Source organism: Paenibacillus ferrarius (assembly GCF_002027705.1).
Lineage (GTDB): Bacteria > Bacillota > Bacilli > Paenibacillales > NBRC-103111 > Paenibacillus_E > Paenibacillus_E ferrarius.
Genome location: NZ_MBTG01000023.1, coordinates 346,027 through 403,697 on the forward strand (window position 1 = coordinate 346,027; position 57,671 = coordinate 403,697).

The window sequence follows — 57,671 nt, forward strand, 5'->3', positions numbered from 1 at the left end:
TCCCGAGCACATTGCCCCATTTTCATTTCCCCGAAATAACTTGGGTTCGAATAAAAACATTGATTCAACCAGCACTTATTATTGCCATGTTAGGGGGTATAGAATCCTTGTTATCGGCTGTGGTAGCCGATGGCATGACCGGTACTCGCCATAACAGCAATCGCGAACTAATTGGCCAAGGCATCGCGAACATCGTGACGCCTCTCTTTGGAGGAATCCCGGCGACTGGAGCCATTGCACGAACAGCAACCAACATTAAAAACGGGGCTACATCGCCACTTTCCGGCATCGTACATGGTATTGTCGTTTTCCTTGTACTCATTTTGTTTGCTCCATATGCTTCTAATATCCCACTTGCAAGTATGGCTCCCATTCTGATGTTGGTCGCGTGGAATATGAGTGAGCGCAAAGAATTTGCTCATGTCCTGAAAACGAAAACAAGCGATTCATTTGTTCTGCTGATCACCTTTTTACTAACCGTACTTACGAATTTAACAACGGCTGTTGAAGTCGGCTTAATCTTGTCTGTACTTCTGTTCGTAAAGCGAATGAGTGAATTATTGAAGGTGGCTAAAGTTTTGCCCGACTCAACTGACAAACACGAAAAAGTGAAAGCATACATGGTTTGCGAAGGACATGATTGTCCTCAAATCAGCATTTTTACCCTTGAAGGACCGCTGTTCTTTGGTACCGCCAATATATTAGAAAAATCAATTTTGGACACACTCCATCTTAACCCTAAAATTTTTATATTACGTATGTCGAAAGTACCCTACGTGGATACGACAGGCGAGTCCAAGCTAGCCCGATTGGTCAAAGATTTTGAGAAATTGGGTGGGATCGTCCTTATTTCGGGAGTTCAGCTACAGTCTATGGAAGTATTTAAAAAAACAGGGTTGTATTCGCTTATCGGAGAGGATCACTTTTTTGAGCATACGGGCGAGGCAATTAATTACGCATTAGCTCGACTGGACCTCAACAAATGTATGGGTTGTAAACATTTTGCATTCCGTGAATGCGAGACAATGTCGAGTTCAACCAGAACGTTAAAGCACCAATTATAACTTGTTAGAATCAAAATATTGACACCTATTCTATCAGCCAATAGAGCGAGGTTCATGGTTTTAATGACCATGACATCGCTTTTATATTTATCCGTCACGAATCAATATTCAGACATATATCATTACCTTGTTTTCCGCGCCAATTAAGGGTTTCACCAAAAATTCGTCGTTATTTATGGTACGGTTCCCCCCGATTTATCCGCATCGCGCGATAAATCTGCTCCACCAGCACCAGCCTCATCAGCTGGTGCGGCAGCGTCATGCGGCCAAAAGACAGCCGCATATCCGCACGGCGCAGCAGCTCGCCAGATAGCCCCAGCGAGCCGCCGATCACGAAGGCCACCTGGCTCCGCCCGTAGGTGGCCAACTTGTCGAGCGAGCCTGCCAGCTGCTCGCTCGACCACATCTCGCCGTCGATGGCTAGCGCCACGACGTACACATCCGGGGCGAGCTTGGCCAACAGCCGCTCGCCCTCCTTAGCCCGTACCTGCTGCTCCTCCGCAGGGCTCATGTTCTCCGGTGCCTTCTCATCCGGCACCTCTATCATCTGCACCTTGGCATACGGCCCAAGGCGCTTCACATACTCCGCTATCCCATCCACAAGATAGCGTTCCTTCAATTTCCCAACCGTTAAGATCTGTATATGCATAACCGATGTTCTCCCCTCAATGACTCCATTGGATATCGTACATTCAAATCGATCATAATCCTCTTTTTTGCTCGGAGCAGTGGAATTTATCCAATCAATTGCTCCAAATCTGCAACTTTCAAACCGTTTCATCAAATTTCACTGCATATTTTCCAATGAACCTGTCCCAAATCATTCGTCTAACAAGATTCCATTGGACTAGCTCCAATGAAATCACTGCCCCCAACAGCTTAGGCCTAATCCCGCCCCAATCACCCAAAACAAAACAAAAAAGGAAGGCTTCCGCCCTCCTCAAACAACTAGAAATCGCGCTAACTCCTTGCAATGCTCGCAATGCGTTGGTGGCTCCCAATTCGCGAAGTGGGTCTTCGCCAAATCCACGATATCTGGGGCTTCCTCATACTCATCAACAAATTCATCTATTGCGATTTCTACGTGATCTTTACAAACAACATACATGCAAGTACCTCTCATCCGCCATGAATCTTTATCTTTTACTCTTTACTATTTGCTTTTTACTCTTTACGCTTCACTTTGCACTCGTTACGCTCTTCCCTCATCCTTCACACGCCACTCAAATCACTTATCCGCAGCTTCCACCAAGGTAACCACCGCATTAAGCTTCTTCCCGCCGCGGTAATACACCACGTTCACTTTATCGCCAATCTTCTTCTCGTTATATAAATATTTCCGAAGCGCGATCGTACTGTCGATCTTGCGATCATCCAGCTGTACGATAACGTCCTGCGCTTTGAGACCCGCTTCCTTGGCAGGGCCGGATACCTCGAAGACGATAACTCCAGTTTTCACATCAGCAGGCAGCTTTAATACATCCGTTCCTTTAAAAGCCTGCAATTCTTGTGTCGACACACCCATGAGTGGTCTTTTGACTTTATGATCCGTAATCAAGCTCTCCAGGATCGGCTTCACGCTATTAATCGGAATCGCAAAACCTAGCCCTTCCACACCCATATCGGAGATTTTCATCGAATTGATGCCAACCACTTTGCCCTCGATGTTGACCAGTGGTCCGCCGCTGTTTCCTTGGTTAATGGCCGCATCCGTTTGGATGACATCCATTTCCCAGTCGTAGTCCGTGCCTTCCCGCGAGAGTGAAACCGGTATTGTCCGCTTCGGTGATGAGATAATGCCCTGTGTCACAGTCGGGGAGAAACCAAGTCCCAGCGGGTTGCCCACGGCAATCGCCATTTCGCCTGCACGCAGCGATTCGGAGTCGCCAAACTCAGCGAGAACTTTGATATCTTTGCCGTCTGCTTCAAGAACAGCCAGGTCGGTAATCTTATCCCGCCCAATCAAAGTCGCTTTCCGATGCTCCCCTTGGAAGTTGACGATTTCGAATTGGTTCCCGTTCTCCACTACATGGCTGTTGGTGACGATGCGGACTTTATCGCCAGATTTCGCGAACATGACGCCAGACCCGATGCCAATCCCGGTCTCTTGCCCTTTATCATCCCTTTTGGCTGAGATGACACTAACGACCGCAGGCTTAATTTTCTCCGTTGCTGCTACAACAGAGTCGTTAACGTTCATTGGACGCGTTTCTGCTTTGGTCGCAGCGGCTGATACGGCTGCCGTTTCGGCATGTGTTCCGCTTTTGCTTAAGCCGCCTACTAAGCCAACTAGCAGCAGCATCGCCAGTGCCCCGCCTACCCCTGCGATCAAGGCGACATTTCGCCTACGAACGGTGAAGCCCGTGAATGCTCCCGACCCTTTAGGACGCCATGGTGTCTCTCGCTGTCTGGACCTTTTCGTGGAATAAAAATCATCATCAAACAAACTCATCTCGGGTCCCTCCTCGCTAACGGGTTCAGCCGTTCCACACTCGCATTGGTTGTATATCAACTTTGTTTTTTTCAAAAAATTAGGAATGTTTCATTCATTTCTTGCCTACAATAATAGTAAACCAAATCTCTTAACGAATTACTAGAGTTTACTAGAACTTTAAATCAGAAATATAAAGGAGACTGACCCTTATGAATCGTATTCCTTCCCATTTTGACGAAATCAATATGATCGGTAAACTTGCTGACCTCAAGGAAAGCCACTATCACCAGTCCCTTGTTCTTTCATCGCTCATTCAAACCTTGATAGATAAAGGCATCATCACCACGCAGGAGCTTCAGCTGAAGTCTCAAGAAATCGACGCAGCGCTTACTCCGAATCCAGCACATCCCATTTCGTAGATCGGTCAAAATACGTATCCATCAGCCGCAATTGTTTGGACTCCGGGGCACGCTCTTGTACTATGTTATTCACCGTTAGCCTGGCCAAATCCATTAAATTATGGTCACGGCTTAAATGCGCCATATAGACCGACTTTGTTTTGTTGGTCATCACATCGCAGAGCGCTTCCCCAGCGGCTTCATTGGATAAATGACCTTTGTCTCCGAGAATACGACGCTTAATGCTCCATGGATAATGTCCTACACGCAGCATGTCCACATCATGATTCGTTTCCAGCACCATCGCGTCTGAATCCGTGATCTTCTCTTTCACCTTTTCACTCATGTAGCCCAAATCCGTCACAACGCTTAGCTTCTGCTCCCCTTCGTACAAGCAGTACCCCACCGGCTCCGCCGCATCATGGGATATTCCGAAGGACTCTACCCGCAATGTGCCGAATTCCTCCACACCACCGGTTTCCATAACTCTTTTATTGCCTTCTGCAATGACACCGATCTGCCGGTCTAACTCTTCCCATGTCTTCTCATTCGCATAAATAGGCAAGTCATATTTTCGGGCAAAAGCGCCTAACCCTTTAATATGATCGGAGTGTTCGTGCGTAACAAGGATCGCATCTATGCTGCTTGCCGCGAGCTCGCGTTCCTTCATTAACAGCTCCATCTTCTTGGCGCTAAAGCCCACATCGATCAGTACCTTGGTCTCCCCATTGTCGACCACCGTTGCATTGCCCGTCGATCCGCTCGACAGCACTGTAAATCTCATTCCCATCTTCCCTGCTCCTCTATGCCTGCCATTCATCTTGCTTGTCATCCTGGCCTTCATGCTGTGTTATTTCTTATCTTTGCTCTTATCATCAGGCTTGGCCGTACTTGGGGCCTTCTCACCCTCAGGCTGCGTACCAAAAGGCGCCAGTTCAGAGCCTTTCTGCGGAGACTCCACAGCTCCATTGAATGCTTGCACATAATAAACATCTCTAATATCTCCGTTATCGATCGTAATCCGCCAATGCGGAAACATCGGTTGCGTTTGTGAGTTATAGGGCTGTCCGTGATACCCTAGTCGAACCTCCGTAATAATGGAGCCTTCGCTCAAATAATTGTCCACTAAGCTGCGCACCGCTAACTGCGCGGGAATCAGCTTCGTCTCGGTTTGCTCTACACCTGATTCTACTTCAACGTACGCTTGACGGTAACTGGTAATTTCTCCATTTTTCTCATTAAGCTCCACTTTCACATCGAAGAGCGGGAGCTTGTCATACAACTGCGTGAACACATATTTCCTTTGCCCATCTTTGCTCAGCGTAGAATCTAGTTGATAGAGACTGAAATTAGGAATCTCCGATTGGGCTTGTACTTCTTTACTCGCGCCTTTACCTAGCAGATTGCTCATGTTAATCGGTGTTTTCAATGGTTTCTCTTCACCTGGTTTAATACTATCGTCATATTTCACCGTAATGACCTTCATCTTCACGATATCCGTTGGCAGCTCATCCATTAACCGAATGTTCTTATTGCGGAGTGCCCGATTCAGCTCCTCTACCGTACCCGACGTGTCCAATGAAACTTCCGTCTGATTGGAACGATTGGTGGACCACAATTGGAAACCAAGAATCATATTCAACAGCAGAAAAGAACATATCAAAATCGTTTTGGCCCGGCTCCAATTCATGATCTCACCCATCTTCCATCCATCTCTATTTATTCAATAAAATCGTAAGTACCATCACGCAGCTCCAACGCCCATGAGGGAGAGAGCGTAAGCGTCTTATCCGAAACAACAGGACGGTACGCTGGGAAAATCGCTACAATACTCGCACGGCGCTGATAATATTGCAGTCTTTCTTCCAAGGCATCTCCGGATATCAACTCGGCATCGCGCCGCTGAGCAGATTTGAGATCAGGTACGACCATCGACCGTTCGAAGCCGGATATAATCCCTTTTTGCACCTGCATCTTCATCGTTCCGAAGCCTTCCAGCTGTGCAGTCAGAATCGGCAAGGATTCATAATATTGTCGGAATACAAAAGTCTGATTGTTGAACAACTGTTTTTCTGGCGTATGCGCGACCAAATATTTGCCATCCCAGCCAATATGCTGATTAATAAATTTAATGCCTGCCAGCAAATTCTCCAAGACTTCACTCTTGCTTTCCACTGGTGCCACGGGATCGGAATACGTAATCCACTTGAGATCTCGATTGAGCTGGAAACCTCGCTTGCTGTCTGTATATATCTCAGAACCATCGCGCTCTTTGAGATAACGGGTTATCCCCGGATCAACGAAAAAGCTTTGTTTCAACTGGTCCGCCGTCAGCAAGCTGTACGTAAATACATAGCTCGGCAGGCGCAAGGGTTTAAGCGGAAGGTAGTAATCTCCACCATTTGTTGTTTTGTATAAATTCGTTACATCTCCGAAAGCAGCGAAATTCTCCACGTCTTTACTCGTAAAATCGGCCCCAATCACTTCATAGCCAACCCCCGGAGAATCCGTGAAAAAGAACGCCCGCACATCTTCATTCGTTCCTTTGGAGTAAATCCAAATACGTGTCACTTTATCATTATCAGGCGGAAGCTCGCCTTCAATTCGCAGCAGCTGCTGAAGAACAGTGAAAGGAATGCCATCATGGAACCGAATTTCCACTCCCTGCTGCTTCGAGCGAATATCTTCCCAATTGACATTGACCAGGTACATGGAAGTTTTGCGAAAGCCTTTGAAGCTCCGCTGTTTGATATTGTCTAACAATCTCGTGTAGTAATAGTTGCTCGGGTATAAAACAGAGTGCTGCTGATTCCCCATATGTACAATGATCTGATCAGGAAAAAGCATATCCTGCAGCTCCGCCTGCTTGCCCAGCGTCTCGGTTTGAATATAATTGCTTTGCTGAATCGGCTCAATCTTCGGTGGATTGTAAGAAGCGAGCAAAAAGCTTTGATACAAGCTGGACCCAATTAGGACAACAAGAAAGATCGATTTTAAACTTTCAATCATAGCTCATCCTCCTCTTCTTGCTGAATCGGCAGCGTGAATACAACACGGGTTCCATGACCCAATTCGGATTCCAAATGGATGGAGCCGCCGTGCGCTTTTACTATTTCCCGGGCAATAGACAATCCTAGCCCTGTACCGCCCATGTTGCGGGAACGTGCTTTATCTACGCGATAAAACCGCTCGAAAATCCGGGACAAGTCCTTCTTCGGAATACCGATGCCATTATCCTGAACCGTAATCTCCAGCATATCTTTCTCGAGCTTCTTCGCTTCTAGGCGAATAGCTCCTTCATCACCGGTATATTTGATTGCATTGGATACCAAGTTATCGAGTACTTGATCAATTTTATCCCGATCCAGCCTTAAACTGGTTACGCCGGGCTCCACTTGGATAACGATATTAATCTTGCGCTGCTGCAGCTGAAAAGAGAACCGGTCCGCAACCTCTTCCAACATCTCACTCACAAATGTCGTCGATTTGCTCATCATCGATTGCTTCGAATCAAGCCGTGACAGATGCAGCAGATCCGTCACCAAGCGGATCATCCGCTCTGTCTCGCTGCGTGTCACGCTGATGAAGCGCGAGGCGAGCTGCGGCTCTTCGATCGCGCCGTCATCCAGCGCCTCCAGGTAGCTCTTGATCGTCGTCAGCGGCGTTCGCAGCTCATGCGACACGTTCGCCACGAACTCGCGTCTGGCCTGCTCCAGCTTCTCCTGATCCGTGACATCCTGAAGCACCGCAATAATCCCATTCTGTCCTTCGCCACGGCGATGAATCGGTGTGAAGATAATACGCACGGACAGCTGGTCGTCCTCATCCGGCAGCTCAATATCCAGGAGCGTCGTGTTGACCTGTCCCTGAATGAAACCTCGAATGGCCTCCATCGGAATGCCCAGCACCTCCGAAATGTCCAAGCCGAGCGTCATCTCTTCTTCCGTTTGCAGAATTTGCTTCGCCCTGCGATTAAGCACGATGATTTGACCGCGATCATCCGTCGCAATAATGCCGTCATTCATATTCGTCAAGATCGATGCCAGCTTCTCCTTCTCCTCTTCATTCAAGGTGAGCGCTTCTTTGAGCCGATTCATCATGAAATTGAAGGTATGGCCCAGCTGCCCGATCTCATCGGTCCCTTGAATAATGAGCTGCTGATCAAATTTCCCCTCGGCAACTGCCGTTGCTTGCTTGGTAATTTCTTTGATGGGGTTCGTAATGGTGCTGGTGAGCAGCACCCCCAGAATCGCCGTAAGCCCCAGAGCAATCAACGTACCAGAGATGAGAATCCGATTAATCGAGCGGATCGTCTTATAGACATCTTCCATCGAAGCGATGATGTAAACGGCTCCCAAAACACGCACACCACTGCCTACGGGCTTCGCAATGATAACCTTCCGATAACCGTCTTCGTCCGTGAAGATCCGCTGGTTATCCTTAATGCCCTGCAAGGCCCGGATGACTTCCGGCTGTGTGTTTTTCTGCTTCAAATGATTCGGAACCGACGTGCTGATGACATTCCCGTTCGCATCGATAATTTGAATTTCTGCATTATTGATCGAAAATAAATTGCTGACGAATTCGTTCAAATCCGCGTACGTCTTCTTACCTTCGGCCGCATTTTTGCTGTCTTGGTCGCCGGTAAGGTAGGAACCCACGAAACCGGCGAGCAGCGTCACCTGACTGTTGCGCGAAGCCAGAAAGTCATTCTTGAAATACGTCTCCACCGTCTTATAGAAATACACGCCGATTAGCTGCATCGCAATTAGGATGAGCAGGACATAGATAATAATCAGCTTCGCTTGAATCGATTGAAAAAAGCGGATGCCCTTCATCCTTAGAAGCCTCCGGCCTTAGGACTGCGCATCAAATAGCCAAGCCCTCGGCGCGTCATAATGTATTCCGGACGGCTTGGGTCCGTCTCCAGTTTCTCGCGCAGCCGCCGGATCGTCACATCGACGGTTCGTACGTCGCCGAAATATTCGAAGCCCCACACCGCTTGCAGCAGGTGCTCACGCGTCATGACTTTGCCCGAATTTTTGGCCAAATATTGAATCAACTCGAACTCCCGATGTGTCAAATCGAGCGGCGTGCCATCCTTATACACCATGTACATGTCGTTATCGATGAAAAGCGCATGAATCCGCATGCCGTTGCGCTGCGTATCCGACTCGCTCGGAGCCGACTGTGCTTTGGTCTGCCTGCGCAAATGCGCCTTCACGCGAGCGAGCAGCTCTCGTGTCCCGAATGGCTTGGTCACATAGTCGTCTGCGCCCATCTCCAGTCCAAGCACCTTATCCAGTTCTGTATCTTTAGCTGTCAGCATAATGATAGGTGTATTCAGCTTGGAGCGGACCTCTCGGCACACATCCATGCCATCCTTCACAGGCAGCATAAGATCCAGCAGAATCAGATCCGGCTGCTCCGAGAATGCCAGCTCCACCGCACTTCCACCATCATAGGCACAGATCACCTGATAGCCCTCTTTTTCCAAATTAAACTTCAAAATATCTGCAATCGGTTGTTCGTCATCCACCACAAGAATTTTGCCAAACAAACCTACCACCGCCTACTCAAGGATCATTCCTCTTTGCTTTCGCTGTCCCAAGGGACGAGCGTGCATACTTCCCTATATTTTATCATATATTCAACTAAAAAGAGACAAGGCCCACCGAGTTGTTCGGTTTGACCTTGCCTCTATGTAAACTTAGCGATTTAGATACTTAAGTGGGTTCTCCAAACTGCCGTTCTTATGAATTTCCAAATGTAAATGGACGCCTGTGGAATCGCCCGTGCTTCCCATGATACCGATTTTGTCACCCTTCTCAACGATGGTGCCTTCGGTCGTTGTAACCTTGCTCATATGACCATATAACGTCTCGTAGCCATTCAAATGATTAATAATAACATAATTGCCGTAATCGGATTTGTAGCCGGTTTCGATCACTTTGCCATTATCGGCAGCCATGATGTTCTTATTGCCAGTAATATCAATTCCTTTGTGAAGCTTGCCCCAACGTACGCCAAACGTACTCGAAATACTAGGAGAAACGACAGGCCATGCGAACTTGCCAGTGCCTTCGCCTTTGACGACTTTGGTTCCCTTTTTCACTTTGGCTGTGACGGGTTTGTCGATAATCTCTTCATCCACAAGCTTTTCTTCGGTCAATAAACCATCGACCTTCGTCACTTGAATCGTAACCTTCTTCAGCCCGTTCTTGCCTGGCGAAATCGGTTCTACGACCCCGACGCGCTGCGAATCATCTTTCACATACTCCGTATCGTATTGAATCTCTTGATTCTTCACAATACGTTCTGTCGTTTTAACGGAAAGCGGCGGCTTCAACACCGTAACATCGAGCTGATTGCCGATTTTGAGCTTATCATCCTGAATCCCAGGATTTTTATCATAAATAAATTGCTTCGTGATCCCTAATTTCTTAGCAATACAAGAAACGCAGTCGCCTTCAACTACCGTGTATTTGGCTGGCTGAACATCACCCGTTTGGAGTTTCTTGACGACATCCTCGGGTTTAGCCAGTTCCTTCGGATCAATCTCTACGTCGACCTGATCCACCTGCTGAACAAACTCAACCTTCTCAAGTTCCGAAGGTGCAGTTGCAATATCATCGCCCATACTCGCCGATAGCGCAGCAACCTTAGCGCTTTCCTTGCCTTTGGGCGCGAAAGGAGCGCTTACCTGATCCAGAACCTGATTAACGGTCTGTTGATCTTTCAAAATAGCAATCGTCTTCCCGTCTATCTTCAACGCCACCCCGACCGGTTGAGGTATCAGCAGTTGATTAAGAGACGCCAAAAGGGCTGCATCGTCCGACTTGGCATTGTAAGCCCTTTCAGGGCTGTAGGTGATCCCATCTGTTTTGAGAACAACGTGTACTTCTGGAAAATCGTTCTGAACTTCTTGTGGTCTTTGCTGCTTATAGTCATCGATAATTTTATTATCACTTACAATACCTATTTCTTTGCCATCCAGCATGACATGATAAACATTATTCATGCCAGCTTCCACGTATTGATGTCCGGTAAATGTAATTACCCCTGTGAGAGCGATTGCGCTGACTCCCAGTACTAGAGACCATTTATGTCGTTTCATTACCGTTAGCGTCGTTGTTGTCGTTGTTTCTTCCAGCTGCTTGTCTGATACTGATTCATTTCCGGTCAAGCTTTCTCGCTTAGGTGTGAATCTCTTGATGAGATCCTTCACAAAGCGCATACCCCTGAAACCTGTCATGATCTTCTCCCTTTGAACGGTTTTGCATCCACAGATACATAAATAAACCTTGATTAGACATAATATCCATAAAGGATGTCTTCCTTTTGTTAAATTTAACACACTTTCTCTGCCTATTTCAACAAAATACTCGATATCCATGTGATAGATTCGTGTCCACCACCAAAAGAAGACGCTAAAGAGTCACTTTTTTGTCCGCATTGCCAATTGATTTTTGCTTCTGCTGCTAAATTTGACGAATATGCTTGAAAATTAGAAAGGGGCTATGGATGATGGAAATCAATCTAGAAGCGAGATTTTTCGACAGATTTAATATGGAAAAAACGGCCGAAATTCTTCGATCACAAGGTGTGCTCGATATTCGATTTACAACCGAGAACGAATCCACACCCCCTTATTCTACGGACAGTTACGTTCAATCCATGGATCATGATGCGGCTGAACCCATCTACTCCCTTAGGGTGAGTGTTGAGAAATCCCGCTACCGCCAAGCAGAGGATACGATTATCAAATACGGTGGACAGCTCCATTAGCTTTCACCGATTCTTCGGATGCCTCCCGAGCTTTAACTGGTTTAATACTTGCCCAGAATATCGTTTAACTGCTTCAGCTCGTTCTCAGTTAAATACTTTTTGAGCGTTTCGTTGATCTGATCCAGCTCACTCGCAGTAATCCCATCCTCCAGCATAACGGATAGATGCTGAACTTCACTTTGCGGCAGCTTGGCAACGACAAGCGAGAATAATTTCATCTTATCTTCGCTGGATAATGCCTCCTTCTTTTTGGCAAAATCCTCGGTCGACATGACGATATCTTTCTTCTGTTCATGGCTCTCGCTTTGTACCCGTCCCATTACGGGCAGGGCATCATCCTTCGCTGGGGAAGGCAAGGCGCCAACTTCCTTGTTCGGCTGACTTCCAGACGGGCTGGGACTAGGAGCAGGCTTCGCGTTCGCGGATGTTTCGACTGGAGCAGCTTGCTTCCCTCCGTCTCTACGCATAACTATATTCAGCTCGCCTCCCAATCTTGCAGCAAATTCACTAAATTGAATCTTTTTACCCAAAGCTGGGATCTGATATTGTCGAAATATATCCTCCACGTACATATTCACAACATACCATGTCGTAAACATCGTAATTGATGTAATAAGGACGGTGCTAATGACGATTTTGCTCAACCACGCTAATAATTTCATGTCTTCATATCACTCCTGGCGCATAATCATGTTCCTCCTTCCCAGTATTGACGAAATCATCTCCATTAAATCCCTTTGGACAAAAAAGAAATCCTCTAAGCTGCGCAAACAGCCTAGAGGATTTTGTTTATAAAGCGAAATGACTCGCTTCCATGTTTATTTTATGCGTAGATAGGACGAACCAAGTTTGTTTGCTCACGATTACGGCCTACCGAGAAGATCGCAATCGGAATGCCTGTAAGCTGGGATACGCGCTCTACGTAATGTCTAGCGTTCTCTGGCAGATCGCTTAGCGTACGTGCTTCAGATACGTCTTCTGTCCAACCTGGAAGCTCTTCGTACACCGCTTCGCACTCGGAGATAGCTTTCAAGCTAGCTGGGTAGTGCTCAATCAATTCACCGCGGTACATGTAGCCTGTGCAAATTTTGACGGTTTCAAGGCCTGTAAGCACGTCGATGGAGTTCAAGGAAAGACCCGTGATCCCGCTAACACGTCTTGCGTGACGGACAACAACACTGTCGAACCAGCCTACGCGGCGCGGACGTCCTGTTACTGTGCCGTACTCAAAACCTTTTTCACGAATCCAAGCACCGATTTCATTGTCCAGCTCCGTAGGGAACGGTCCGTCGCCAACACGTGTTGTGTAAGCTTTGGCTACGCCAATGATGTTGTGAATCTTCGTTGGGCCTACGCCGGAACCAATACAAACGCCGCCAGCCGTTGGGTTCGAGGAAGTTACATACGGGTATGTACCTTGGTCGATGTCCAACATAACGCCTTGTGCGCCTTCGAAAAGCACTCTGCGGCCTTGATCGATATATTCATTAAGAATAACGGACGTATCCTTCACATAAGGACGAAGGACCTCAGCGAATGCCAAATATTCTTTGAGGATAGGCTCTACATCAAGACCTGTGGAACCGTACACTTGCTCGATCAGTACATTTTTCTCAGCCACAATACGTCTAAGCTTCAATTCAAACTCTTCCGCATCCATCAAATCCGCGATACGAATGCCGTTGCGAGCTGCTTTATCCATATAACAAGGTCCGATCCCTTTGCGGGTCGTGCCAATTTTGCTATCACCTTTGCGATCCTCTTCCAAACCATCCAGCAGCAAATGATACGGCATAATGACATGCGCGCGGTCACTGATGTTCAGATTCGTCGTTGTAAAGCCATTATCATGAATGTAATTAATTTCTTCAATAAGTGCAGCTGGGTTGATAACCATTCCATTCCCAATTACACACGCTTTATCTTTGTAAAAAATACCGGAAGGAATCATTGTTAGCTTATATTTCTTTCCGCTAATAATAATCGTATGGCCTGCATTGTTACCACCTTGGTAACGAGCAACAACCTCAGCAGATTCCGCTAAGAAATCCGTGATTTTCCCTTTTCCTTCATCTCCCCATTGCGTACCGACAACAACAACCGTTGACATATGCACTTACCTCCGTACGGTGACGAGTCACCCATAATGAGCCTTGATGGCTGTAATTCCACAGAGAAAAGTTGGACCTCATTAAAGCGCTAAAGCATTCAGCGTCCATCATACTTCCCTCTGGCGATGCAAATCCCTTTACACACCGCTCGCGCGGGTCACAGGCTTACTCACCGAAGGAACACCAGGTCTCTTCGGCAGTGATCTGCAGGAAGTGGACCTACCTTTCGGCATGAAAAACGACCTTACTTCGAATTTGCCCTGCAACATATACAGGCATTCGACAAGGTTTTTTTCACCGTCTCTAGTGTAGCAGTCCCCCATAGCAAAGTCAATGAAAAACGAACAATTCCACATGTGCTTGTATAATCGTTCGGAAATTGCACACACTATTACATTCCACCTTCAGATCTGCAAGCAAAACGTGAAAACTTGAGGGGCAATCGTGTTAACTCCGCGCTTTTGCTGTATTAACCCGTATGTTCTTTTTCAGCGACCACTTTGGAGGATCTACACTTCCTCCCCTGTAAGGTTGTTTTTCGGCCTTACGGAGGTCACCTCCAGCTTTCCGCCCACCTGAAAGGCTGTTTTTCAGCCTTTCAGCATCCACTCGTACAGAATCTGCACTTTTCTGCCAAAAAAAACAGCCGTCAATACTGACCGGCTGCTGCTTCTTGATGACTTCGATCCATATTCACGAATTTATTGAATTGCTTCAAGAAAGCCAACTCCACGGTGCCTACCGGACCGTTCCGCTGCTTGGCAATAATAATTTCGATAATGTTCTTCTTCTCGGATTCTTTATCATAGTAATCGTCACGGTAAAGGAACGCGACGATATCGGCATCTTGCTCGATGGAGCCCGATTCCCGAAGGTCAGACATCATCGGACGCTTGTCCTGCCGCTGCTCAACACCCCGGCTCAGCTGCGAGAGCGCGATGACCGGAACGTTGAGCTCACGCGCAATTTGCTTCAGCGTACGGGAGATCTCAGAGACCTCCTGCTGACGGTTGTCGCCTTTGCCGCGGCCGGCAATCAGCTGCAGGTAGTCGATGAGGATCATGCCGAGCCCCTTCTCCTGCTGCAGACGACGGCACTTGGCGCGGATGTCCGCGACCGTGATCGACGGTGAATCGTCAATGTAGATGTTGGCCTCAGACAAAGCGCCGATCGCCATCGTCAGCTTCTCCCAGTCGTCGCCCTCGAGGTAACCCGTCCGCATGCGGTTGGCATCGACATTCGCCTCGGCGCAAATCATACGCTGTACAAGCTGCGCCGCGCCCATCTCGAGGGAGAAGATGGCGACGGTTTCCTTCGCTCGGACGCCAACGTTCTGCGCCACATTCAGCGCGAACGCGGTTTTCCCTACCGAAGGACGCGCCGCCAAGATAACAAGGTCAGAACGCTGGAAGCCGGACGTCATCTTATCGAGGTCAATGAACCCCGAAGGGATCCCCGTTGAGCCGCCCTTATTCGAGTAGAGCTGTTCAACCTTCTCGAATACTTCCATGAGCACGTCGCGAATGACCACGAAGCCGCTCGAGCTGCGGCGCTGTGAAATCTCGAGGATCTTCGATTCAGCCTCGCTCAGCATGGAACCTACATCGTCTTCATTGGCATAGCCGTTGGAGACGATCTGTGTCGCTGTGCGAATCAAGCGGCGAAGCATCGATTTCTCCTCGACGATCGCCGCATAGTAATCGATGTTGGCTGCTGTCGGCACTGCATTGGCCAGCTCCGACAAATACGTTACGCCGCCGATCTCTTCAAGCTGCTGCTTGTTCTGAAGCAGCGATGTCAGTGTAATCAGGTCGACAGGCTCCTGATCTTCCGCAAGCTCGACAATCGCTTCGAAGATCCGCTGATGCGTCCCCCGATAGAAATCATCGCTGGATATCCGCTCCATAGCCGTAATCAGCGCATCGCCATTAATCAAAATAGCACCAAGCACCGCCTGCTCGGCTTCTATATTTTGAGGGGGTACACGATCCATAAACATATTATCTCCGCTCATGCTGTTATACCCGCCTTTCTTTTCGTAGTTAGTTATCTCGTATTTTGGGATCATTTTAATAAAATAGAAGCCCCCAGAGACTCTTATCCGGACAGAAACCTGCCAAATAAGTGATAGACTCACAAATAAGAGCTGCTAGGGACTTCTATTCAGTTCATTCTTTATTGACGATTGCTTGAATCTGATTGTGTTACTTCTCTTCCGTCACTTGTACATTCAAGCTGGCTGTAACATCACTATGCAGCTTCACAGGAACTTTGGTCACACCAAGAGTACGAATAGGATCTTCCAAAACAATTTTACGTTTATCGATCACAATTTTATATTGTTTTTCCAGAACCTCAGCAATTTGCTTACTTGGAATCGCCCCGAACAATCGTCCGCCTTCACCCGCTTTGGCCTTGATTTGAACGGTCATTTCTCCCAGCTTCTCGCCTAGTGCCTGTGCGTCCGCTTTCTCTTGATCCTTGCGGCGTTGTTCAGCTTTCTTCTGGTTATCGAGCACCTTCACAGTTCCTGTTGTCGCTGGAGCAGCAAGCCCCTGGGCAATCAGGAAATTCTGAGCGTAGCCCTCAGATACTTCTTTCACTTCACCTTTTTTACCTTGGCCTTTCACGTCTTTCAATAAGATTACTTTCATTCGAAAAGTCCCTCCTCTTCCTGAATATCCTCTAATACTTTCTTCAATCGGCTCGTTGCTTCCTCCAAAGTGCCATCCAGCTGAGTAGCCGCATTCGTCAAATGCCCGCCGCCACCCAGCCGCTCCATAACAACTTGGACATTCATCTGCCCTAAAGATCGAGCGCTAATGCCAATCAAGCCGTCATGCCGCTCCGCGATGACAAAGGAAGCCATAATATTCGTCATATTCAACAATGTATCAGCAACTTGCGCAATCATCAACTGAGAATATTTATGGTTTGACGATGCAACGGCCAGTGCGATATGTTCGTGAATCGTTTCCGTGTGCTTAATCACTTCCGCTCGCTCGATATACGAATCGAGATCTTCCTTGAGCAGACGCTGAATAAGCGCGGAATCAGCCCCATTTCGGCGTAAATAAGAGGCCGCTTCGAAGGTTCTGGCTCCAGTACGGAGGCTGAAGCTCTTCGTGTCTACCACAATGCCGGCAAGCAGCGTCGTGGCCTCCAACACTTCCAATGCAAGCTTCTCATTGATGTATTGGAGCAGCTCCGTCACGAGTTCGCATGTAGACGACGCGTAAGGCTCCATATAGACGAGTGTAGCATCATGGATGAACTCCTCACTGCGACGATGGTGATCGACCACCACGACCCTGTGGGTCTGTTGCAGCAGCTTAGGCTCGGCTACCATAGATGCCTTATGGGTATCTACGACAACTGCCAAAGAGCGCTGGGTCGTAATCTGCATCGCTTGTTCCGGTGTGATGAACCAACGATGCAGCCTCTCGTCCGCGGCGATCGTTTCCATCACCTTTTGAATCGACGGATTGACGCCTTCCAGTACGATATAACCTTCTTTGCCTATTACCTGTACTGCCTTCAAAACACCGACAGAAGCTCCGATACAGTCCATATCCGGAAACCGGTGACCCATAATGATCACCTTGTCACTATCTTTCATCAAATCACGTAACGCATGGGAGATCACTCTTGCCCTTACCCGCGTTCGCTTCTCGACCGCATTCGTTCTGCCGCCATAAAAGGACAATCGCTGTCCAGCCTTGACGGTAACCTGATCACCACCGCGGCCCAAGGACATATCCAGACCCATTTGAGCCATTTGGCCAAGCTCCATAAGCTGTTCAGTCCCTGAGGCGATTCCGATACTTAACGTCATCGGCAGCTTGTTCTCAATGGTCAGGTCCCGAACATCATCCAGGATTTCGAATCGTGTTTGCTCTAGTAGGCGCAAAGCTTTCTGGTCCAGCAGGATGAGGAACCGATCTGATGAGGTTCGGCGCAAATAAATTTGGTGCTTTTGAGCCCATTCCGTAATCTCACCGGTCACCTTCGCCAGCATGATGCTGCGCGTCTGATCATCCAGCCCTTGCGTCGATTCCTCTAAGTTATCCATCATCACGATACCGATGACCGTTTTTTCATCTTCATACTTCTTGGCCAAATTCGCTTGCTCCGTAATTTCACGGAAATAAAGCAGCCGCTCCTCGGGCTTAATCCATACTTGATAAATGAATTTTCCGATCGATATCTCGAGCTTATCGGTTTTATCCTTTTTGCTTTTCAGATCAGGCAAATAATCGTACAAGGGCTCACCGATGACCGAATCCTTCTCCAGCATTTTCGCGACAAAAGGGTTATGCCATTCAATGCGTTTCTCTTCATTATATAAAATAATTCCGATGGGAAGGCCGCTCATCACTTCATTGCCGGCTTTTTTCACCCGATGTGTAATTGTCCCGACATAAGTGTTCAGCTCTCTACGAAAAGCCGTCTCTGCTTGCAGCGTAAAATAGGCCATGACCCCGCAGACCATGAAGGCTGTAAGACCCAACCACCATTTGAACATATAGATTGTCGCTGTCATCACAATGAGCAAAACGAAAATCCACACGATATGTTGACCGTGCCATCGCTTTAAAAGGAACTTCGGCATTCGAAACTAGCTCCTAATCCTATAAATTTTTCTTAAACCGTTCACGGATTGGAAACGCAACATCAAATACCCCTAATAAGCTGTATACGATAAAAAGAGGAGGCATAAAACAGACCAAAATTATCGCTGCAATCGGTAAAATAGGCTTCCATTTGTTCGCATGAGCAACGAAAAATAGAAAACAAATCGCTTGAATGGTAAAAGCCAGCATAAGCAGCGGCATCGCATTCATCAGCAGCGTGGGAATGAATGAGTTTGAATTGGGGTTCGTGAATAAATCCAAAACAAACACAATCAAATAGAGCCAAACGAGCGATTTCTGCAGCATCCACTCCCGCATAGGGCGCAGTCCGGGAATACCTTCCCCTGTTTTGTTAAGCAGCCAACGGCTGATGCCGTGAGTTACAAAAGTGTAGAACAGGGCAACGAAAATCAAGTACAGCGGAATCACTTGGACAATGAAATTCACATACCAGTTTTGATCCTTCGGCAGCACGTCTTGAATACCTGCAGGCATGCTCGCAATGCTGTCTATCATGAAGCTTTTGAACTTCGCAACCGGATCGAACCCAAGTGAATACCCAATCATGAGAGTGATCAATGATTCTGCCAGAAACGTAATGATTCCTGCCGTCAACACGGACCTCGCGGCTGCTTTGCGTTTATATAAGTTACCCATAACCAGAACCGGCGGCAAGAAGAACAAGGAAACCGATATCAACGAAATCCCATGCCATTGGGTTAATAAATAAACCACAAGCAAGCTCACCACATAACTGACCACGAAACGCTTGGTGCTTGATTTAACGTACAGCATTAATACAGGAATGATAAGAAAACTAAATGTGAAAATAATAAAAGGCGTCATTAAAGATAGCAATGAAACAATAGTCACTGCGCTCCAGATAATGCTTTGCCAATTTCGATTCCCCAACCGGGCTCACCTCTTACGTAAATGTTCTTCGAGCGATGAAATGTCGCCGTACCAATCCTCAAGTTGATGGCCCTCTTGGCGGTGCTTCTTCATTTTCTCTACAATGGCTTCGTCCAAATTGCGATACGATATGCCCAGTCTCTTCCCTAGGATGTACCCGCTTGAAATTAAACTGGCTAATCCATCGACAATTTTCACCTGGCTGCCTTCCCATATGCCTTTGAGTAGATGTGCTGCATGATCTACGAGTTCTGTCTTGAGCCATTCAATGACTTTGGCCCGTCTGGCTAGGTCAACATCCTTTTCCCTATTCAGCAACCGTCATCTCTCCTCACCCAACAAAGACTATGGTGTCAATTATACCACAAATAAGCATAAGAAAAGAAAGCCTCTACAGAGCGGTTCTGTCGCCTAACGTAGATGGGGTTGAGATCACCAGAAATTCGACATCCTGCGAGGAATCATTCCGAATTTGATGTGGAATACCTGGGAGAATTGTACATCCTTCCTGCGGCTTCAAGGTGATTACCGAACCATCAACCCACATCACGGCTTCTCCACTCAAAATAAAGAAAAACTGCTTCGCATGCTGATGCACATGCTTAATTTCACTCGTACCCGCGGGCATTCGCTCTTGGATAATCGTTCTATCCGCATCCCGCTCCAAGTACCAACCGTCGCAGCTATCGCCCCAGATGTAATGCTCCGCTTGTTCTTTATGAATTTTTCCCATATAGCTGGATTTCCTTCCCACTTTTGGCATACTTGTCATAAACATATCCTCTTTTGGAGATCTATGATTAACAAAAATGGTATCAATCATGCCAAGTTGTTGTCTATAGTTACAGATGTAGTCGTCAATTGCAAGACTTATTCTATACTTACAGGTATTTCAGGCGTCTCAATTTAGGATGATCGGATTATAAAGAGACGGTACTTTTTTTGTTATACTAATGAAATGAAAAATCATAGCAAGCGAAGAGAGGATTGTTCATTATAAATCATTCGATATTCATTATGGAAGATGATCAAGCTATTGTAGAAATGGTTGAGACTTATTTAACGAAAGAAGGATATGCGGTGACCGTTGCTGGGGATGGCGACGAGGGACTTCGGAAGTTCGAGCAGGCGCAGGGGCGATTTGATCTGTTACTCGTCGATCTTATGATGCCCAAGATAGATGGAATGGAAGTCATCCGCCGTATTCGGGCTTACAGTCATGTGCCGATCTTGATTATGTCCGCGAAGGACAGCGACATCGACAAGGCGTTAGGCCTCGGATTCGGTGCGGACGACTACATTGAGAAACCTTTCTCGATGATCGAATTGTCTGCGAGACTGAAGGCGATCATCCGGCGGGCGACGCAATACGCGAGCGTTGAAACGAAGGTTGCGCCGAAGCATAATATCCTGAACATGGGCGATTTACGGATCGATTTCGATAATTTCGCCGTCCTCAAGCACGAGGAGCCGATAAAATTGACATCCAAAGAGTTCGAGATTCTGCGACTATTCGCAGCGAATCCCAATCGCGTCTTTACGAAAGCGCAAATTTACGCGAAGGTATGGAACGATGACTATCACGGCGACGAGAACGTCATTAATGTTCATATGAGCAGGCTGCGGGACAAGATAGAAGATAACCCGTCAGAGCCGCGATACATTAAGACGCTATGGGGCATTGGCTACAAGTGGGAAGGTCGCTAAGATGACGCTCATTCTATTGATGATGATCGCGATTCTTATCTGTTTAGTCATGTATCAGGCTATTAATCGCGTGAGCAACCGGAAGCAATTGCATCGGTTGCGATCAGAGATCGCACGCATATCATCCCTCGCTACCCAAGAGAAGTTATTGCTGATGACGAACGACCGGGAGTTCAAAGCGCTGCTGATGGAGATCAACCGGCTCTTGGAGGCGCAGCATCAGATGTACTCTGACTATGCCAAAATGGAAATATCGATGAAAAAGATGGTATCGAATATTTCGCACGATCTGAAGACCCCCTTGACTGTCGTACTGGGTTATATTGAGATGCTCCATCTCGATCCGGCGATGCATGCAGAGGAGCGAGAACGTTTGCTGGGCAAAGTGTATGTCAAAACCCAAGAGACGTTGGTGCTCATTCATGATTTCTTTGATTTGGCTAAGCTGGAGTCCGGGGATCAAGATATGCCGATGACCCGAATTCTCATGAATGAACGTTGCCGCACGACGATTCTGGCTTATTACGACATTCTTGCGGAGCAAGGTTACTTCGTCCATATCGAGATCCCGGATCATCCGATTTATGGCTTCGGTAATGATGACGCGCTGCACCGCGTGCTGAACAATCTGATCTCGAACAGCATTCAATATGGCAATCACGGCAAGCAACTCGGTTTGACGCTCCGGGAAGATGAATCTTCTGTCTATGTGGATATATGGGACCGGGGAAAGGGCATTGATGCGATGCATATCGATCATGTGTTTGAACGGATGTATACGCTGGAAGATTCGCGGAATAAGTTCTATCAAGGCAGCGGACTGGGTCTTACCATTACAAAGCGGTTGGTGGAGAGTATGGGCGGGTCCATCCACCTCCACAGCAAGCCTTATGAGTTAACCGTGTTTACCGTTCAATTGAAAAAAGTACAATACTAGCTCATGAATTGAGGAGGTGTTAACTCAATTCATGAGTTTTTTCATGAGCAACATCGCACATAGAGTCTGCTTAAGAAATTCGTAAGAGTGAAGTAAGAAAAAAGAAAATTACGTCCTGTAAGATATAGTTATGAGAGAGCGAGAGGAGAAAAGAGTATGGAGCATATAGTACGAACGAATCGATTGACCAAGGCTTTTCAAGGGCAGGAAGTCGTCTCGAATGTCAATATGAATATGAAGAAAGGCGAAATCTACGGATTCTTGGGTCCCAACGGCTCAGGAAAAACGACAGTGATGAAGATGATTACGAATCTCATCAAGCCGACGAGTGGGGAGATCGAGATATTTGGAGAGAAGCTAATGCCGAATTCCTATCATCTTCTGGGACGCATGGGAACAATTATTGAATACCCGGTGTTCTATGATAAGCTGACAGCCCGCGAGAATCTGGAACTGCATTGCGATTATATGGGGTACTACAACAAGACGGCGATTGATGAAGCGCTGGAACTTGTGAATCTGCTCGATACGGGCAAGAAGAAAGTAAAGACCTTCTCGCTCGGGATGAAACAACGCCTAGGGATCGCCCGCGCTATTACGACCAAACCGGAGCTGCTTATTTTCGACGAACCGATCAATGGACTCGATCCGCTAGGGATCAAAGAGTTACGAGACGTATTCCGCATGTTGTGCAAGGAATATGGCACGACGCTATTGATCTCCAGCCACATTCTAGGCGAGATCGAGCAAATTGCGGATACAATTGGCGTCATTCAAGGCGGACGGTTACTGCGAGAGATTGCGATGGACGAAATTCGCGGCGAGACGACGAATTACATCGAGATCATGACGACGGATTGCAGCCGAGCTGCTTATGTCTTAACAGATAAACTTCAATTGAACAATATCCGAGTCATCGACAATCAATTCATACGAATCTATGACCAGCATATGGCACAAAGTGAAATTACTAAAACCTTGATCATGAATGAAGTGGTTATTGATTCGATTCATAAACGAAGCGGCTCGTTAGAGGATTACTTTTTGCAAGTGTTGAATGGAGGTGGCGTACATGCTTAATTTGATGAAGTTGGAGCTAAGAAAATTTAAGATCATGGGGTATATTCGCAGCGCTGTGATCGCTAATCTAATCATTTTCGGATTCATGATGTTGATTAGCTATACACCAAAGATGTACGGCATAAGCGTTTTTGAAGATTATAGCAGAGTGTTTTCTATGATAGATGTATTTGTGAGAGGGACATTTATTATTTTCGCAGCCGTCTTGCTGGGGCGATTCGTCATCGATGAGTTCAATCATAAGACGATTACCGTCTTGTTCATGTACCCGATCAAACGTCATAAAATCATTGCGGCTAAGCTTATGGTCGTGATCGCGTTCACCTTTCTATGTATGGTGGCTTCCATGATTATTTTGAGTACGTTGTATTTTGTCATCAACTCATTCACACATTTCGTATCGGGTGAACTGACGCTGACGCTCGTGTTGCAGCACGCTGCGAAATTAGGCTTCCATGCGCTGGCGGCAAGCTTCATGGCGCTGATTCCGCTCTACTTCGGGATGCGCAAATATTCTATTCCGACTACCATTGTATCCTCCGTCATCATCGTATTCCTGACCTGCTCGGACAGTGGCGGATCCAACTTGAATGTCATTATTATCGTTCCAATTCTGCTAGCCTCGATTGGCATAGCGGTCGGATATATGGCGATTCGCAAAATTGATCAAATCGATATTCGTTAACTTGGGAGAGTATATTTGATATTTGTACGCGATTCCAAAGATTATTCCTAATAACTGATTAATCAACACATCTTAATGCAGAAGAAAGGAAGATACACATTTGAATAACAACATGAAGTTAGCTATGATTCTCCTGGTCACTGCCAGTATCGTACTCGCCGGATGTACGAAAGAATCCTCCGTCACTAATACGCCAAGTTCGTCCCAGCAAAACTCTTCTATACCGACGAACACAAATGTAAATTCAGAAACATCGGACATTGGAGATGTATCAGATGCAGGACAAGGGGATACTTCTCAAATAGATGTAAATAACATTCATTCCCTAAAAATCAAGAGTAACGCCGCTACAGTTACAGTCATAGGCGACAAACAAATCAAGCAAGCAAAATGGAAATTATCCAAGGGTAATTCACAAGGAATGGATACCAACGTGACTACGTCGATCCAAGATGGAACATTACAGATTATGCTTAAACAGAAACAACAGAAGATCATAAATACGGGGCCACTGCCATCCTTAACAATCCACCTTCCTTATAAAGACTTCAAATCCCTTGAAATAGATAATGAATTTGGCAACATATCCGTTAAGTCAGAATTGTCGGTCCAACACTTAAATGTGAGCAGCAGTGCCGGCAACATCACCGTAACTGATGTAATTGGCATGGAAAGCAGTAACATATCTACTACCCTTGGTAACGTCGTATTCGCTCTACCTGATCAATCTGCACCTCTATATGTAAATCTATCAACAAAACTAGGAAATATCGATAATCAGGTTCCTCTTAAAAAAGCAACAAATACCACAACGGTTGTTTCCAAAGAACTCCATGGATATGTGGGTGAGGCTCAATCCGAGAGTGCAACGCTCAACATTTCCACACAAACGGGCGAAATTCTGCTTAAAAATTAAGTGTCATCATCGTACCAGGCTTGCCATAATCATGATCAGGCCTGGTATTGTTAGCAACCATTTTAGTTCAACGGATAGAAAGATACAATAAGTATCAAACAGCGAAGAGCCTTATAAATTTCATGGCTTAACTTTTGCAGTCATATGAATCTAGCTACTAGGTCATTATGACTTTTTTCGATTAGTATAAAAGGATATACGATGGTTCAGGTATCTTAACGAACAGATGACGGGAGCGGATTAGAGTGAATCAAACGGAGGTAATCAACAAGAAGAAGGGCACGACAATGAAAAAAATAGGTAAGATCATACTTAAAACTTTAGGAATTATAGCTATTCTCCTAGCACTATTTATAACGATTGTGTTTATATATAATGTGATCAGCAGCAAAGTAGAACAAGGAAAAATAGAAACCTATGGTCAGTTGATACCTGTTGACGGTAAACATATGAATGTGGTCATGGAAGGCAAAGGGGAAGAAACAGTCGTATTACTACCAGGTTTAGGAACCGTAGCACCGGGTATTGATTTTAAACCCCTAATTAAAGAGCTATCACCCTTTTACAAGGTAGTTGTGATTGAGCCGTTTGGTTATGGACTTAGTGATGTGACGGAGAAGGAGAGAAGCACAGCGAATATTGTAAGTGAAATTCATCAAGATTTGCAGAGTCTACAAATTGACCGTTATATTCTAATGGGTCACTCTATATCAGGTATTTATGGAATAGACTATGTGAACAAATATGCTAATGAAGTAAGTGCTTTTATCGGGATTGATAGTAGTGTTCCTACGCAAAGTGGTACGGATGTTGAAATTCCAACTCAACTAATCAAATTACTTCAAAAATCAGGTTTTGCTAGATTGCAGGTAGAATTAAGTGCTAATCCCTACGATTCATTACCTTATGATGATAAATCAAAGGAACAAATTAAATTTCTTGCTTACAAAAATAATGCTAATCCTAGCGTGTTGAATGAAATGAAACAAGTTCGTTCTAATTTTAAAGAAGCTGAAAAGCTGATATTTCCCAAAAATCTTCCGGTTCTTTTATTTGTACAAGCGAATGTAGATCCTACAATTATGCCTAATTGGATACCTTTGCATGAAGACCAGGTCAAAGATTCTGCACACGGTAAAGTGATACTATTGGAAGGAGGACATAATTTACACCATACCAAATCGAAAGAACTTGTTGAAAGCTTCAGGGAGTTTATGAAAAAATAAAATAGACGTTACACTGAAGTAAGATTAAAGGTAATGGAAATGAGGGGAATCATTTTTGTATAGAGTGGCTATTTGCGATGATGAAGAGAGACAAAGAGAGCTTGTTAAAGCTATCCTGATTACTTTGTCGATAAAGTCAAACATAGATTTTGAGATCGAATTATTCGGCTCGGGAGAGCAGCTGGTATCTTATTATGAGCGCCGTGAAAATCCATTCCATATATTGATCTTGGACATTGAAATGGATGGAATGAACGGGATTCAAACAGCCCGTGCAATAAGAGGGTTAAATAACCCAGATGAACAAATTATTTTTCTGACAAGCTACCCTCAATATATGGTGGAAAGTTTTGACGTCATGACATTCCAGTATTTGATAAAGCCCATTGCCCCCTCGACCTTGGAGGAGAAAATCATCAAGCTATGTCAATACTTTCAAGCACTTGATAAAAAATTCATGGTCATCAAGTCTGCCTATGAAGAAGTCGTTATCAAATATGATGATCTCATTAGTATTGAAGCTGCCAAAAGCTTAACCATAAAAAGCAAACTACATTTTACTACCTCTAATCAAACCTATGAAAGCAAAGGCATCATTTCTGATTATGCTTTGGCATTAAAAGGCTGTAACTTCTTGCAAATCCATCGTTCCATTATTATTAACCTGCTCCATGTGAGAAAGTTTGCTAGCGGAGTTGTTCTAATGTCCAATGGGTTGGAATTACCTATAGGCCGTTCTAAAATTAAAGAGGTTAAAGATACTTACACCAAATTTATGATTATGAAGGTCGATTGATATGATTCAAAATAATTTGTTTATTGTCTTTAGCATTGTACTTGTAATGGGCGTTCAAACTAATTTTTTCTTCAACTCGGTTTTTGATAAATCAGCTAAAAAGCATAACCGATTCTTTTACTTCATCATCTTTGGGTTGCTTGGTTACCTATATCTGGTTATTCCCATCTCTCCTATTTTATCTGCGATTCTACCCTTGCTTGTGATATTTAGTTTTGCGCAATCTTATAAAGTGGAATTTAAAACCAAGATCATTTTTTCTATGCTTTACGTTGTTTTAATGTCTATTGCTAATTTTTTATCTCTTTATCTTTTTTATACCCTTGATTCAGTTGACTTTAGCAGCTCTGACCCTGCGAATCAACAAGATCAAATAGCCATCACGAAAGCTATTTTACTCGGTTTCATGATCATGTTTGCTGTTATTCTGATCATACGACTACTTGTAAAACGTAGAAGTTTCTCTTTGCATTATCGTTACTATGTAATATTTTTGGTTATTCCTATCGTAAGTACATACCAACTGCATCTTCTAACTTATAAGAACGTCTATTCTTTCATTTCCGTCATTGGGTTTCTTTTCTTAAACGTTATGATTGTCTATATTTTTGATAATATCATTGATAAATTTCAATTCATGCATGAGAATGCCCAGCTGCAACAGCAGATGGACCATCAGGATGCGAATTACGAAAAAGTCGTTCACAGCTTTAAATCCATTAAAAGAATCATTCATGATACGAATCAACAGTTTTTGTATATTGAAGAGTGTATTGAGCGAAATGAGTTAGCAGCAGCAAAGGAACATATTAAGACTACATTAAATAAAGTTGAAGGGGCTTATCAACGGGTTAACACAGGGAATCTAGTTATAGATGCCCTTGTCACAAACACACTTAATATTGGACAAGCCAATGGCATAAGAATAGATACAAAGCTTAGCTTATGTTCACAAAAAATCCCTATTGACCGTTATGACTTATGTGTTGTCATTGGAAATATGCTAGATAACGCTATAGAAGCTTCTAAACATGTAAAGATCGCAGAAGACAGATACATGCTTATAAAGATACATGCTACCGAGTCTATGCTTCTCATTCACATTTTGAATTATATGGAGAATGAAGTTGCCCACTTACACAGCCAAAAACCAAACCCAGAATTTCATGGCATTGGATTAATAAATATAGCTAGAATCTGCGACAAGTACGGTGGTCATATGACCATTGAAACGAAACATAAAGTATTTAATAATATGGTTCTACTACCTTTATCAACGAACGATCCTTAGACAATATGTTGTTTAGGGATTGTTTTTTTCGTTTCAGGGTGATTTTTAATATAACAGCCTTCTTCCTTGTATGATGAATTCAGTAAGTCACATCTAGAAAGAATTACGAGGAGGAATTAATAATGAAGAAGATGGTTTCTGTATTAATGACCGCTGCGCTTTTTGCAATACCGGTTACCCCTGCTTTGGCTCAAACGAATAATGATACTGTAAAAGAAAAGGCACAGGGGCTGGCTTCGAAGATCGTGTCCGATTATGGTGTAAGTGGATTGCAGTATGCGATTATGGATCATGGTTCCATTGTTTTATCCGATAGTGCTGGTGTGTACGATAAAGCTACCAAGGATCCGATAACCAAAGACACTATGTTTGGAATAGGCTCGGTGAGTAAAGTGTATGTTTCTGCTGCAACGATGATGCTAGCTGATTCTAATAAAATTGATATTGATAAACCACTAATCACGTATATCAAGGACTTTAAAATGGCTGATGAACGATATAAAGAGATTACGCCACGCATGTTAATGAATCACTCTTCTGGACTTTACGGTTCTCACTATGGGAACAGCATGTTGTTTGATGACAATGATACGAAAAACCATGATGAATTATTAGTAAGATTACAATCAGAGAGTTTAAAGGCAGACCCAGGCGAATCTTCGGTATATTGTAACGATGGTTTTCAGTTGCTTGAAATCTTGATTGAACGAGTGAGCGGTTTAAGTTATAGCGAATTCCTTGAAACCTATATTAGCAAGCCTCTTCATTTAAGCTCTACCAAAACACCACTTGATCCATTTGATAGAGGCAAGCTCGCAAAAACTTATTTTCCTACGATGGAACAGGCTGTACCCGTTGAGAATGTCAACGTCATTGGGGCAGGAGGAATCTACTCAACTGCTGAAGAATTAAGCCAGTTCGCTGAAGTATTAATCGGCAATCGAACTGATATTTTATCTGAGAAGTCAGCAAAGTCCATGCAAAGTCATGAGTATAGAAATGGCGTGTGGGTTTCTGAAGAGACAAACACCCTTAATTATGGGCTTGGTTGGGATGCCGTTCGTTTAGCACCTTTTAGTGATTACGGAATAACGGCATTATCCAAAGGTGGAGATTCGCCTATGTATCACGCTGCTTTGACTACCCTACCCGAACATGATATTTCTATAGCTGTGCTTTCATCGGGAGGGAGTTCTCTCGTCAATAGCATTTTTGCATCTCATGTTTTATTGGAATATGAAAAAGCCAAAGGCATGATTAAAGAGCTCCTGCCTGAAAAAACATTTGAGCCTTCCTTGAAAGTGGAAATGCCATCGAATTTGCTGTCATACTCCGGATTATACGGTTCCGTTGGTAAAACCGTAAATCTGGAGATTAAGAACGGAGAGATTGAATTACCCGCTCTAACAGGCGCATTGAAACGGATACCAGCTCAAAAATATGTATATACGGGCAATGGACAATTCAAAAACAAAGATGGGAATGTAGCCATAAGCTTTGACCAACCTAAGAATGGAAAAACCTATTTAAAACTTAACTCTTATATGAATATTCCGGGATTAGGTCAAACGGTTATGGCAACGTATGAATATCAAAAATTAGATCTCAATCCTTTAAATCAGACAACTAAAACGGTATGGGAAAAGAGAAACGGGAAACATTACTACGCTTTGGATGAAAAGATAACTTCACTCTCATATCTATCCCCGCTTTTGGACAAGCATATATCTGTTGATATTGATCATGGATACGCATCTGGCACTAAAATTGTTGACGAAAATAAAGCAGTAAATGCATTTGATATTCCTATTATGAACGGAACAGATGCTTTTGATTTGAATTTCTATATCGAGAACCATAACGAGTATTTAAAGATCGATGGTCAATCCTATATCAGTGAAGATGCTATTCAACCCATTTATGAAGGGAACGACTCGTTTTGCATCATACCATCGGGTGGTCAGGCAGTGTGGTATAAAATTGATGAAAAATCAGCCAATCGAGTCATGAACGTTGAGACTCCGGTAAGTGGGGGATTTGCTGTTTATGACAAGGATGGAATGGTTGTGGACTTCTCAAAGGCAAGCAACAATCATTCGGTAGTACTGCCTGAAGGTGGGATGATCGTTTTTGGCGGTAACGCGGGGGATATATTTAAAATTAATTTGAAGAATAAATAGGTTTGTAAAAGTCCGCATAATTGGCGGGCTTTTTGATTTAAGGATATATATGCAGGGCGTGATTCAAAAAATACATCTGTTAGGATACCAGCACGAACAGCAGCCTAATCAGCTATTCCAGCTGCTACTAGATTTTTGTTTTTGGCATGTGTTCAAAAATGGAGTTAACACGCTCTGCGCGGCACGAGCCTTGGTACCTACGTTGCAGGCTTCACCGCTAATGGCGAGCCGCTGCAGGATCAGTCATTTAATTGCATTAATGTTTCTCGAAGCATGTTCTCTATTTAGCGCTATTGATTCTGGGGTATCTACTAGCGAAGCAGTTCTCACAAGCATCGCCTCAGACGCTTCATGTTTTTCCTGATCTTTAATTCTTACAAAAAGCAAAAACAGCCGGTTGGAGGGATTATCCTGTTAGTTGTAGTTTTTTTACAAAACACTTCAACAATTCAGCATGTAAATTTACAGTTTACCTCTATACTTGTATCAATACCATACTGCATTGGAGGGAATTACAACAATATGAACAGCAAACTGAAGCCTTTCATTTGCACCTCGTTCGCTTTTTTAACACTAACTCAGAGCTTGGTGACGGCGTCTGCAGCCGACAACACGCCATCCGCCAATTCAACCGGGAGATGGATGTCCGGTGAGTACCACACCCATACCGTACAGTCGGCTGATGCGTCAGAATCCTTTATGAAATTGGAAAATGTACTTGATGCTGCGTTTCGAGAGGATCTCGATAAGAAGTCTGCAGAATCGGTCACTTCGCTGACGTACGGCAATCCATTCGATTACATCTCGCTTGCCGACCATCTGCGCGATTCGCCGAGAGACCCTGATGGCAACAACAAGGCCACTGCACGTTGGGAAGCGATTAAAGATCAACAGGACAAGCTTAAAGCGCTCCAAGCTGCCGGCAAATATAAAGGCAAACTCATTTTCTCCGGCTTCGAATGGGATATGATGGGTTTGGATCACGGTTCTGTCGGCATTATTGATTCCAATAGTAATGAAGTGCCCGTCGATGCGATTCACCAATTCGAGTGGTTGTATAGCTACGATACAACTCCAGGGATGTTTCACGCCAATGAGGCCACTCTTTGGGGAGCAAGGCCAACAAAGAATGAGTTGAAACCTGATAAATCTAAAACCCTAGAAGCTATTGAATGGCTGGGAAAGAAATATCCGGAGAGCTATGTGTTGCTTAACCATCCGTCCAGACATAACGGCGACAGCTCGGGTGTTGTCACAATCGAAAACATTCGCAAGATGAACGATACTGCTCCTGAAATTGTGTTTGGCATGGAAGGGTTGCCAGGTAACCAGATGGCAGCCGGCAAGAACAGATCGGAATTAGCTGACATATACGGCGGAGCCGACGTCATGGTCGGCAAGATCGGCGGCATGTGGGATGCTTTGTTAGGCGAAGGCCGCCGCTTCTGGAATTTCACCAATTCCGACTTTCATTTTAAGGTGAGCAGCAATCGGAATTATTCCAGCGGCTATTGGCCTAGCGAGTACTCGCGGAATATCACTTGGGTTGAGGGCAATACCTTTAAAGATGTTGTAGAAGGTATGCGCTCAGGGAAGTCCTTTGCCGTTTATGGCGATCTTATCGATGCACTTGATTTTAAGGCAACCGGGGATGGCAGTCAGGCTGATATGGGCGGGAACCTGCAAGTGACCGAAGGGGATCTAACAACGATCAGTATTCGCTTCAAGAGCCCGGAGCACAACAACTATGCGTCAATTAGCCCTCATGATACTTCGGTCACGAATGATGTCAAAGTCGATCATGTCGATCTGATCTCCGGAGAAGTGACCGGCAAGCTCGATGTAAGTCTATATGCTAGCAATACAACAAATGCCACGACGAAAGTCGTTAAACGTTTTACGAAAAACGATTGGGGCCAGCCGGATGCCGAGGGATATTACACGATTTCCTACAAGGTGCCTGCGGATAAAAACCGTTATTATCGTCTGCGCGGCACGAACCTTGGTACAGACGTTGCAGGCTTCACCGCTAATGGCGAGCCGCTGCAGGATCAGTCATTTGATTATAGCGGCAGTGTAACGCCGGAACAGAACGAAGAACGCTTTAACAATATTAATGACCGCAACTATACAGGCTTATGGTTTTATTCCAACCCGATCTTTGTTAATGTCGCTGCGCTCAGCGACGAGCAAGCTATCAACGATACGATTGCGAGTGTATCTTCAACTCTTGGCGACACGAGTGCGATTGTCGCTAACGTTCCGCTCCCTTCCGTAGGGCAGCATGGCACTCAGATCGCATGGAAAAGCAGCAACGAGAATATCATTCGCATCGACAAGAATAACGCGATCATTACACGCCCATCTTCCGGCTCGGGGGATGCGAATGTCACACTGACTGCAACGGTATCGCGCGGCGACCAAAGCAAGGATAAACAGTATACTTTTATCGTAAAAGCTTACCCTTCTAGCGGTTCGTCAGGAGGAAGCAGCTCCAGCAAGCCGAATGTATCCGTAACCGGTGTCGGAGGGACGGGAGTTGCCGATTCCAATGGCAATGTTACGATAACGCCTGATAAAGGTTACCAGGTTAAAGATGTTACAATTAATGGAGTATCTAAGGGAGCGCTCACGCAATTGACGGGTCTGAAATCTACCGATCAAGTTGTTGTGACCTTCGAGAAAATTCCGAAACAACCTGAAAAACCGACCGAGCCAACGAAGCCTGCTAGACCTACTTTTAATGATATTTCGAATCACTGGGCGGCTTCATCCATCAACTACGTTGTGGAACATTCATTGTTCAGTGGAACCGCTGCAAATACGTTTAGCCCTGACACAACGATGACTCGCGGCATGCTGGTCACGGTAATACACCGCTTAGCCGGCAAACCAGAAGCAGGGGCTAATCGTTTCGAAGATGTGAATGCAAATGACTATTACAGCGATGCGATCGCTTGGGCCAACCAGAATAACATCGTGAATGGGATTGATCAAACCCGTTTTGCCCCAAATCAATCTGTTACTCGAGAACAACTTGCACAGATCCTTTTCAATTATGCAAAAGCAAACAAACTGAATGTCAGCGCGAACCAGTCATTAGAGACTTTCACGGATGCGAAAAAAATCTCTACGTGGGCAGTTGATGCGATGAAATGGTCTATAAGCAACAATTTGCTTTCCGGCAAAGGTAACGACATCCTTGATCCAACGGGTGAGGCATCGCGTGCTGAAGTCGCAGCAATCATTAATCGCTTCATGGTTACTTTCAAGATGTAATCCAAAGTAAATTCGGAATGAGCTCCCCCTCTAGAATAATCAGTTGGCAAAACCCAGTTGGGTTAACCAATGAGTTCTGGAGGGGGTGTTTTCATTTTTCTCACTTGTCTATACCAATTTTATTTACAATATCTAATATTCCGATAATCGCTGAATAACAGAAGTAATTTAAGATCATTTATCACTACTAGCGTGGCATAACGCTATTGATTCTGGTGTATAGTTCCGGCAGCCCTTTGTTGATACTCATACTATTCTTTCCCTGCTATTAAAAAAGTCTCAGACGCTTCATGTTTTTCCTGATCTGAAATTCTTACAAAAAGCAAAAACAGCCGGTTTCCCGACTGTTCGTGGTATAGACTATTCTGTTGTGTAAGGCAACAATGCGATTGTACGGGAACGCTTGATAGCGATTGTCAATGCACGTTGGTACTTAGCGGAAGTACCAGTTACACGTCTAGGAAGAATCTTCCCGCGCTCGCTGATGAACTTCTTAAGAGTCTCGATGTCTTTATAGTCAATGTGCTTAATTTTGTTAACTGTGAAGTAACAAACCTTACGACGTTTGCCTTTACCGCCTTTGCCACGTGGAGCAAATTTGCGATCGCCGCGATCTTCACTATTGTTATCTCTTTTTTGGAAAGCCATTAGTTTGTTCAGTCCTTTCTACTTTAGAATGGCAAGTCATCATCGGAAATATCGATCGGTTTTCCGTCATCAATGAAAGGATCCTGCTGCTCGCGCGATCCACCGCCACGATTGCCACTACCGCTTCCGCCGCCGTAGCTAGCGTTAGAGTTAGATGATCCGCCTTCTTCACGACTTCCGGCACTATTATTGGACTCAAGGAAACGCACATTATCGGCAATAACTTCGGTTACGTAAACACGTTTACCCTCGTTATTATCATAATTACGCACTTGAATTCTTCCTTCCACAGCAGTCAAACGACCTTTACGCAAATAGTTCGCGCATGTTTCGGCAAGCTGCCTCCACGTGACGATATTGATAAAGTCCGCTTCCCGTTCTTTCGAACCTCCACTTGTGAAAGGGCGGTCTACTGCAAGAGTAAACTGCGTAACAGCTACACCGGCTGGCGTATAGCGAAGCTCTGGATCTTTGGTCAATCTACCGATAAGAATAACACGGTTCAACATCGGACATTCCCCCTGACGAAAATACTGGCATGCATTTAAGCTACGTCGTTTGTGATTAAGTGACGGATAACTTCATCCGAAATCTTAAGTACGCGATCAAGTTCAGTTACAACAGCAGGTTCTGCGTTGAAGTGTACCAGCACATAGTGCCCGTCACGGAACTTATTGATCTCATACGCAAGACGGCGTTTGCCCATCAGGTCATGTTTGGAGACTTCGCCTCCACCGTTCGTGATGATGCCTTGGAACTTTTCTACTGTAGATTGAACAACTTCTTGCTCAACGTCAGTACGAATGATGTACATCAGTTCATATTTGCGCATGTATTTCACCTCCTTTTGGACTAAGCGGCTCCTATTCTAACTTGTCAAACAAGCGAAGGAGCAAGGAGCGAGGATTCTTATTCAAAACTCGCACCTGAATACTATAGCAAATTAGGCGACAAATTACAAGTTTTTCTCTTTCGATAAGAGAAGGATGAACATGGTAATGCTTTACATACATGGTTCCCCTTTATAAGGGTAATCTAAACACGATTATAATTCTTGTGAAGAGGTGATCATTGTGGGTGAATGGACGCATTTTAATGAGGGCGATCATGTTCCTAATGACGGTGAGTATATGGAGATCGGCGAGAATGCTTTTCACATGGGGATTAACAACCCGAAAACAGTTACTTTGAAAAAGGGTGACACCTTCCCGGCTACTAGCAACCACAACCGGAAATGGCACCGCAAAGGGCTGCGGCAATAAGTTTGATCATGACAAGGAGAATGACTCCATGCGAACAACTACGTTTACCTGGCTGTTCACCTTTCTTGGTGCAGCTCTCTGTTTAGTTCATTATTTATTTCATGATCATGACGCTTTCTATATGATCTTCTATGCTCTCAGCATACCGGCTTGGTTTGCATCCACTTTCACGAACATCTATGAAATTTCGATGTTTAAGATGTTGGTCATCTATGTCCTGACCATTGCCACATGGGCGATCGTCGGCTACGTGATTGACCGCTACTCCGTCAGCCATAAACAGAAAAAAAACTACTAGTTTTCTGATTCTACCGAAGATCCCTCTGAACACCTGTTTAGAGGGTTTTTCGCAGTCAAGTCTGTCTATTAGGGGTATTAGGCTAAATATTATTACTTCTACGTTTCGAAGCAGATTCAACTTCTTCTCATTGGAATTTGTACAATGAAATCAGCAGTCAAAGAGCTAAGTGTAAGCTTGTACTGGAATTAATCCAATCAAAATCTCCATTTAACCTCAAATACATGCTTGTTGGATTATCCATTGGAGTTTTTCCAATGAAACCGTTACTTCAAGTTATTCAAACTAGTTTGCATTGGAATTAATCCAATGGTACCAGTTTTTCACTCATCCCTTCTCAAAAAAAAGTGGAGCCCCCTGCTTTCCGTTCATTTGCACACATTTTAGAAAGAGGTATCCCCATACTTTTGTCCATTGGGAGGGATGGATGTGAAGTTCCAACCGCAAAGCGCCTTTCCACCCTCACACCCATCCCTCTTCTATTCTAACTTTCTCAATCCGGTCTGAGACCCGGTATTCATATCCTTATCCCTTTGTAATACTCTGGATACATAGCCCCTCCATGGCTTTCACATGTAAGTTGTAAGTTGTGACGGTACCGGTCGGATCCCCTCAATAATAAGGGGTAAGCTGCGTCCACCCCTTACCCCAAAAAAGCCGCGCAACGAATTTCGCTGCGCGGCTTCTGCAATTATTTCCGAAATACTTGTTTCTCTGATATCTTGCCATCTGCAAAATATACAACTTCCAAGATGTAACCAGGCTGATTGGATATTTCAAAATCATATGTTTTCTTGCCATTCTCATCTTTGACTAGTTTTCCTTTGGCGCCAGTTTGCTTCACCAAATCATCGTAGGTGTCTGTCGTGCTTATTTTATCGACCTGTTCCTTCGTAATTTGCGGAAGCGGCTCATCCTTCGCAGCGTCCTTGCTGCCAGCCTGTGGACTCGCTGTCGCTGTTGTACCCCCGCTTGTCCCGCTAGGCGTCGCAGAAGCCCCAGCAGAGGGCTGTACCGTCGCTCCTGTTGTTGGGATAGGAGTTGTTGTACTCGTCCCCTCATTCTTCTTGGAGCAGCCTGTAACGACTAGGCCCAATACGATTGCCATCATCAACCAATTTTTCTTCATAGCCTTCTACCTCCTTCTTTTTGCCTATGCACAGTTATAGATTTAGTCTGCTTCCTTTCCCTGCCTTCTATCCCTGCAAATAAGCAAAAGAGCTTATTACATCCTTTTAGACGTAACAAGCTCCTATATTGTTTCAAATTGTTATTTGCACAGGATTTGCTAAACAAAAAAGCCCCCTACATTATAGTAATGTAGAAAGCTTTTAACCATTTCGTTTATGGACGGAAAGAGTGGGAGTCGAACCCACGCACGCCTCGCGACGCCTAACTGATTTCGAGTCAGCCCCCTTGGACCACTTGGGTACCTTTCCAAGAAAACGAGAACAGGACTTATTGTATCAAAAAAGTCTGTCTCTCGCAAGTCTTTTTCGCTAGCTTTTTAAGAAGTCTCTTCTGTTGCTTCTGCATTCGATCTCAGCACTTTTTTCAGCTTGCTTTCGAACTTCGTTCGAGGAACAAGAACGCTGTGTTTGCAGCCCACACATTTGATTCGAATATCCATCCCCATGCGGATGATTTCCATTTCATTGGTGCCACACGGATGGGGCTTTTTCATTTGCACAATATCACCTAGCTGATACTGCTTCTTCTCCATTCGCCTGTCACCGCCTTCTCCAAGTAATAAGTTAGGAGCCTCCCAAATTGATCACTTCAATTTGGCTCATATCGAATTGCTTCTTGATTTCAATATTCAAAAGCCTTGTAACATTAAATTGAGTAGTCGGCTTACACTCAGCAATAACACGAATTTTCAAATCCGTCGTTCCGACAACCTGCACCCCAAGCACTTCAGGCTCTTTGACGATGTTATCCGTCAGCGTCTGTACATGTCTGACCGTATCTTTGAGAATTTGTGTCGCTTGATCAATATCTAGATGGCTCGGCACCGTCACATCAACAACCGCTAAGGAATTATAAGTTGAGAAGTTCGTTACCTGTTTGATGTTTCCATTCGGAATAATATGGACCTCACCCGTCCAACTTTTGATTCTTGTTACGCGTATGCCGATTTCTTCAACCGTCCCTTTAAAGGCATCAATCTGGATAACGTCCCCTACCCCAAATTGATCTTCAAAAATAATAAAGAAACCCGTTATTACATCTTTGACCAAACTCTGTGCTCCAAAACCAATCGCTAACCCCACAACCCCTGCTCCTGCAAGCAGCGGACCCAAATTCAAGCCAACTTGACCCAAGATGAGCATGATGCAAATAAGGTTGATTGTGTAAGTGATTAAATTATGTACGAGACTTCCAATCGTATTCGATCTTCTTCGATCAAATTTAAGGGGTGATTTATCCCTTGCGAGCATCATATGATTGATGGTTTTATTTGCTATATGAATGCATATTTTAGCTACGATATAAATTAATATAATTTTCACGATAATCCAAAATATCGAAGCTAGCATTTCAGGTTTTGTAATATGTTCGCTGATCCATTGCATTAAATTCGTATAGTATCCAGTTATAAAGGCCACCTTGAGACCTCCTTATCGTCATTCCATGGTAACATACATCTCGTCTTTTTTAAAATAAATGCCTCTGATTTCTACATGCTCCGACTCAATAATCTCTTTCACTTGTGATAGATTCTCTCCGGGAAATTCAATAGAAAGCGCACAACCTGCCGTGATTTCCTTCGGCGTAGGTCTGATATCGATTTCGATATCAGCATACTCTAGCAGCATCTCTGCGCGAAGGGCTTGCTGGGTCGAATCGAATGCTAATAACATCACTGAAAGTTTCAGGGAAAATCCCCCTCTCCCTACGTATAAATGTCCCTATCTATCCATATACTAGTAAAAAAGAAATAGCACTTGGAGGGATATTATGAAATTCCAATTTGGTTTCGACGGCGTTAAACACACGGATCTAGCCCCACTGAAAATCCAACATACCGATGCCGATACCCCTTTTCTTCTTACTAAGCATCTACAAGCCATTTTCAGTAAACTACCAACCTATCAACCTATCGTCGTCATTTGTGTAGGAACAGATCGTTCCACTGGAGATTCTTTGGGACCGCTTGTTGGTACACATTTAAACCGAATTGCCTCTCTCCGGAACCTACATCTTTTTGGCACACTGGATGAGCCGGTTCATGCAATGAATTTATCAGAAACAGTAGCCAATATTCAGCAGCAATTTGAAAACCCATTTATCGTAGCTGTAGATGCTTGCCTTGGTCAAGTCTCTAGTGTTGGATGCATTCAAGTAGCGGATGGGCCTCTTAAGCCAGGTGCCGGTGTAAATAAAGACTTGCCTCCTGTTGGGGACATTCATGTTACCGGTATTGTAAACGTTGGCGGCTTCATGGAGTATTTCGTCCTGCAGAATACACGACTTAGCTTAGTTATGAATATGGCCCACATCATAGGTGATGCCCTGCATTCTGCCTTGCGCCGGACTCAAGCTTATACACCCAATGCTACGACTGTTTTAAAGTTTGATTAATCGCTTCTTTTTCCTCGGGACTTAAAGTATACGTGGATTGTGCATTTTGAATGGGCTTCGCATACAGATACATCTGTTCGCGGCTATGTATTCCCGTCAGAATGATACCATCTTGAAATTCATCCAATATCGCTATCGTAAAACTTAGATCACTTCCACCTTCGTTAAAAGCATTGTAGCGATGAATAGCTACTTTGGATTTCATCTTCATTATGGCTTGACGAATCGTTTCAACCTTGGCTGAAGTCGTTATGGATTCGGCCTTTTGCTCGTTGATTCCTCTCTGCATATCTATGACAAGCTGCTCCATATTCTCAGCTTTTGAACCATTCATCATTAGCGTATATTGTTTACGCAAGGATGATAATTTAACAAAAAGTACAATGACGAGAATAAATAATACAACTATAAATGCGAGGCAAGCTAGAACGATAACTCCGCCATCCAAGCCAAACAGTTCCCCCATGGTTGATCCCTCTTTCTATTTAGCATATTGCGAATGGATTTCTTTCACGGCCTGGATTAATACATCCACTTCATGATCTGTTGTAAAATAACCAATGCTTGCACGTACGGCGCCTCTAGCCAATGTACCGGCTGCTTCATGCGCAAGCGGGCTGCAATGGTAGCCGGACCGAACGGCAATCTGAAAAGATTGATCCAGAATAAAGGCGACTTCAGATGAATCGGCATCGTCGATATTGAAGGAAACAATCCCTGTTTTATTTTGTCCAAGTTGGGGTCCAAGAACCGTTACTCCTTGAATTCCCAGTAAACCTTCCATCAGCAGCTGAGTTTGACGCCATTCCTTTTCATGAATCTTTTCAACCGTTTCCGCTAAGACGAATTTCACGCCTTCGTTTAATCCAGCGATGCCTACCGTATTCTGTGTACCTGCTTCGTAGCGGTCTGGTCGTACAGTTGGCTGCTGAATCGCCTCAGATTGACTGCCTGTTCCACCGTGCAAAAGAGGGTCAAGATCGATGTCGGGATGTATATACAACCCCCCCGTTCCCTGAGGCCCTAGAAGCCCCTTGTGGCCGGGGAAAGCTAGCATATCAATATTCATACTCCCTACATGAATAGGCAGTATACCAGCGCTCTGAGCGGCGTCTACAAGCAGCTTAGCCCCATGCGTACGGCATAGTTCTCCGATTTCGCCAACCGGCATAATCGTTCCTAACAGATTTGAGCTGTGATTCACAACGACCAATGCTGTATTTGATTTAAAAGCCCTTTTGAGTTCATCTAAGCTGATATCCCCATACTCGTCATTATGAATATAAGTAAGCTCCACTTGCGAAGTTGCCTTTAGATGTTCAAGTGGCCTTCTCACAGAATTATGCTCGATGTTGGTGCATATCACATGATCGCCCGGCTTAACAAATCCTTTAATCGCTTGATTAAGCGCATGCGTTGTATTCAGCGCAAATGAGATATCATTCGGATTTTTGACTCCAAATAATCTGGCTAAATTCTTTCGCGTTTCAAATAAGGCTCTACTCGCTTTCACGGCCATCTGATGGCTGCCACGTCCAGGGTTCGCAGCATACTCCTCCATACACGCCATCATAGCTGTCATGACAGCTGGTGGTTTCGGCCACGACGATGCAGCCTGATCGAAATACATGACATTTTCCATTTTTTCACCCTCTCCTCATAAATATAGCATACCTTAGTTTGATCTTTCGAATCGAAAGAAAACCATCGGTATGCTATCTAATTTTTAAGAGATTTTGCCTTGAAGCAATTCTAGCAAACGATTTAAATCATCTTTGGAATAATAAAGAAGTTCGATCTTTCCTTTATCCTGCTGAGCCTTGATTTTAACTGTCGTTCGGAAAATATCTCTCAACTGTTCTTCAGCCTGATTAATGTAGGGATCTCTATTTTTTTCTTTCTGTACTTTCTTTTCCTTTTCTTGCCCTGGTGCTTCTTCCAACATCTTCACAGCTTCTTCAAGCTCACGAACACTCCACTGTTTACTTATGGTTGTTTCTGCGAGCTCCTTCTTCACCTTATCGTCTTTCACACCTACGATGGCTCTTGCGTGTCCCATAGATAATGTTCCACGTGAAACATATTGCTTAATAGATTCCGGTAATTGAAGCAATCTCAAGAAGTTGGCAATGTGCGAACGGCTCTTCCCTACTTTGGCGGAAAGCTCTTCTTGGGTCAAAGAGAACTGATCAATAATTCCTTGATAAGCAAAAGCAATCTCCATTGCATTCAGATCTTCACGTTGGACATTCTCAATCAATGCAATTTCCATCACCTGTTGATCTGAAAAACTTCTTTCAACAGCCGGGATCGTCGCTGCCCCCGCAACCTGCGAAGCACGGAACCTGCGTTCACCTGCAATGATTTCGAACCCTTTAAGAACTTTACGAACGATAATAGGTTGGATAACACCATGCTCTTTAATCGAATCAGCAAGTTCTTTAATACTATCTTCGTTAAAATGTTTCCTCGGTTGATACGGATTAGCTCTCAACTGGGATAAAGGAATTTGAATAACTTTATCACTTTCATCAATGTGCAACGAAGTGATTAAAGCGTCCAACCCCTTACCTAAACCTTTGGATAAACCTTTGGTCATACAGAGATCACTTCCTTCGCAAGCTCTAAATACACTTCCGCGCCTTTTGATCTAGGATCATATGTAACGATGGATTGTCCATGGCTGGGCGCTTCACTCAAGCGAACGTTTCTTGGAATAATCGTTTGATATACTTTTGTTTGGAAATACTTCTTCACTTCTTCAATAACCTGAATACCTAAGTTCGTTCTTGCATCAAACATCGTTAACAAAACACCTTCAATTTGAAGCCCTGTATTAAGATGCTTTTGGACCAGTCGAACTGTATTAAGCAGTTGGCTTAATCCTTCAAGCGCATAATATTCACATTGAATTGGGATAATGACAGAGTCAGCAGCAGTCAATGAGTTAATCGTAAGAAGACCAAGAGACGGGGGACAATCTATAAGAATATAGTCGAATAAATGTTTAACTAATTGAAGCGATTTCTTCAAACGAACTTCTCTTGAAATCGTCGGTACTAATTCAATTTCAGCTCCAGCAAGCTGTATCGTCGCTGGCAAGATTTTAAGATTTGGAACATTTGTATCAACAATTGCATCTTTGGGATGAACGTCATTAATCAGTACGTCATAAATACAATTTACTACGTCTGCTTTATTAACGCCAATACCGCTTGTCGTATTACCTTGCGGATCTATATCAACAAGAAGTACTCTCTTCCCAAGTGAAGCTAAGGAAGCTCCCAAATTAACAGAAGTTGTCGTCTTACCGACGCCACCCTTCTGATTCGTTATTGCTATTATTTTAGACAAAACCATTTCACCTCAATCACTTATGTTCCAAATGCCAATCAAAGAGCAGTATTACTATCTTAACACATCTATCAACGAGTTACCTCACTATTTGATAGTTTTAACTTCTAAGATGCAAAAAAACGGCTTGCGCCGTTTAAGGTAGCAATAAATGCCCGTTATCGTTTAGGAATTTTAATAATAATTTCGTAATGATCCTCGTGATCTTTCTCAGAGGTATTAATGTTCAGTCCAGAGCTAGTTACCATCTCGACAGACTGCCGAATTGTATTCAAAGCCAAACGTACATCCTTAGTAAAAGAAACTCGGCGTGTCTTCTTAAGCTTTGCGGCTTCTTTGAGGAAATTAATTTTGATTTCCGTTTGTTTTACATTCAACTCTTTAGAGATAATTTCTTCAAGAACCTTTACTTGAAGTTCTTCTTGATCAAGCGCTAGTAATGCTCTTGCATGTCGCTCAGTGATTTTCCGTTCCATCAAAGCCATCTTTACCGGCTCACTTAATTGTAAAAGACGAATCTTATTTGCAATCGTGGACTGGCTTTTCCCCAAACGCTGCGCCAAGCTTTCTTGTGTCAAGTCATGCATCTCAATGAGTTGCTGGTAAGCCGCTGCCTCTTCTATCGCAGTAAGACCTTCCCTTTGCAAGTTTTCAATAAGAGCAATAGATGCCGCTTGCGAATCATTAAAATCACGTACAATTGCTGGAATTGTGTCCAGACCAAGCTTTTTAACAGCTCGAAGTCGGCGTTCCCCCGCGATTAACTCAAACGTATTATTTTTGACTCTGACAACAATCGGTTGAATGACACCATGCGTCCGAATGGTCTGACACAATTCTTCAAGTCGATCATCATCAAACAACGTTCTTGGCTGATACGGACTTGGAATAATATTGTTGACAGCTATGTTTTTGACTTCATCAGTCGTTGAACGATCAGCAAGTCCAAATAACTTCGATATTTGTTCTTTCATAGGAAAACCAACCACCAACTCTTCCCGTAGTTTAAGCGACCAATACGATCCAAAGATAGACGACCTCTTCGTCCTACAGAACGAAAACGCTTGTCAATAATACGGTGAAGTATGACAAGTGCTCACATAAACATACTAACTTTATAATATATATCGTACTTATGTTATAATTCTCCATGCAAAGCCAAAATCCTGCTAGAACTGCACGATCTACAGAATGTTTAAATGTTTCACGTGGAACAATTTCACATTTTGGACAATGGTTCTTTCAGCGGAATGCCAGCTTTCCTCGGATACTTGCTTGGCGTTGCAGACACCTTTTGAATTTCAACAAAATGACGAACTGATTCCTCAATCGGCAGCAACATGCGATTCACTTTAATAACTTTTCCCTTTAACTCAGACAAGCTATAACTAGCGCTCGCAAGTTCCTCTTCAATCTCAGAACCCTTCATCGCGATGAAAGTCCCCTCTTTTTTCACAAAAGGAAGACAGAACTCATTCAAAACTTGAAGCCTCGCTACTGCTCTAGCAGTAACTAGGTCGAATTGGTCGCGATACTTAGGAAGTCTAGCAATATCCTCTGCCCTGCCGTGTACGCAATCCATATCCGTAAGACCAAGCTGATTAACAATTTCCTTTAGGAAAAGAATCCTTTTATTCAACGAATCGACGATTGTCACTTTCAGATAAGGAAAAGCAATTTTCAAAGGAATACTAGGAAAACCTGCTCCTGAACCAATATCAGCAAGAGTCATCACAGAATCCATAGAAAAGTTAAAAGAGACAGAGAGAGAATCATAGAAATGTTTCAAATACACTTGCTCTCTCTCTGTAATACCTGTTAAATTCATTTTCTCATTCCACGCAACCAATGTCTTATAATATTGTTCAAATTGATCCAACTGGTGCGCGGAAAGAAAAATATTCTCTTTTTCTAATAATTGAGTAAACTGTTGTTGAATTGCATCCATTAGTTACCTCTTGCCGCAGTGACGCGATTATAATGTTCCAAGTAGACAAGTAAAATAGATATATCTGAAGGCGTAACGCCACCGATCCGTGATGCTTGCCCAATGGAAATCGGGCGAATCTTTGCAAGCTTTTGCTTAGCTTCAGTAGCAATCCCATGTATTTCACTGTACTCGATATCATCAGGAATTTTCTTTTTCTCCATTTTACGCAGGCGCTCTACTTGATTGCTTTGCTTTTCAATATAACCCGCATACTTAACTTGAATCTCAACTTGTTCTTTCATCTCATCATCAAGAGGCAGGGGCGATGGCGACATTTGCTCAATAGCGCTGTACCCAATCTCAGGACGACGCAGCAAAGATATAGCTGGCACCGAGTTGTTAAGCTGCACGCTCTCTAAACTCTCCAACAATTGCTGCACATGAGGTTCAGGCTTAATCTTATCAATAGAAAGTCGTTCGATCTCTTGATCCACCAAAGACTTCTTATTCAGAAATGCCGCATAACGCTCATCTGAAATAAGTCCGATTTCATGGCCTATTGGCGTTAAACGCAGATCCGCATTATCGTGACGAAGCAGCAGCCTGTATTCTGCACGAGAAGTTAACAAACGATAAGGTTCATTCGTCCCCTTGGTCACCAAGTCATCGATTAGAACACCGATATACCCTTCCGAACGATCCAGAACAACAGCTTCTTTGCCCAAAACTTTGCGAGCAGCATTAATACCAGCCATTACACCTTGCCCAGCTGCTTCTTCATATCCAGAAGTACCGTTAATTTGGCCTGCAGTGAATAAACCGCTCACCAGCTTAGTTTCCAAAGAAGGTTTCAATTGCGTAGGAACAACTGCATCATATTCAATCGCGTAGCCAGTACGCATCATTTCAACTTTCTCTAGTCCAGGAATAGAGCGCAAAATACCAAGCTGCACATCTTCAGGCATACTCGTAGACAATCCTTGCACATAATATTCCGAAGTGTTGCGACCTTCCGGTTCCAAGAAAATTTGATGTTTAGGCTTATCTGCGAAACGAACAATTTTATCCTCGATGGATGGGCAATATCTTGGCCCTGTACCCTCAATAGCCCCGGAGAACATTGGAGCGCGGTGCAAATTCGAGTTAATAATATCGTGCGTCGCTTCAGATGTGTACGTTAACCAGCAAGGCAGCTGCTCATCATTGTTAGGAACGCCTTTCGTTTCGAAAGAGAAGAACTTAGGCTCATCGTCACCAGGTTGAATTTCTGTTTTGCTGAAATCAATCGTATCTTTATGAACACGCGGAGGTGTTCCTGTTTTGAATCGAACGAGATCAAAGCCAAGCTTACGCAGTGACTCGGATAATTTAACAGAAGGTTGTTGGTTATTCGGCCCGCTCTCATACATCAGCTCACCCATAATAACTTTTCCTCGTAAGTAAGTCCCCGTTGTAAGAACAACCGCCTTCGCATAATACTCAGCGCCTGTTTTGGTAATTACGCCTTTGCAAATGCCGTCTTCGACAATAAGCTCTTCGGCCATACCTTGACGTAGTGTCAAATTCGATGTCGCTTCGATTGTTTCTTTCATTTTATGCTGATACGAAAATTTATCTGCTTGTGCACGTAGCGCGTGAACCGCAGGACCTTTCCCCGTGTTCAGCATTCGCATTTGAATATAAGTCTTATCAATATTTCGACCCATTTCGCCGCCTAGAGCGTCAATCTCTCTAACAACGTGGCCCTTCGCAGGACCACCAATGGATGGATTGCAAGGCATAAAAGCAACCATGTCCAAATTGATCGTTAATAAGAGTGTGTTGCAGCCCATTCGTGCTGAGGCTAGTGCAGATTCACATCCGGCATGTCCAGCACCGATAACAATGACATCATAATCACCTGCATGATATCCCATAATAAACGTCCCTCCCTCTTTTATGAAAACGCAAATGCTGTCGTTTTCATTTTCCTAAGCAGAATTGTGTAAAAATTTGATCGATTAATGATTCTCCGACGGAATCCCCAATAATTTCACCCAGTTGCTCCCATGCAGCCCTTATATCAATCTGAATCATATCTATAGGTACATATTGTTCATTCGCCTCGAGTGCATCATGAAGAGAACGTTTGGCTTGCTTCAATAAAGAGATATGTCGAACATTGCTAACATACGTCAAATCGCTGGATTCCAGCTTGCCTTCAAAGAACATAGCCGCGATTGCTTTTTCCAAATCTTCAATACCTTTATTTTCAATCAGAGACAACTCGACAATACGCTCCTGCGGAAAATAACTTAGCACTTGTTCAACATTCAGTTTTCTGCTCAAATCAATCTTATTAAGAATAACAATGGTTTGCTTGTCAGCCAATTGCTTCATCAAGGCGATTTCATCAAGCTGCAGCTCCTCATTGCTGTTGAGGACAAGCAGGATTAAGTCCGCCTCAGCTAAAGCTGTCTTGGAGCGTTCCACACCAATCTGTTCTACAAGATCCGTCGTTTCCCGGATACCTGCTGTGTCGAGCAGCTTCAACGGAATACCGCCAATATTGACGAACTCCTCAATAACATCCCTCGTTGTACCTGGAATGTCTGTAACGATAGCCCGATTAGCCTGAGCCAACTCATTCAGCAATGAGGATTTACCTACATTCGGCTTACCTACAATTGCAGTTTCAATGCCTTCGCGCAAAATCTTGCCTTGCTCCGCAGTCACCAAAAGCCTATCAATTTCAAGCATCACTGTATCGCATTTGGTCTTAATGAAGGCATTCGTCATTTCTTCTACATCATGTTCTGGATAATCAATATTCACTTCAACATGCGCCATTAACTCCACCAACACATGCCGCAAATGCTTAATTTGCTTCGACAAATTACCTTCAACCTGTTTCAAGGCTACCTTGAAAGCTCGATCCGATTTAGCTCGAATCAAGTCAATAACGGCTTCAGCTTGGGTCAAATCTATACGACCATTCAAGAAAGCACGCTTCGTGAATTCACCTGGTTCAGCCAAACGCACGCCTTGCTGCAGCAGCAAATCGAGCACCTTTTTGACAGAAACGATGCCTCCATGACAGCTGACCTCCACCACATCTTCCATCGTAAATGAACGTGGAGCTTTCATTAACGTAACGAGAACCTCCTCTACCTTTTCGGCAGAAGCAGGTTCTATAATGAATCCATAATGTACCGTATGCGTCTGCGCAACAGATAGTTTCGTTTTTGAGCGAAAAATCCGTTCCACGAATGGAACGGCTTCCTCTCCGCTCACACGAATAACCGCTATCCCACCCTCGCCGAGCGGCGTAGAAATAGCAGCAATCGTATCATTTAGCATCGTATTTACACCTCGAATTTACCTGAACTTAAAGAAAAAGCAATGACATGAACAAAGTCATTGCGGCAGCATTATTTGACAGCGATAACGACCCGACGGTTCGGTTCTTCGCCTTTACTATACGTTTTGACAACAGGGTGTCCTTGCAATTCGGCATGAATAATTTTGCGTTCCTGCGAATTCATAGGTTCGAGAATGACCTCTTTTTTCGACTTAATCACGCGATTAGCAAGTCGAACAGCCAACTCTTCCAATGTTTTTTTGCGTCTATCACGGAAATTTTCCGCATCTAAGATAATGCGAAAATGCGAATTCGCATACCGGTTAGCAACAATATTCACCAAATACTGCAAAGCATCCAGTGTTTGTCCTCTTTTACCGATCAAAATACCTAACTCAGAGCCACTCATATTCAAGACGAAGCCTTCGCGATCTTTGCGTGTATCTATGGTGATGGAAATTTGCATCGCTTCGAACATATCTTGTAAGAAAGCAATTGCTTCCTCAAGTGGATCCGGTATCAACTCAAGCTCTACTTTAGCTTCTTTGGAACCAATAAATCCGAACAACCCTCGAGAGGGCTGCTCCAAAATATGAATGTTTACACGATCCTCGGAAACTTGCCATTGAGCTAGTCCGGATTTCACCGCTATCTCAATAGTCTTTCCAGTCACCACAATTTTTTTCATTTGGACAGGCCACCCTTATTTTTTTGCGATCCGGACTTTTGTGATCCAGGAGAACCATAAATAAAGTAAGACTGAACGATCGTGAAGATATTACCGTAGATCCAGTAAAGCGGAAGAGCCGCTGCGAAATTCATGGACATCACGAAAATCATTACCGGGAAGATATATAGTAAGCTTTTCATTTGTTGATTCATTTGGGAAGACATAAACATCTGTTGAACGAATGTGGTTGCCGCGGCAATCAACGGAAGAATATAGTAATGATCCGGTTGACCAAGATTCATCCACAAGAATGTATGCTCACGAATGTGATCGTTGCGCATAATCGCTTGATAAAGAGCGATCAGAATTGGCATTTGAACAATGATTGGAAAACATCCAGCTAAAGGATTCACACCATTTTGCTGAAAAAGCTTCATCGTTTCTTCCTGCTGTTTCTTTGCATCATCTTTGTACTTTTCTTTGAGTTTCTTCATCTCAGGCTGCAGATCTTGCATCCGTTTAGAGCTTTTGTATTGCTTTAAAGTAAGCGGCAAAATAATTAAACGAATAATCAAGGTAACAACCAAGATCGATAACCCATATTGACCCCATAAATGATCAGCGAACCAATCAAGGGTTTGAGAAAGCGGGTACACAAAATATTTGACGAAAAAACCTGCGGTATTGGGATCAATTGGTGCCATAGCTGCGCTTGATGGACTACATCCTGACAACAATAAGATCAACGCAGAAAACGATGCAAGCAAATAGATTCGACGAGTCAAAATGAGATCCTCCTAAATATCTTTTCCAACATAAACTATAACACATCTTCAGCTCGCAAGGAAATATTGCGTCACTTTTTTATTGTGTCATTTCTTTTTAATAAAGAAGCTTTGCGGATGACATGCCAAATGCTTTTTTCCATCTCGGCATATTCCATTTCAACGACTGGTTTTCTGGCTAATAAGATGTAGTCATAATGAGGCGTCATTTGATCTTTTTTCAAACGAATAATTTCCTTCATCATTCGTCGAAGGCGATTTCGAACAACGGCATTGCCTACCTTCTTGCTCACGGACACACCCAGGCGAAATTTCTCCAGCTTCGGCTGCGGCAAATAATACAGCACGAATTGGTGATTGGCCATTGACTTGCCATAGCGATAAATTTTATTGAAATCTTCTCTTTTAGCTAATCTATATTCTTTTTCCACGGATTTTACGCTCCAGACAGATAACATCCAAATCTATGTTTCATAAACACGACAGATATGATCTAGTTTTAACCGAATTCAGCTCATGTAAACCGATCAGACAAAAAGCAAAAAAAAAAGCCCCTTCCGGAGCCTCTTTTTACGCGCTAAGAATTTTTCTTCCTTTAAGACGACGAGCTTGCAGAACTTTACGTCCATTCTTCGTGCTCATTCTTTTACGGAAACCATGATTCTTCTTACGCTTTCTCGTATTAGGGTTAAACGTCGGACCCATCTATAGCACCTCCCTACCTGAGGATATCCATCCTACAAAATTTCTACTACTCATTAAATCATATTTCACTTAAGAAAGTCAACCTACCCGAGTGTGCAGAAGAAAAGACATTTTGTTCAGCACATTTCCAAAAAGAATAACCTGTGTATAAATTTTTGCCCTGTGGAAGAGAACGATGTCGAAAATTAACAGAATATCAACAATATCTTGTGTTGTGAACAAAATCTATGCACAACTTGTTGTAATTGTGGATAATATCAAACAATCCGTTGATTAACGGACTGTCTTTTGTTAAGATGGTAATGTTTCTGTTGTGGATAGACACCACCAACTCTCCGACTTATCAACAATCTGTGGATAACATTGTGAACAATTTTCCCTCTACAAGAATAAGTCATTTCGACCGATCCTTAATAATGTGGATAAAATCGACAAAGTCTGTTCTTTTTTGACCCTAGCAGACATCAAGGTTCATTTCGCCGTTAAACGAGCAGACTATACTTACTTCGTCACGAATCCTTTCCGGACTGGCGATTCACATACATCGAGTTGTATCCATAGCGTATGCTTTTTCGACACAAGCTCATTACTGGCCTTATGCCACATGTTTAATTTCAAAGGAGTGAATACTGTGGAAGGCCATTCTACCGACTTATGGCAACAGATTTTAACAATCATTCAGACCAAACTCAGTAAACCCAGCTTCGATACTTGGCTCAAATCAACGAAAGCGACAGTTTTTAATGACTCTACTGTCGTTATTTGTGCGCCCAATAATTTTGCGCAGGAGTGGCTCGAAAGCCGCTATACCAAGCTGATTGAAGGAACAATCTATGATTTTACAGGCAAGCATGTATCTGTGAAATTCATCATTGAAACGGAAGAACAGAAAGCGCAGTCTACAGCGATGCTTCCAACCGTTATACCGCCTAAAGGCCCGGCCATCGTCGCAGGTGAAGAAAATTTCACGAATATGATGAATGCCAGATACACCTTCGATACCTTCGTTATCGGATCCGGCAATCGCTTCGCGCATGCAGCGTCATTAGCTGTTGCTGAAGCTCCCGCCAAAGCCTATAATCCACTATTTCTCTATGGTGGCGTTGGTTTGGGCAAGACACACTTGATGCATGCGATCGGTCATTATGTGCTGGAGCATAACCCAGGTTCCCGTGTTTTATATATTTCATCCGAAAAGTTCACGAATGAATTCATTAATGCGGTCCGTGATAACCGCGGTGAAGGATTTCGTAATAAATATAGAACAATCGACGTCTTATTGATTGATGATATTCAATTCCTCGCCGGTAAAGAAGGTACACAAGAGGAGTTCTTCCATACTTTCAATGCCCTTCACGAAGAAGGCAAACAAATTATTATTTCGAGTGATCGACCTCCAAAAGAAATTCCAACCCTGGAGGATCGCTTGCGTTCACGGTTCGAATGGGGCTTGATTACCGATATCCAACCGCCCGATTTAGAGACTCGGATTGCGATTTTACGCAAGAAAGCCAAAGCGGAGAACCTAGAAATTCCGAATGAAGCGATGATCTATATCGCCAACCAGATCGATACAAACATTCGTGAGCTCGAAGGAGCGCTAATCCGCGTTGTAGCTTATTCGTCCTTGATCAATCAAGATATCAGCGTTCATCTGACAGCCGAAGCGTTGAAGGATATTATTCCGTCCAACCGGCCGCGAGTCATTACGATACAGGATATTCAGCAGCGTGTTGGAGAATTCTATGGATTAAAGCTGGAGGATTTCAAAGCGCGCAAACGAACAAAAGCCGTAGCCTTCCCAAGACAGGTCGCAATGTACCTGGCACGTGAGCTGACGGACTTCTCTTTGCCGAAAATCGGAGATAATTTTGGTGGTCGTGACCATACAACCGTCATTCATGCCCATGAAAAAATAACGCAGCAGTTAAAAGTAGATCAAGATTTATACAAGATCGTTCATAACCTGACAGAGCGCATCAAAAACCCCTCTTAATAACTTCCTTTTTTCAATAAGCCTATGCACAATCTATTCACATGTGGATAGGCTTGATTTATATAAGATTCATCCACATATCCACATATCCAGAGCCCCTACTGCTATTACTAATAAAGAATGTTATTATATAATGATTATGCTAACGCAAATTAAAAAAGAACCACAGGAGTGAAATCATGAAATTAACGATCCTCAAAGACCATTTAATCGAATCCATTGGTCACGTTTCCAAAGCCATCTCATCTCGAACGACAATCCCGATTCTCACAGGGATCAAAATAGATGCAACATTAAGCGGTGTAACCCTCACTGCCAGTGATACAGATATCTCGATTCAAAGCTTTACAGCAAGCGAAAATGAAACCATCAAAATTATTCAATTATTCCAAGCCGGGAGTGTTGTGCTTCCAGCTAAATTTTTCATAGAAATCATCCGAAAGCTTCCTGCTCAATTGATTGAAATCGAAGTCAAAGCTAATTTTCAAACGATTATTCGTTCAGGATCTTCTGAAATTCAAATCATGGGACTCGATCCGGATGAATATCCGCTGCTGCCCGAAATTGAAGAAAGCAAAATGCTTCGTCTTCCCAGCGATTTATTAAAAACAATGATTAAGCAAACGTCTTATGCGGTTTCCACCAACGAGTCTACACCGATACTTACAGGTGTTCTTTGGAATATTACAGGTGATAAGCTGAAATTCATTGCTTGCGACCGGCACCGGCTGGCTAGTCGTGAAGTGACTGTTGATAACGATAACGCGCAAAACCTGCCTAATATTGTTATCTCAGGTCGAACATTGAATGAATTAAGCAAAATTTTGCCCGATCAAAATTCGCTTATAGATATAGTTATTTCGGACAATCAAGTTTTATTCAAAATTCATTCGATTTTGTTTTACTCCCGCATTTTGGACGGAACCTATCCAGATACATCCAAGCTAATTCCGCAGTCTTTTCAAACGGAAATGGTCGTACCGACCAAAGAACTGGCGGAAGCGATCGACCGCGCTTATTTATTATCCAGAGAAGATAAAACGAATATCGTTAAAATGATGATGCAAGAAGACCAGACGATCGAGATCTCTTCAAGCTCATCGGAACTGGGGAAAGTAACGGAGCAAATTAGCCTGCAGCACATCGCCGGTGATTTACTCAAAATTTCGTTCAACTCCAAATATATGCTCGATGCTTTAAAAGTACTCGATTCTGAGTTCATTCACATCGGATTTACGGGAGCTATGCAGCCAATCATCATGAAGCCGCAAGATTCTACAAACATGCTGCAACTCATCTTGCCTTACCGAACGACGAATTAAGGAGAATCGGACATGAAACAGATCGGAATTAACACGGATTATATTACCCTTGGACAGTTTTTGAAGTTATCGGACTGTATATCCACAGGTGGACAAGCTAAATTTTTCGTTGTGGATACAAAAATTGAAGTAAACGGGCAAGCTGAAAATCGCAGAGGACGGAAGCTCGTTCCGCAAGACGTGGTAACCGTGGAGGGTTTCGGACAATTCGAAGTCGTTAGCTCCTGATCGGCTTAAACCAGGAGGATGACCACCCATGTTTTTGAATAGACTTGCACTTCGGCATTACAGGAATTACGAGCAAATTGAGATTACAACGACTAACAATGTGAATATTTTCGTTGGACCTAACGCGCAGGGAAAGACGAATTTATTGGAATCCATCTATGTGCTGGCCATGACTAAGTCACATCGTACCCACCAGGACAAAGAATTAATTGGCTGGAATGGAGAACAGACACAGCTGTATGCGGAGATTCAGAAAAAGTATGGCAGCTGCAAGTTGGACCTTTCCATTACGACCAAAGGCAAAAAAGCCAAGATCAATGGTCTTGAGCAAAAGAAGCTAAGCAATTTTATCGGAGCTTTGAACGTGGTTATGTTTGCTCCGGAAGATTTGGAAATCGTCAAAGGCACTCCTGGTGTCAGGAGGCGTTTCCTCGATATGGAAATCGGCCAAGTTCAGCCTTCGTATCTCTACGATTTGTCGCAATATCAGAAGATTTTGGTGCAGCGAAACAATTATTTAAAGCAATCTTTCCCCGGAAAGAGCACGCCGGACGCCATGTTAGACATTTGGAACGAACAATTAGCGCAATATGGTGTTAAAATTATGAAAAAACGTCAAAGCTTTATTAAGAAGCTGCAACAATGGGCGGAGACCATCCATCGAGGAATAACGAACGATAGCGAAGCCCTTCTTATTCGTTATGCCCCGTCTTTTGACATCGAAGCTGAAGATGAATCTGTTTTATTAAACCAATTTATGATAAAGTTATCATTGGTTAGAGATCAGGAATTCCGAAGAGGCGTTACGCTAGTGGGCCCTCATCGCGACGATCTTCTTTTTTACATCAACGATAAAGAGGTCCAAACGTACGGTTCTCAAGGGCAGCAACGGACAACAGCGTTATCCCTCAAGCTTGCGGAGATTGAGCTCATTCATGAAGAAGTCGGCGAATATCCCCTATTATTACTTGACGATGTGCTTTCAGAGCTTGATGAATATAGACAGACGCAATTGATCCGCACGTTTCAACAGAAAGTCCAGACGTTTATCACCACAACCGGATTGGAAAGTGTTCATTTGGACCAACTGGACCATGCTTCCGTGTTTCATGTGTTGAAAGGAAATGTAAGTGGCAGGAGCTGAGGAGCATGTTTATTCATTTGGGTGGCGAGAAAATTATTAGAGCTTCCGAACTGATTGCTATTTTCGATATCTCGATCGAGAAGTCTTCCAAAATATCGAAACAATTCATTCAGCAAGCTGTAAAAGATAAGAAAACAGAGAAAATCGGTGAAGAAGAATGCAAATCACTCGTCGTTACGAAGAGTAAAGTGTATTATTCACCCATTTCCTCAACAACGCTCAAGAAAAGAGCGCATCAGTTGTTAACGAACTAACCTCCTCTACGCGCGGTCGCTTATCTTTAATTGGCATCGATAGAGGTTTATCTCACTATAAAAAAGCAGGTGGAGATTAACATGTCTGTGAATCAAAATGCATACGATGACAGTCAGATTCAGGTTCTGGAAGGTTTAGAGGCCGTTCGTAAACGGCCGGGTATGTACATTGGTTCCACTAGTGCACGTGGACTTCATCATCTGGTCTGGGAAGTTGTCGATAACAGTATCGATGAGGCGTTGGCCGGCTTCTGTACGAAGATCGATGTTATCGTCCATAAGAATAACAGTGTAACCGTTATTGATAACGGCCGTGGAATCCCAGTGGGTGAAAATGCGAAGCTGAAGCGTCCGACACTGGAAGTTGTTCTTACGGTTCTTCATGCGGGCGGTAAGTTTGGTGGAGATGACTCGGGTTACAAAGTATCCGGGGGTCTTCATGGTGTAGGTATCTCTGTTGTTAACGCGTTGTCTGAGCTGCTGACTGTGCAAGTTAAGCGTGAAGGCAAAATTCATGAACAAGAATACCGCCGCGGCGCGCCTCAGTATGACGTGAAGGTCATTGGGGAAACCGAGGAAACTGGCACACAAGTGACGTTCCAGCCGGATCCGGAGATTTTCAAAGAAACCGTCGAGTACGATTACGATATTCTGCAATCAAGAATTCGTGAGTTGGCTTTCTTGAACAAAGGGATCGAAATTAATCTAATTGATGAGCGCACGGATACTTCGAATACACATATGTATGAGGGCGGGATCGTCTCCTTCGTTCAGCATTTAAACCGCAACCGCGAAGTTGTGAACGAAACCCCTATCTATGTGGAGGGCTCCAAGGATAATATCTCCATCGAGATCGCACTTCAATACAACGATAGTTACACAGAGAATATTTATTCCTTCGCCAATAATATCAATACCCATGAGGGCGGAACGCATGAATCCGGTTTTAAAAGCGCATTGACGCGGATTCTGAACGACTACGCCCGTAAAAGCAATTCCCTGAAAGAAAGTGATTCTAACCTTTCCGGTGATGATGTGCGTGAAGGTCTTGCTGCGATTATTTCCGTGAAAATTCCGGAGCCTCAGTTCGAGGGTCAAACGAAGACGAAGCTTGGAAATAGTGAAGTTCGCGGTATTGTGGAATCTCTGTTCGCCGAGAAGCTGCAAGAATTCATGGAAGAGAATCCTGCGACTGCGAAGAAAATCCTCGAAAAAGGGATTCAAGCGGCAAGAGCCCGGGAAGCTGCCCGCAAAGCGAGAGAATTGACTCGTCGTAAAAGCGCCTTGGAAGTTAGTGCCCTGCCAGGTAAACTAGCAGATTGCTCTTCCAAAGATGCGTCCATCAGTGAAATTTACATCGTAGAAGGTGACTCTGCAGGCGGATCAGCTAAGCAAGGACGTGATCGTCACTTCCAAGCGATTCTGCCGCTTCGCGGAAAAATCTTGAACGTAGAGAAAGCTAGATTGGATCGTATTTTGTCCAATACTGAAATTCGTGCGATGATTACTGCCTTTGGTACAGGGATCAGCGATGATTTTGATATTGCCAAAGCGCGTTATCACAAAATTATTATCATGACCGATGCCGATGTTGACGGAGCTCACATTCGTACGCTGCTGCTCACTTTCTTCTACAGGTACATGAAAAAGTTAATCGAAACCGGTTATGTGTATATTGCGCAGCCTCCTCTTTTCAAATTGGAGCGCAACAAAACGGTTCGTTATGCCTATAACGAAAAACAAAGAGAAGCAATCATGCAGGAGTTCGGTGAAGGCGCCAAAGTCAACGTTCAACGTTACAAAGGATTAGGCGAGATGAATCCAGAGCAGCTATGGGAAACGACAATGGATCCGGAAAGCCGTACGTTCTTACAGGTAACGATCGAAGATGCGATCGAAGCAGATACACTTTTTGATTCTTTGATGGGCGATAATGTAGAGCCGAGAAGAGATTTCATTGAGGAACACGCCAAGTACGTGAAAAATTTAGATATCTAAACGTCCTAGACGTTGCTAACGATGTAGCTTTCAGGAGGAACATTCATGAGCGAAGAATTACATTCGCAAGTCAAAGAAATTGACATTTCGACCGAAATGCGTACATCCTTCTTAGACTATGCGATGAGTATCATTGTCAGTCGTGCACTGCCAGATGTAAGAGACGGTCTGAAGCCGGTTCATCGTCGTATCTTGTTTGCGATGTCTGAGCTGGGCATGTCTCCAGATAAACCACATAAGAAATCAGCGAGAATCGTCGGTGAAGTTATCGGTAAGTACCATCCGCATGGTGATACTGCCGTGTACGAAACGATGGTTCGGATGGCGCAAGATTTCTCCCTTCGTTATATGCTCGTCGATGGTCACGGCAACTTCGGATCCATTGATGGCGATATGGCAGCAGCGATGCGTTATACCGAAGCTCGTCTATCCAAGATCGCTATGGAACTTTTACGCGATATCAACAGAGAAACGATTGATTACAAGCCCAACTATGATGGGGAAGAGAATGAACCCGTTGTTCTTCCTTCCCGTTTCCCTAATCTACTGGTGAACGGAAGTTCAGGGATTGCTGTAGGGATGGCAACGAATATTCCTCCGCATAACCTGCGTGAGGTCATCGAAGGTATCCAACTGATGATTCAGAATCCGGATATCACGCCGCTTGAACTGATGCAAGTCATCAAAGGACCGGATTTCCCTACAGCTGGCTTT

At 44.0% G+C, this 57,671-nt stretch carries 59 protein-coding genes and 1 tRNA gene (2 of these 60 only partly in view); 23 read left to right on the plus strand and 37 right to left on the minus strand.

Annotated elements, in window-relative coordinates; all coding sequences use genetic code 11:
- On the plus strand, positions 1 to 1,064 hold the 3' portion of the coding sequence (locus BC351_RS24150; protein WP_079415776.1) for a SulP family inorganic anion transporter. It extends 670 nt beyond the left edge of the window; only the last 1,064 of its 1,734 coding nucleotides appear in the window; its start codon lies off the left edge, out of view; it ends in the stop codon at positions 1,062 to 1,064.
- Between the two features lie 169 nt (positions 1,065 to 1,233).
- Here the strand turns inward: BC351_RS24150 and rlmH are convergent, their stop codons facing one another.
- From rlmH to BC351_RS24165, 3 genes are all read right to left on the minus strand, one after another.
- Entirely contained in the window at positions 1,234 to 1,713 is a 480-nt protein-coding gene (gene rlmH, locus BC351_RS24155; RefSeq protein ID WP_079415778.1) for a 23S rRNA (pseudouridine(1915)-N(3))-methyltransferase RlmH, read from the minus strand.
- 291 nt (positions 1,714 to 2,004) lie between these two features.
- The gene (locus BC351_RS24160; protein WP_079415780.1) at positions 2,005 to 2,172 is read right to left on the minus strand and encodes a CxxH/CxxC protein; all 168 of its coding nucleotides are present in this window, start codon (positions 2,170 to 2,172) and stop codon (positions 2,005 to 2,007) included.
- A gap of 120 nt (positions 2,173 to 2,292) precedes the next feature.
- Positions 2,293 to 3,516 carry a S1C family serine protease gene (locus BC351_RS24165; protein WP_079415782.1) on the minus strand — a complete coding sequence of 408 codons (1,224 nt, stop codon included), beginning with the start codon at positions 3,514 to 3,516 and terminating at the stop codon, positions 2,293 to 2,295.
- 191 nt (positions 3,517 to 3,707) lie between these two features.
- Here BC351_RS24165 and BC351_RS24170 point away from each other — a divergent pair, with 191 nt between their 5' ends.
- Positions 3,708 to 3,917: a hypothetical protein gene (locus BC351_RS24170; RefSeq protein ID WP_079415784.1), complete on the plus strand. Its 210-nt coding sequence runs from the start codon at positions 3,708 to 3,710 to the stop codon at positions 3,915 to 3,917.
- On the opposite strand, the gene BC351_RS24175 is transcribed toward BC351_RS24170, so the two are convergent.
- The 6 genes from BC351_RS24175 to BC351_RS24200 form a co-directional block, all read right to left on the minus strand.
- On the minus strand, positions 3,886 to 4,686 hold the full coding sequence (locus BC351_RS24175; protein WP_079415787.1) for an MBL fold metallo-hydrolase: 801 nt from the start codon (positions 4,684 to 4,686) through the stop codon (positions 3,886 to 3,888). The genes BC351_RS24170 and BC351_RS24175 overlap by 32 nt on opposite strands.
- A 60-nt stretch (positions 4,687 to 4,746) precedes the next feature.
- Positions 4,747 to 5,598: a two-component system regulatory protein YycI gene (gene yycI, locus BC351_RS24180; RefSeq protein WP_244209160.1), complete on the minus strand. Its 852-nt coding sequence runs from the start codon at positions 5,596 to 5,598 to the stop codon at positions 4,747 to 4,749.
- A 17-nt stretch (positions 5,599 to 5,615) separates the two neighbouring features.
- Complete coding sequence (locus BC351_RS24185; RefSeq protein WP_079415789.1) at positions 5,616 to 6,905, minus strand: YycH family regulatory protein; 1,290 nt, start codon at positions 6,903 to 6,905, stop codon at positions 5,616 to 5,618.
- Positions 6,902 to 8,734, minus strand: a complete 1,833-nt coding sequence (gene walK, locus BC351_RS24190; protein WP_079415791.1) for a cell wall metabolism sensor histidine kinase WalK — start codon at positions 8,732 to 8,734, stop codon at positions 6,902 to 6,904. Before walK ends, BC351_RS24185 begins: the two co-directional genes overlap by 4 nt.
- A gap of 2 nt (positions 8,735 to 8,736) precedes the next feature.
- A complete protein-coding gene (gene yycF, locus BC351_RS24195; protein ID WP_029196128.1) occupies positions 8,737 to 9,456 on the minus strand; it encodes a response regulator YycF in 720 nt (239 codons plus the stop codon).
- A 150-nt stretch (positions 9,457 to 9,606) separates the two neighbouring features.
- The gene (locus tag BC351_RS24200; RefSeq protein ID WP_079415793.1) at positions 9,607 to 11,151 is read right to left on the minus strand and encodes a M23 family metallopeptidase; all 1,545 of its coding nucleotides are present in this window, start codon (positions 11,149 to 11,151) and stop codon (positions 9,607 to 9,609) included.
- A 269-nt stretch (positions 11,152 to 11,420) separates the two neighbouring features.
- On the opposite strand from BC351_RS24200, the gene BC351_RS24205 reads away from it, so the two are divergent.
- Positions 11,421 to 11,684 (plus strand): hypothetical protein, encoded by a 264-nt coding sequence (locus tag BC351_RS24205; RefSeq protein ID WP_079415795.1) that lies wholly within the window; start codon positions 11,421 to 11,423, stop codon positions 11,682 to 11,684.
- Positions 11,685 to 11,725: 41 nt separating this feature from the next.
- Here the strand turns inward: BC351_RS24205 and BC351_RS24210 are convergent, their stop codons facing one another.
- The 8 genes from BC351_RS24210 to BC351_RS24245 all read right to left on the minus strand — a co-directional run bounded on the left by BC351_RS24210 (position 11,726) and on the right by BC351_RS24245 (position 20,113).
- A complete protein-coding gene (locus tag BC351_RS24210; protein WP_079415797.1) occupies positions 11,726 to 12,346 on the minus strand; it encodes a hypothetical protein in 621 nt (206 codons plus the stop codon).
- Between the two features lie 161 nt (positions 12,347 to 12,507).
- Entirely contained in the window at positions 12,508 to 13,794 is a 1,287-nt protein-coding gene (locus BC351_RS24215) for an adenylosuccinate synthase (protein WP_079415799.1), read from the minus strand.
- Positions 13,795 to 14,444: 650 nt separating this feature from the next.
- A complete protein-coding gene (gene dnaB, locus BC351_RS24220; protein WP_079415801.1) occupies positions 14,445 to 15,809 on the minus strand; it encodes a replicative DNA helicase in 1,365 nt (454 codons plus the stop codon).
- Between the two features lie 190 nt (positions 15,810 to 15,999).
- Positions 16,000 to 16,449 (minus strand): 50S ribosomal protein L9, encoded by a 450-nt coding sequence (gene rplI / locus BC351_RS24225; protein ID WP_079415803.1) that lies wholly within the window; start codon positions 16,447 to 16,449, stop codon positions 16,000 to 16,002.
- Positions 16,446 to 18,407, minus strand: coding sequence for a DHH family phosphoesterase (locus BC351_RS24230; protein ID WP_079415805.1), 1,962 nt, complete (start codon positions 18,405 to 18,407; stop codon positions 16,446 to 16,448). The genes rplI and BC351_RS24230 overlap by 4 nt, the downstream gene beginning before the upstream one ends.
- Positions 18,408 to 18,426: 19 nt before the next feature.
- Positions 18,427 to 19,341 carry a DUF2232 domain-containing protein gene (locus BC351_RS24235; protein ID WP_144028508.1) on the minus strand — a complete coding sequence of 305 codons (915 nt, stop codon included), beginning with the start codon at positions 19,339 to 19,341 and terminating at the stop codon, positions 18,427 to 18,429.
- Between the two features lie 6 nt (positions 19,342 to 19,347).
- On the minus strand, positions 19,348 to 19,659 hold the full coding sequence (locus BC351_RS24240) for a MazG-like family protein (protein WP_079415807.1): 312 nt from the start codon (positions 19,657 to 19,659) through the stop codon (positions 19,348 to 19,350).
- A gap of 73 nt (positions 19,660 to 19,732) precedes the next feature.
- Positions 19,733 to 20,113, minus strand: a complete 381-nt coding sequence (locus BC351_RS24245; RefSeq protein ID WP_244209161.1) for a cupin domain-containing protein — start codon at positions 20,111 to 20,113, stop codon at positions 19,733 to 19,735.
- A 224-nt stretch (positions 20,114 to 20,337) separates the two neighbouring features.
- Between BC351_RS24245 and BC351_RS24250 the strand changes: the two genes are divergently transcribed.
- The 10 genes from BC351_RS24250 to BC351_RS24295 all read left to right on the plus strand — a co-directional run bounded on the left by BC351_RS24250 (position 20,338) and on the right by BC351_RS24295 (position 33,438).
- Complete coding sequence (locus BC351_RS24250) at positions 20,338 to 21,048, plus strand: response regulator transcription factor (RefSeq protein WP_144028514.1); 711 nt, start codon at positions 20,338 to 20,340, stop codon at positions 21,046 to 21,048.
- Position 21,049: 1 nt separating this feature from the next.
- On the plus strand, positions 21,050 to 21,985 hold the full coding sequence (locus BC351_RS24255) for a HAMP domain-containing histidine kinase (RefSeq protein WP_079415811.1): 936 nt from the start codon (positions 21,050 to 21,052) through the stop codon (positions 21,983 to 21,985).
- A 156-nt stretch (positions 21,986 to 22,141) separates the two neighbouring features.
- Positions 22,142 to 23,065, plus strand: coding sequence for an ABC transporter ATP-binding protein (locus BC351_RS24260; RefSeq protein WP_079415813.1), 924 nt, complete (start codon positions 22,142 to 22,144; stop codon positions 23,063 to 23,065).
- Positions 23,058 to 23,750 (plus strand): ABC transporter permease, encoded by a 693-nt coding sequence (locus BC351_RS24265; RefSeq protein ID WP_079415815.1) that lies wholly within the window; start codon positions 23,058 to 23,060, stop codon positions 23,748 to 23,750. The genes BC351_RS24260 and BC351_RS24265 overlap by 8 nt, the downstream gene beginning before the upstream one ends.
- A 100-nt stretch (positions 23,751 to 23,850) precedes the next feature.
- A complete protein-coding gene (locus BC351_RS24270) occupies positions 23,851 to 24,666 on the plus strand; it encodes a DUF4097 family beta strand repeat-containing protein (RefSeq protein WP_079415817.1) in 816 nt (271 codons plus the stop codon).
- 245 nt (positions 24,667 to 24,911) lie between these two features.
- Positions 24,912 to 25,892 carry an alpha/beta hydrolase gene (locus tag BC351_RS24275; protein ID WP_425270940.1) on the plus strand — a complete coding sequence of 327 codons (981 nt, stop codon included), beginning with the start codon at positions 24,912 to 24,914 and terminating at the stop codon, positions 25,890 to 25,892.
- A 55-nt stretch (positions 25,893 to 25,947) separates the two neighbouring features.
- Entirely contained in the window at positions 25,948 to 26,688 is a 741-nt protein-coding gene (locus tag BC351_RS24280) for a LytR/AlgR family response regulator transcription factor (protein WP_079415819.1), read from the plus strand.
- A gap of 1 nt (position 26,689) precedes the next feature.
- Positions 26,690 to 27,979, plus strand: a complete 1,290-nt coding sequence (locus tag BC351_RS24285; RefSeq protein WP_079415821.1) for a sensor histidine kinase — start codon at positions 26,690 to 26,692, stop codon at positions 27,977 to 27,979.
- A 122-nt stretch (positions 27,980 to 28,101) separates the two neighbouring features.
- Entirely contained in the window at positions 28,102 to 30,159 is a 2,058-nt protein-coding gene (locus BC351_RS24290) for a serine hydrolase domain-containing protein (RefSeq protein ID WP_079415823.1), read from the plus strand.
- Positions 30,160 to 30,681: 522 nt separating this feature from the next.
- On the plus strand, positions 30,682 to 33,438 hold the full coding sequence (locus tag BC351_RS24295; RefSeq protein WP_079415825.1) for an S-layer homology domain-containing protein: 2,757 nt from the start codon (positions 30,682 to 30,684) through the stop codon (positions 33,436 to 33,438).
- Positions 33,439 to 33,798: 360 nt separating this feature from the next.
- Here BC351_RS24295 and rpsR read toward each other — a convergent pair whose 3' ends face one another.
- Genes rpsR through rpsF form a run of 3 tightly spaced genes read right to left on the minus strand, consistent with a single transcriptional unit; the run spans position 33,799 to position 34,918 of the window.
- Positions 33,799 to 34,086, minus strand: a complete 288-nt coding sequence (gene rpsR, locus BC351_RS24300; RefSeq protein WP_029196139.1) for a 30S ribosomal protein S18 — start codon at positions 34,084 to 34,086, stop codon at positions 33,799 to 33,801.
- Between the two features lie 23 nt (positions 34,087 to 34,109).
- On the minus strand, positions 34,110 to 34,595 hold the full coding sequence (gene ssb, locus BC351_RS24305; RefSeq protein WP_079415827.1) for a single-stranded DNA-binding protein: 486 nt from the start codon (positions 34,593 to 34,595) through the stop codon (positions 34,110 to 34,112).
- A gap of 35 nt (positions 34,596 to 34,630) precedes the next feature.
- Positions 34,631 to 34,918, minus strand: coding sequence for a 30S ribosomal protein S6 (gene rpsF / locus BC351_RS24310; protein WP_079415829.1), 288 nt, complete (start codon positions 34,916 to 34,918; stop codon positions 34,631 to 34,633).
- A gap of 241 nt (positions 34,919 to 35,159) precedes the next feature.
- Between rpsF and BC351_RS24315 the strand changes: the two genes are divergently transcribed.
- Both BC351_RS24315 and BC351_RS24320 read left to right on the plus strand, forming a co-directional pair.
- Complete coding sequence (locus tag BC351_RS24315) at positions 35,160 to 35,348, plus strand: YjzC family protein (protein WP_079415831.1); 189 nt, start codon at positions 35,160 to 35,162, stop codon at positions 35,346 to 35,348.
- A 28-nt stretch (positions 35,349 to 35,376) separates the two neighbouring features.
- Positions 35,377 to 35,646, plus strand: a complete 270-nt coding sequence (locus BC351_RS24320) for a hypothetical protein (protein WP_079415833.1) — start codon at positions 35,377 to 35,379, stop codon at positions 35,644 to 35,646.
- A gap of 691 nt (positions 35,647 to 36,337) precedes the next feature.
- On the opposite strand, the gene BC351_RS24325 is transcribed toward BC351_RS24320, so the two are convergent.
- The 5 genes from BC351_RS24325 to BC351_RS24345 all read right to left on the minus strand — a co-directional run bounded on the left by BC351_RS24325 (position 36,338) and on the right by BC351_RS24345 (position 38,510).
- On the minus strand, positions 36,338 to 36,775 hold the full coding sequence (locus tag BC351_RS24325) for a hypothetical protein (protein ID WP_079415835.1): 438 nt from the start codon (positions 36,773 to 36,775) through the stop codon (positions 36,338 to 36,340).
- A 222-nt stretch (positions 36,776 to 36,997) separates the two neighbouring features.
- Positions 36,998 to 37,085, minus strand: a tRNA-Ser gene (locus BC351_RS24330).
- 68 nt (positions 37,086 to 37,153) lie between these two features.
- Entirely contained in the window at positions 37,154 to 37,369 is a 216-nt protein-coding gene (locus BC351_RS24335; RefSeq protein WP_079415837.1) for a DUF951 domain-containing protein, read from the minus strand.
- Positions 37,370 to 37,400: 31 nt separating this feature from the next.
- Complete coding sequence (locus tag BC351_RS24340; RefSeq protein ID WP_244209162.1) at positions 37,401 to 38,255, minus strand: mechanosensitive ion channel family protein; 855 nt, start codon at positions 38,253 to 38,255, stop codon at positions 37,401 to 37,403.
- Positions 38,256 to 38,273: 18 nt separating this feature from the next.
- Positions 38,274 to 38,510: a putative Se/S carrier protein gene (locus tag BC351_RS24345; protein ID WP_079415839.1), complete on the minus strand. Its 237-nt coding sequence runs from the start codon at positions 38,508 to 38,510 to the stop codon at positions 38,274 to 38,276.
- A gap of 97 nt (positions 38,511 to 38,607) precedes the next feature.
- Between BC351_RS24345 and yyaC the strand changes: the two genes are divergently transcribed.
- On the plus strand, positions 38,608 to 39,231 hold the full coding sequence (gene yyaC, locus BC351_RS24350) for a spore protease YyaC (RefSeq protein WP_079415841.1): 624 nt from the start codon (positions 38,608 to 38,610) through the stop codon (positions 39,229 to 39,231).
- On the opposite strand, the gene BC351_RS24355 is transcribed toward yyaC, so the two are convergent.
- The 12 genes from BC351_RS24355 to rpmH all read right to left on the minus strand — a co-directional run bounded on the left by BC351_RS24355 (position 39,206) and on the right by rpmH (position 50,015).
- Complete coding sequence (locus BC351_RS24355) at positions 39,206 to 39,697, minus strand: DUF4446 family protein (protein ID WP_079415843.1); 492 nt, start codon at positions 39,695 to 39,697, stop codon at positions 39,206 to 39,208. The genes yyaC and BC351_RS24355 overlap by 26 nt on opposite strands.
- A 15-nt stretch (positions 39,698 to 39,712) precedes the next feature.
- Positions 39,713 to 40,873, minus strand: coding sequence for an aminotransferase class V-fold PLP-dependent enzyme (locus BC351_RS24360; protein ID WP_079415845.1), 1,161 nt, complete (start codon positions 40,871 to 40,873; stop codon positions 39,713 to 39,715).
- Positions 40,874 to 40,957: 84 nt separating this feature from the next.
- On the minus strand, positions 40,958 to 41,830 hold the full coding sequence (locus BC351_RS24365) for a ParB/RepB/Spo0J family partition protein (protein ID WP_079415847.1): 873 nt from the start codon (positions 41,828 to 41,830) through the stop codon (positions 40,958 to 40,960).
- Positions 41,827 to 42,585, minus strand: a complete 759-nt coding sequence (locus tag BC351_RS24370; protein WP_079415849.1) for a ParA family protein — start codon at positions 42,583 to 42,585, stop codon at positions 41,827 to 41,829. The genes BC351_RS24365 and BC351_RS24370 overlap by 4 nt, the downstream gene beginning before the upstream one ends.
- 158 nt (positions 42,586 to 42,743) lie before the next feature.
- Positions 42,744 to 43,559, minus strand: coding sequence for a nucleoid occlusion protein (noc, locus tag BC351_RS24375; RefSeq protein ID WP_079415851.1), 816 nt, complete (start codon positions 43,557 to 43,559; stop codon positions 42,744 to 42,746).
- Positions 43,560 to 43,804: 245 nt separating this feature from the next.
- On the minus strand, positions 43,805 to 44,533 hold the full coding sequence (gene rsmG / locus BC351_RS24380) for a 16S rRNA (guanine(527)-N(7))-methyltransferase RsmG (RefSeq protein ID WP_079415853.1): 729 nt from the start codon (positions 44,531 to 44,533) through the stop codon (positions 43,805 to 43,807).
- Positions 44,533 to 46,431, minus strand: a complete 1,899-nt coding sequence (mnmG, locus tag BC351_RS24385) for a tRNA uridine-5-carboxymethylaminomethyl(34) synthesis enzyme MnmG (protein ID WP_079415855.1) — start codon at positions 46,429 to 46,431, stop codon at positions 44,533 to 44,535. The genes rsmG and mnmG overlap by 1 nt, the downstream gene beginning before the upstream one ends.
- Positions 46,432 to 46,477: 46 nt before the next feature.
- Positions 46,478 to 47,854 (minus strand): tRNA uridine-5-carboxymethylaminomethyl(34) synthesis GTPase MnmE, encoded by a 1,377-nt coding sequence (gene mnmE, locus BC351_RS24390; protein ID WP_079415857.1) that lies wholly within the window; start codon positions 47,852 to 47,854, stop codon positions 46,478 to 46,480.
- Positions 47,855 to 47,925: 71 nt separating this feature from the next.
- Positions 47,926 to 48,543: an RNA-binding cell elongation regulator Jag/EloR gene (gene jag, locus BC351_RS24395; RefSeq protein WP_079415859.1), complete on the minus strand. Its 618-nt coding sequence runs from the start codon at positions 48,541 to 48,543 to the stop codon at positions 47,926 to 47,928.
- Complete coding sequence (gene yidC, locus BC351_RS24400; protein ID WP_079415861.1) at positions 48,540 to 49,310, minus strand: membrane protein insertase YidC; 771 nt, start codon at positions 49,308 to 49,310, stop codon at positions 48,540 to 48,542. Before yidC ends, jag begins: the two co-directional genes overlap by 4 nt.
- A gap of 71 nt (positions 49,311 to 49,381) precedes the next feature.
- Positions 49,382 to 49,741, minus strand: a complete 360-nt coding sequence (rnpA, locus tag BC351_RS24405; RefSeq protein ID WP_079415863.1) for a ribonuclease P protein component — start codon at positions 49,739 to 49,741, stop codon at positions 49,382 to 49,384.
- A 139-nt stretch (positions 49,742 to 49,880) separates the two neighbouring features.
- Complete coding sequence (gene rpmH / locus BC351_RS24410) at positions 49,881 to 50,015, minus strand: 50S ribosomal protein L34 (RefSeq protein WP_029196162.1); 135 nt, start codon at positions 50,013 to 50,015, stop codon at positions 49,881 to 49,883.
- Between the two features lie 631 nt (positions 50,016 to 50,646).
- Here rpmH and dnaA point away from each other — a divergent pair.
- The 7 genes from dnaA to gyrA all read left to right on the plus strand — a co-directional run.
- Positions 50,647 to 52,011 carry a chromosomal replication initiator protein DnaA gene (gene dnaA, locus BC351_RS24415; RefSeq protein ID WP_079415865.1) on the plus strand — a complete coding sequence of 455 codons (1,365 nt, stop codon included), beginning with the start codon at positions 50,647 to 50,649 and terminating at the stop codon, positions 52,009 to 52,011.
- A 179-nt stretch (positions 52,012 to 52,190) separates the two neighbouring features.
- Complete coding sequence (gene dnaN / locus BC351_RS24420; RefSeq protein ID WP_079415867.1) at positions 52,191 to 53,333, plus strand: DNA polymerase III subunit beta; 1,143 nt, start codon at positions 52,191 to 52,193, stop codon at positions 53,331 to 53,333.
- A gap of 12 nt (positions 53,334 to 53,345) precedes the next feature.
- Entirely contained in the window at positions 53,346 to 53,561 is a 216-nt protein-coding gene (yaaA, locus tag BC351_RS24425; protein ID WP_079415869.1) for a S4 domain-containing protein YaaA, read from the plus strand.
- A gap of 28 nt (positions 53,562 to 53,589) precedes the next feature.
- Positions 53,590 to 54,705: a DNA replication/repair protein RecF gene (gene recF, locus BC351_RS24430; protein WP_079415871.1), complete on the plus strand. Its 1,116-nt coding sequence runs from the start codon at positions 53,590 to 53,592 to the stop codon at positions 54,703 to 54,705.
- Positions 54,706 to 54,710: 5 nt separating this feature from the next.
- Complete coding sequence (remB, locus tag BC351_RS24435) at positions 54,711 to 54,959, plus strand: extracellular matrix regulator RemB (RefSeq protein WP_079415873.1); 249 nt, start codon at positions 54,711 to 54,713, stop codon at positions 54,957 to 54,959.
- Between the two features lie 81 nt (positions 54,960 to 55,040).
- Positions 55,041 to 56,957 (plus strand): DNA topoisomerase (ATP-hydrolyzing) subunit B, encoded by a 1,917-nt coding sequence (gene gyrB / locus BC351_RS24440; RefSeq protein ID WP_079415874.1) that lies wholly within the window; start codon positions 55,041 to 55,043, stop codon positions 56,955 to 56,957.
- A 45-nt stretch (positions 56,958 to 57,002) separates the two neighbouring features.
- Positions 57,003 to 57,671 carry the 5' portion of a DNA gyrase subunit A gene (gene gyrA, locus BC351_RS24445; protein WP_079415876.1) on the plus strand. Its footprint extends 1,827 nt past the window's final position, so only the first 669 of its 2,496 coding nucleotides appear in the window; it begins with the start codon at positions 57,003 to 57,005; its stop codon lies beyond the right edge, outside the window.

What these genes read in the sequence shown, in the direction of transcription:
- rlmH (WP_079415778.1), bottom strand. Translation starts at nt 1,713, where the DNA reads ATGCATATACAGATCTTAACGGTTGGGAAATTGAAGGAACGCTATCTT.
- BC351_RS24160 (WP_079415780.1), bottom strand. Translation starts at nt 2,172, where the DNA reads ATGTATGTTGTTTGTAAAGATCACGTAGAAATCGCAATAGATGAATTT.
- BC351_RS24165 (WP_079415782.1), bottom strand. Translation starts at nt 3,516, where the DNA reads ATGAGTTTGTTTGATGATGATTTTTATTCCACGAAAAGGTCCAGACAG.
- BC351_RS24170 (WP_079415784.1), top strand. Translation starts at nt 3,708, where the DNA reads ATGAATCGTATTCCTTCCCATTTTGACGAAATCAATATGATCGGTAAA.
- BC351_RS24175 (WP_079415787.1), bottom strand. Translation starts at nt 4,686, where the DNA reads ATGGGAATGAGATTTACAGTGCTGTCGAGCGGATCGACGGGCAATGCA.
- yycI (WP_244209160.1), bottom strand. Translation starts at nt 5,598, where the DNA reads ATGGGTGAGATCATGAATTGGAGCCGGGCCAAAACGATTTTGATATGT.
- BC351_RS24185 (WP_079415789.1), bottom strand. Translation starts at nt 6,905, where the DNA reads ATGATTGAAAGTTTAAAATCGATCTTTCTTGTTGTCCTAATTGGGTCC.
- walK (WP_079415791.1), bottom strand. Translation starts at nt 8,734, where the DNA reads ATGAAGGGCATCCGCTTTTTTCAATCGATTCAAGCGAAGCTGATTATT.
- BC351_RS24200 (WP_079415793.1), bottom strand. Translation starts at nt 11,151, where the DNA reads ATGACAGGTTTCAGGGGTATGCGCTTTGTGAAGGATCTCATCAAGAGA.
- BC351_RS24205 (WP_079415795.1), top strand. Translation starts at nt 11,421, where the DNA reads ATGATGGAAATCAATCTAGAAGCGAGATTTTTCGACAGATTTAATATG.
- BC351_RS24210 (WP_079415797.1), bottom strand. Translation starts at nt 12,346, where the DNA reads ATGAAATTATTAGCGTGGTTGAGCAAAATCGTCATTAGCACCGTCCTT.
- BC351_RS24215 (WP_079415799.1), bottom strand. Translation starts at nt 13,794, where the DNA reads ATGTCAACGGTTGTTGTTGTCGGTACGCAATGGGGAGATGAAGGAAAA.
- dnaB (WP_079415801.1), bottom strand. Translation starts at nt 15,809, where the DNA reads ATGAGCGGAGATAATATGTTTATGGATCGTGTACCCCCTCAAAATATA.
- rplI (WP_079415803.1), bottom strand. Translation starts at nt 16,449, where the DNA reads ATGAAAGTAATCTTATTGAAAGACGTGAAAGGCCAAGGTAAAAAAGGT.
- BC351_RS24230 (WP_079415805.1), bottom strand. Translation starts at nt 18,407, where the DNA reads ATGCCGAAGTTCCTTTTAAAGCGATGGCACGGTCAACATATCGTGTGG.
- BC351_RS24245 (WP_244209161.1), bottom strand. Translation starts at nt 20,113, where the DNA reads ATGACAAGTATGCCAAAAGTGGGAAGGAAATCCAGCTATATGGGAAAA.
- BC351_RS24255 (WP_079415811.1), top strand. Translation starts at nt 21,050, where the DNA reads ATGACGCTCATTCTATTGATGATGATCGCGATTCTTATCTGTTTAGTC.
- BC351_RS24260 (WP_079415813.1), top strand. Translation starts at nt 22,142, where the DNA reads ATGGAGCATATAGTACGAACGAATCGATTGACCAAGGCTTTTCAAGGG.
- BC351_RS24265 (WP_079415815.1), top strand. Translation starts at nt 23,058, where the DNA reads ATGCTTAATTTGATGAAGTTGGAGCTAAGAAAATTTAAGATCATGGGG.
- BC351_RS24285 (WP_079415821.1), top strand. Translation starts at nt 26,690, where the DNA reads ATGATTCAAAATAATTTGTTTATTGTCTTTAGCATTGTACTTGTAATG.
- BC351_RS24290 (WP_079415823.1), top strand. Translation starts at nt 28,102, where the DNA reads ATGAAGAAGATGGTTTCTGTATTAATGACCGCTGCGCTTTTTGCAATA.
- BC351_RS24295 (WP_079415825.1), top strand. Translation starts at nt 30,682, where the DNA reads ATGAACAGCAAACTGAAGCCTTTCATTTGCACCTCGTTCGCTTTTTTA.
- rpsR (WP_029196139.1), bottom strand. Translation starts at nt 34,086, where the DNA reads ATGGCTTTCCAAAAAAGAGATAACAATAGTGAAGATCGCGGCGATCGC.
- ssb (WP_079415827.1), bottom strand. Translation starts at nt 34,595, where the DNA reads ATGTTGAACCGTGTTATTCTTATCGGTAGATTGACCAAAGATCCAGAG.
- rpsF (WP_079415829.1), bottom strand. Translation starts at nt 34,918, where the DNA reads ATGCGCAAATATGAACTGATGTACATCATTCGTACTGACGTTGAGCAA.
- BC351_RS24320 (WP_079415833.1), top strand. Translation starts at nt 35,377, where the DNA reads ATGCGAACAACTACGTTTACCTGGCTGTTCACCTTTCTTGGTGCAGCT.
- BC351_RS24325 (WP_079415835.1), bottom strand. Translation starts at nt 36,775, where the DNA reads ATGAAGAAAAATTGGTTGATGATGGCAATCGTATTGGGCCTAGTCGTT.
- BC351_RS24335 (WP_079415837.1), bottom strand. Translation starts at nt 37,369, where the DNA reads ATGGAGAAGAAGCAGTATCAGCTAGGTGATATTGTGCAAATGAAAAAG.
- BC351_RS24345 (WP_079415839.1), bottom strand. Translation starts at nt 38,510, where the DNA reads ATGTTATTAGCATTCGATTCGACCCAGCAAGCCCTTCGCGCAGAGATG.
- yyaC (WP_079415841.1), top strand. Translation starts at nt 38,608, where the DNA reads ATGAAATTCCAATTTGGTTTCGACGGCGTTAAACACACGGATCTAGCC.
- BC351_RS24355 (WP_079415843.1), bottom strand. Translation starts at nt 39,697, where the DNA reads ATGGGGGAACTGTTTGGCTTGGATGGCGGAGTTATCGTTCTAGCTTGC.
- BC351_RS24360 (WP_079415845.1), bottom strand. Translation starts at nt 40,873, where the DNA reads ATGGAAAATGTCATGTATTTCGATCAGGCTGCATCGTCGTGGCCGAAA.
- BC351_RS24365 (WP_079415847.1), bottom strand. Translation starts at nt 41,830, where the DNA reads ATGACCAAAGGTTTATCCAAAGGTTTAGGTAAGGGGTTGGACGCTTTA.
- noc (WP_079415851.1), bottom strand. Translation starts at nt 43,559, where the DNA reads ATGAAAGAACAAATATCGAAGTTATTTGGACTTGCTGATCGTTCAACG.
- rsmG (WP_079415853.1), bottom strand. Translation starts at nt 44,533, where the DNA reads ATGGATGCAATTCAACAACAGTTTACTCAATTATTAGAAAAAGAGAAT.
- mnmG (WP_079415855.1), bottom strand. Translation starts at nt 46,431, where the DNA reads ATGGGATATCATGCAGGTGATTATGATGTCATTGTTATCGGTGCTGGA.
- mnmE (WP_079415857.1), bottom strand. Translation starts at nt 47,854, where the DNA reads ATGCTAAATGATACGATTGCTGCTATTTCTACGCCGCTCGGCGAGGGT.
- jag (WP_079415859.1), bottom strand. Translation starts at nt 48,543, where the DNA reads ATGAAAAAAATTGTGGTGACTGGAAAGACTATTGAGATAGCGGTGAAA.
- rpmH (WP_029196162.1), bottom strand. Translation starts at nt 50,015, where the DNA reads ATGGGTCCGACGTTTAACCCTAATACGAGAAAGCGTAAGAAGAATCAT.
- dnaN (WP_079415867.1), top strand. Translation starts at nt 52,191, where the DNA reads ATGAAATTAACGATCCTCAAAGACCATTTAATCGAATCCATTGGTCAC.
- yaaA (WP_079415869.1), top strand. Translation starts at nt 53,346, where the DNA reads ATGAAACAGATCGGAATTAACACGGATTATATTACCCTTGGACAGTTT.
- recF (WP_079415871.1), top strand. Translation starts at nt 53,590, where the DNA reads ATGTTTTTGAATAGACTTGCACTTCGGCATTACAGGAATTACGAGCAA.
- remB (WP_079415873.1), top strand. Translation starts at nt 54,711, where the DNA reads ATGTTTATTCATTTGGGTGGCGAGAAAATTATTAGAGCTTCCGAACTG.
- gyrB (WP_079415874.1), top strand. Translation starts at nt 55,041, where the DNA reads ATGTCTGTGAATCAAAATGCATACGATGACAGTCAGATTCAGGTTCTG.